Source organism: Thioalkalivibrio sp. ARh3 (assembly GCF_000377265.1).
Classification (GTDB): domain Bacteria; phylum Pseudomonadota; class Gammaproteobacteria; order Ectothiorhodospirales; family Ectothiorhodospiraceae; genus Thioalkalivibrio; species Thioalkalivibrio thiocyanoxidans.
This window is the reverse complement of the sequence record NZ_KB897952.1, coordinates 11,477-64,090: the sequence shown is the minus strand read 5'-3', so window position 1 is coordinate 64,090 and position 52,614 is coordinate 11,477. Positions and strand designations below refer to the sequence as shown.

At 65.3% G+C, this 52,614-nt stretch carries 70 protein-coding genes (1 of these 70 running past the window's edge); 18 read left to right on the top strand and 52 right to left on the bottom strand.

Going from position 1 to position 52,614, the window contains the following annotated elements:
- Positions 1–941, bottom strand: partial view of a GntP family permease gene (locus tag C995_RS0111910; RefSeq protein ID WP_018865149.1) — the 5' portion only. It extends 421 nt beyond the left edge of the window; 941 of the gene's 1,362 nt are visible here — the first part of the coding sequence; the start codon lies at positions 939–941; its stop codon lies beyond the left edge, outside the window.
- Between the two features lie 344 nt (positions 942–1,285).
- Between C995_RS0111910 and C995_RS0111905 the strand changes: the two genes are divergently transcribed.
- Positions 1,286–1,510, top strand: coding sequence for a hypothetical protein (locus tag C995_RS0111905; protein WP_018865148.1), 225 nt, complete (start codon positions 1,286–1,288; stop codon positions 1,508–1,510).
- Positions 1,507–1,809 carry a hypothetical protein gene (locus C995_RS0111900; protein WP_018865147.1) on the top strand — a complete coding sequence of 101 codons (303 nt, stop codon included), beginning with the start codon at positions 1,507–1,509 and terminating at the stop codon, positions 1,807–1,809. The genes C995_RS0111905 and C995_RS0111900 overlap by 4 nt, the downstream gene beginning before the upstream one ends.
- Here the strand turns inward: C995_RS0111900 and C995_RS0111895 are convergent.
- The 49 genes from C995_RS0111895 to C995_RS0111655 form a co-directional block, all read right to left on the bottom strand.
- Complete coding sequence (locus C995_RS0111895) at positions 1,803–13,343, bottom strand: hypothetical protein (RefSeq protein WP_018865146.1); 11,541 nt, start codon at positions 13,341–13,343, stop codon at positions 1,803–1,805. The two genes, C995_RS0111900 and C995_RS0111895, sit on opposite strands and share 7 nt — an antisense overlap.
- A gap of 8 nt (positions 13,344–13,351) precedes the next feature.
- Positions 13,352–15,160, bottom strand: coding sequence for a hypothetical protein (locus C995_RS0111890; protein WP_038081045.1), 1,809 nt, complete (start codon positions 15,158–15,160; stop codon positions 13,352–13,354).
- A 12-nt stretch (positions 15,161–15,172) separates the two neighbouring features.
- A complete protein-coding gene (locus tag C995_RS0111885; protein WP_018865145.1) occupies positions 15,173–15,430 on the bottom strand; it encodes a hypothetical protein in 258 nt (85 codons plus the stop codon).
- Between the two features lie 12 nt (positions 15,431–15,442).
- Positions 15,443–16,108, bottom strand: coding sequence for a hypothetical protein (locus C995_RS0111880; RefSeq protein WP_018865144.1), 666 nt, complete (start codon positions 16,106–16,108; stop codon positions 15,443–15,445).
- A 66-nt stretch (positions 16,109–16,174) separates the two neighbouring features.
- Entirely contained in the window at positions 16,175–16,744 is a 570-nt protein-coding gene (locus tag C995_RS0111875) for a hypothetical protein (RefSeq protein WP_018865143.1), read from the bottom strand.
- On the bottom strand, positions 16,741–17,220 hold the full coding sequence (locus tag C995_RS0111870; protein WP_018865142.1) for a hypothetical protein: 480 nt from the start codon (positions 17,218–17,220) through the stop codon (positions 16,741–16,743). Before C995_RS0111870 ends, C995_RS0111875 begins: the two co-directional genes overlap by 4 nt.
- Before the next feature lie 98 nt (positions 17,221–17,318).
- The gene (locus tag C995_RS14270) at positions 17,319–17,987 is read right to left on the bottom strand and encodes a hypothetical protein (protein WP_156015524.1); all 669 of its coding nucleotides are present in this window, start codon (positions 17,985–17,987) and stop codon (positions 17,319–17,321) included.
- Positions 17,988–18,010: 23 nt separating this feature from the next.
- Positions 18,011–18,373 (bottom strand): hypothetical protein, encoded by a 363-nt coding sequence (locus tag C995_RS0111865; protein WP_018865141.1) that lies wholly within the window; start codon positions 18,371–18,373, stop codon positions 18,011–18,013.
- On the bottom strand, positions 18,370–19,431 hold the full coding sequence (locus tag C995_RS0111860; RefSeq protein WP_018865140.1) for a hypothetical protein: 1,062 nt from the start codon (positions 19,429–19,431) through the stop codon (positions 18,370–18,372). The genes C995_RS0111865 and C995_RS0111860 overlap by 4 nt, the downstream gene beginning before the upstream one ends.
- Entirely contained in the window at positions 19,428–21,026 is a 1,599-nt protein-coding gene (locus C995_RS0111855; RefSeq protein WP_018865139.1) for a hypothetical protein, read from the bottom strand. Before C995_RS0111855 ends, C995_RS0111860 begins: the two co-directional genes overlap by 4 nt.
- Positions 21,026–21,322 (bottom strand): hypothetical protein, encoded by a 297-nt coding sequence (locus C995_RS14265; RefSeq protein WP_026279093.1) that lies wholly within the window; start codon positions 21,320–21,322, stop codon positions 21,026–21,028. Before C995_RS14265 ends, C995_RS0111855 begins: the two co-directional genes overlap by 1 nt.
- On the bottom strand, positions 21,261–21,524 hold the full coding sequence (locus C995_RS0111845; RefSeq protein WP_018865137.1) for a hypothetical protein: 264 nt from the start codon (positions 21,522–21,524) through the stop codon (positions 21,261–21,263). The genes C995_RS14265 and C995_RS0111845 overlap by 62 nt, the downstream gene beginning before the upstream one ends.
- Complete coding sequence (locus C995_RS14260) at positions 21,521–21,748, bottom strand: hypothetical protein (RefSeq protein WP_018865136.1); 228 nt, start codon at positions 21,746–21,748, stop codon at positions 21,521–21,523. Before C995_RS14260 ends, C995_RS0111845 begins: the two co-directional genes overlap by 4 nt.
- A complete protein-coding gene (locus C995_RS0111835) occupies positions 21,741–22,175 on the bottom strand; it encodes an N-acetylmuramoyl-L-alanine amidase (RefSeq protein ID WP_026279092.1) in 435 nt (144 codons plus the stop codon). Before C995_RS0111835 ends, C995_RS14260 begins: the two co-directional genes overlap by 8 nt.
- The gene (locus C995_RS0111830) at positions 22,172–22,549 is read right to left on the bottom strand and encodes a hypothetical protein (protein ID WP_018865134.1); all 378 of its coding nucleotides are present in this window, start codon (positions 22,547–22,549) and stop codon (positions 22,172–22,174) included. The genes C995_RS0111835 and C995_RS0111830 overlap by 4 nt, the downstream gene beginning before the upstream one ends.
- A 12-nt stretch (positions 22,550–22,561) precedes the next feature.
- Positions 22,562–22,987 carry a hypothetical protein gene (locus C995_RS0111825; protein WP_018865133.1) on the bottom strand — a complete coding sequence of 142 codons (426 nt, stop codon included), beginning with the start codon at positions 22,985–22,987 and terminating at the stop codon, positions 22,562–22,564.
- Entirely contained in the window at positions 22,987–23,415 is a 429-nt protein-coding gene (locus tag C995_RS0111820) for a hypothetical protein (RefSeq protein WP_018865132.1), read from the bottom strand. The genes C995_RS0111825 and C995_RS0111820 overlap by 1 nt, the downstream gene beginning before the upstream one ends.
- Positions 23,412–23,741: a DUF4376 domain-containing protein gene (locus C995_RS14440; RefSeq protein WP_369771654.1), complete on the bottom strand. Its 330-nt coding sequence runs from the start codon at positions 23,739–23,741 to the stop codon at positions 23,412–23,414. The genes C995_RS0111820 and C995_RS14440 overlap by 4 nt, the downstream gene beginning before the upstream one ends.
- A 217-nt stretch (positions 23,742–23,958) precedes the next feature.
- Positions 23,959–25,443 carry a hypothetical protein gene (locus tag C995_RS13680; protein WP_018865130.1) on the bottom strand — a complete coding sequence of 495 codons (1,485 nt, stop codon included), beginning with the start codon at positions 25,441–25,443 and terminating at the stop codon, positions 23,959–23,961.
- Positions 25,444–25,740 (bottom strand): hypothetical protein, encoded by a 297-nt coding sequence (locus C995_RS0111805; RefSeq protein ID WP_018865129.1) that lies wholly within the window; start codon positions 25,738–25,740, stop codon positions 25,444–25,446.
- Positions 25,740–26,927 (bottom strand): hypothetical protein, encoded by a 1,188-nt coding sequence (locus tag C995_RS0111800; RefSeq protein ID WP_018865128.1) that lies wholly within the window; start codon positions 26,925–26,927, stop codon positions 25,740–25,742. Before C995_RS0111800 ends, C995_RS0111805 begins: the two co-directional genes overlap by 1 nt.
- A gap of 11 nt (positions 26,928–26,938) precedes the next feature.
- Entirely contained in the window at positions 26,939–27,364 is a 426-nt protein-coding gene (locus C995_RS0111795) for a hypothetical protein (protein ID WP_018865127.1), read from the bottom strand.
- An 11-nt stretch (positions 27,365–27,375) separates the two neighbouring features.
- Positions 27,376–27,936: a hypothetical protein gene (locus C995_RS0111790; RefSeq protein WP_018865126.1), complete on the bottom strand. Its 561-nt coding sequence runs from the start codon at positions 27,934–27,936 to the stop codon at positions 27,376–27,378.
- Entirely contained in the window at positions 27,929–28,591 is a 663-nt protein-coding gene (locus tag C995_RS0111785) for a DUF6682 family protein (RefSeq protein ID WP_018865125.1), read from the bottom strand. The genes C995_RS0111790 and C995_RS0111785 overlap by 8 nt, the downstream gene beginning before the upstream one ends.
- Positions 28,591–29,040 (bottom strand): hypothetical protein, encoded by a 450-nt coding sequence (locus C995_RS0111780; protein WP_018865124.1) that lies wholly within the window; start codon positions 29,038–29,040, stop codon positions 28,591–28,593. Before C995_RS0111780 ends, C995_RS0111785 begins: the two co-directional genes overlap by 1 nt.
- A 59-nt stretch (positions 29,041–29,099) precedes the next feature.
- Entirely contained in the window at positions 29,100–30,092 is a 993-nt protein-coding gene (locus C995_RS0111775) for a N4-gp56 family major capsid protein (RefSeq protein ID WP_018865123.1), read from the bottom strand.
- 22 nt (positions 30,093–30,114) lie between these two features.
- Positions 30,115–31,074 carry a hypothetical protein gene (locus C995_RS0111770; RefSeq protein WP_018865122.1) on the bottom strand — a complete coding sequence of 320 codons (960 nt, stop codon included), beginning with the start codon at positions 31,072–31,074 and terminating at the stop codon, positions 30,115–30,117.
- Positions 31,064–31,261 carry a hypothetical protein gene (locus tag C995_RS0111765; protein ID WP_018865121.1) on the bottom strand — a complete coding sequence of 66 codons (198 nt, stop codon included), beginning with the start codon at positions 31,259–31,261 and terminating at the stop codon, positions 31,064–31,066. The genes C995_RS0111770 and C995_RS0111765 overlap by 11 nt, the downstream gene beginning before the upstream one ends.
- The gene (locus C995_RS0111760; RefSeq protein ID WP_018865120.1) at positions 31,258–33,348 is read right to left on the bottom strand and encodes a hypothetical protein; all 2,091 of its coding nucleotides are present in this window, start codon (positions 33,346–33,348) and stop codon (positions 31,258–31,260) included. Before C995_RS0111760 ends, C995_RS0111765 begins: the two co-directional genes overlap by 4 nt.
- Complete coding sequence (locus C995_RS0111755) at positions 33,348–34,868, bottom strand: hypothetical protein (RefSeq protein WP_018865119.1); 1,521 nt, start codon at positions 34,866–34,868, stop codon at positions 33,348–33,350. Before C995_RS0111755 ends, C995_RS0111760 begins: the two co-directional genes overlap by 1 nt.
- Positions 34,865–35,443, bottom strand: coding sequence for a hypothetical protein (locus tag C995_RS0111750; RefSeq protein WP_018865118.1), 579 nt, complete (start codon positions 35,441–35,443; stop codon positions 34,865–34,867). The genes C995_RS0111755 and C995_RS0111750 overlap by 4 nt, the downstream gene beginning before the upstream one ends.
- Positions 35,436–35,783, bottom strand: coding sequence for a RyR domain-containing protein (locus C995_RS0111745; RefSeq protein WP_018865117.1), 348 nt, complete (start codon positions 35,781–35,783; stop codon positions 35,436–35,438). The genes C995_RS0111750 and C995_RS0111745 overlap by 8 nt, the downstream gene beginning before the upstream one ends.
- Positions 35,783–36,187, bottom strand: coding sequence for a Gp49 family protein (locus C995_RS0111740; protein ID WP_018865116.1), 405 nt, complete (start codon positions 36,185–36,187; stop codon positions 35,783–35,785). Before C995_RS0111740 ends, C995_RS0111745 begins: the two co-directional genes overlap by 1 nt.
- 365 nt (positions 36,188–36,552) lie before the next feature.
- Positions 36,553–36,795, bottom strand: a complete 243-nt coding sequence (locus tag C995_RS0111730; protein WP_018865114.1) for a hypothetical protein — start codon at positions 36,793–36,795, stop codon at positions 36,553–36,555.
- 32 nt (positions 36,796–36,827) lie between these two features.
- A complete protein-coding gene (locus tag C995_RS0111725; protein WP_231362429.1) occupies positions 36,828–37,394 on the bottom strand; it encodes a hypothetical protein in 567 nt (188 codons plus the stop codon).
- On the bottom strand, positions 37,378–37,608 hold the full coding sequence (locus C995_RS0111720; protein WP_018865112.1) for a hypothetical protein: 231 nt from the start codon (positions 37,606–37,608) through the stop codon (positions 37,378–37,380). Before C995_RS0111720 ends, C995_RS0111725 begins: the two co-directional genes overlap by 17 nt.
- Positions 37,605–38,087 (bottom strand): hypothetical protein, encoded by a 483-nt coding sequence (locus C995_RS0111715; RefSeq protein ID WP_018865111.1) that lies wholly within the window; start codon positions 38,085–38,087, stop codon positions 37,605–37,607. Before C995_RS0111715 ends, C995_RS0111720 begins: the two co-directional genes overlap by 4 nt.
- Complete coding sequence (locus tag C995_RS0111710) at positions 38,074–38,409, bottom strand: nuclease domain-containing protein (protein WP_018865110.1); 336 nt, start codon at positions 38,407–38,409, stop codon at positions 38,074–38,076. Before C995_RS0111710 ends, C995_RS0111715 begins: the two co-directional genes overlap by 14 nt.
- Positions 38,406–38,858 (bottom strand): hypothetical protein, encoded by a 453-nt coding sequence (locus C995_RS0111705; RefSeq protein WP_038081069.1) that lies wholly within the window; start codon positions 38,856–38,858, stop codon positions 38,406–38,408. The genes C995_RS0111710 and C995_RS0111705 overlap by 4 nt, the downstream gene beginning before the upstream one ends.
- Positions 38,855–39,079 carry a hypothetical protein gene (locus tag C995_RS14255; protein ID WP_156015516.1) on the bottom strand — a complete coding sequence of 75 codons (225 nt, stop codon included), beginning with the start codon at positions 39,077–39,079 and terminating at the stop codon, positions 38,855–38,857. The genes C995_RS0111705 and C995_RS14255 overlap by 4 nt, the downstream gene beginning before the upstream one ends.
- A 313-nt stretch (positions 39,080–39,392) precedes the next feature.
- A complete protein-coding gene (locus tag C995_RS0111695; protein ID WP_231362428.1) occupies positions 39,393–39,602 on the bottom strand; it encodes a hypothetical protein in 210 nt (69 codons plus the stop codon).
- Positions 39,603–39,610: 8 nt separating this feature from the next.
- Positions 39,611–39,991 carry a hypothetical protein gene (locus tag C995_RS0111690; RefSeq protein WP_156015514.1) on the bottom strand — a complete coding sequence of 127 codons (381 nt, stop codon included), beginning with the start codon at positions 39,989–39,991 and terminating at the stop codon, positions 39,611–39,613.
- A gap of 8 nt (positions 39,992–39,999) precedes the next feature.
- Positions 40,000–40,230 carry a hypothetical protein gene (locus C995_RS0111685; protein ID WP_018865105.1) on the bottom strand — a complete coding sequence of 77 codons (231 nt, stop codon included), beginning with the start codon at positions 40,228–40,230 and terminating at the stop codon, positions 40,000–40,002.
- Positions 40,230–40,559, bottom strand: coding sequence for a hypothetical protein (locus C995_RS0111680; RefSeq protein ID WP_018865104.1), 330 nt, complete (start codon positions 40,557–40,559; stop codon positions 40,230–40,232). The genes C995_RS0111685 and C995_RS0111680 overlap by 1 nt, the downstream gene beginning before the upstream one ends.
- The gene (locus C995_RS0111675) at positions 40,559–40,861 is read right to left on the bottom strand and encodes a helix-turn-helix domain-containing protein (RefSeq protein WP_018865103.1); all 303 of its coding nucleotides are present in this window, start codon (positions 40,859–40,861) and stop codon (positions 40,559–40,561) included. Before C995_RS0111675 ends, C995_RS0111680 begins: the two co-directional genes overlap by 1 nt.
- The gene (locus tag C995_RS14100) at positions 40,858–41,151 is read right to left on the bottom strand and encodes a hypothetical protein (RefSeq protein WP_026279089.1); all 294 of its coding nucleotides are present in this window, start codon (positions 41,149–41,151) and stop codon (positions 40,858–40,860) included. Before C995_RS14100 ends, C995_RS0111675 begins: the two co-directional genes overlap by 4 nt.
- A gap of 4 nt (positions 41,152–41,155) precedes the next feature.
- The gene (locus C995_RS14095; protein WP_081618900.1) at positions 41,156–42,004 is read right to left on the bottom strand and encodes a YdaU family protein; all 849 of its coding nucleotides are present in this window, start codon (positions 42,002–42,004) and stop codon (positions 41,156–41,158) included.
- A gap of 126 nt (positions 42,005–42,130) precedes the next feature.
- Positions 42,131–42,349, bottom strand: coding sequence for a hypothetical protein (locus C995_RS0111660; RefSeq protein WP_231362427.1), 219 nt, complete (start codon positions 42,347–42,349; stop codon positions 42,131–42,133).
- 68 nt (positions 42,350–42,417) lie between these two features.
- Entirely contained in the window at positions 42,418–42,723 is a 306-nt protein-coding gene (locus C995_RS0111655) for a YdaS family helix-turn-helix protein (protein ID WP_304412330.1), read from the bottom strand.
- Here C995_RS0111655 and C995_RS0111650 point away from each other — a divergent pair.
- Both C995_RS0111650 and C995_RS0111645 read left to right on the top strand, forming a co-directional pair.
- Positions 42,722–43,633: an XRE family transcriptional regulator gene (locus C995_RS0111650; RefSeq protein WP_231362426.1), complete on the top strand. Its 912-nt coding sequence runs from the start codon at positions 42,722–42,724 to the stop codon at positions 43,631–43,633. The genes C995_RS0111655 and C995_RS0111650 overlap by 2 nt on opposite strands.
- Complete coding sequence (locus C995_RS0111645) at positions 43,630–43,863, top strand: hypothetical protein (protein WP_018865097.1); 234 nt, start codon at positions 43,630–43,632, stop codon at positions 43,861–43,863. Before C995_RS0111650 ends, C995_RS0111645 begins: the two co-directional genes overlap by 4 nt.
- On the opposite strand, the gene C995_RS0111640 is transcribed toward C995_RS0111645, so the two are convergent.
- Positions 43,864–44,082 carry a hypothetical protein gene (locus C995_RS0111640; protein ID WP_018865096.1) on the bottom strand — a complete coding sequence of 73 codons (219 nt, stop codon included), beginning with the start codon at positions 44,080–44,082 and terminating at the stop codon, positions 43,864–43,866.
- A gap of 149 nt (positions 44,083–44,231) precedes the next feature.
- Here C995_RS0111640 and C995_RS0111635 point away from each other — a divergent pair, with 149 nt between their 5' ends.
- The 14 genes from C995_RS0111635 to C995_RS0111560 all read left to right on the top strand — a co-directional run bounded on the left by C995_RS0111635 (position 44,232) and on the right by C995_RS0111560 (position 51,187).
- Positions 44,232–44,432, top strand: a complete 201-nt coding sequence (locus C995_RS0111635) for a hypothetical protein (protein WP_018865095.1) — start codon at positions 44,232–44,234, stop codon at positions 44,430–44,432.
- 109 nt (positions 44,433–44,541) lie between these two features.
- Positions 44,542–44,787: a hypothetical protein gene (locus C995_RS0111625; RefSeq protein ID WP_018865093.1), complete on the top strand. Its 246-nt coding sequence runs from the start codon at positions 44,542–44,544 to the stop codon at positions 44,785–44,787.
- Positions 44,784–44,981 carry an AlpA family transcriptional regulator gene (locus C995_RS0111620; protein WP_018865092.1) on the top strand — a complete coding sequence of 66 codons (198 nt, stop codon included), beginning with the start codon at positions 44,784–44,786 and terminating at the stop codon, positions 44,979–44,981. Before C995_RS0111625 ends, C995_RS0111620 begins: the two co-directional genes overlap by 4 nt.
- 14 nt (positions 44,982–44,995) lie before the next feature.
- Positions 44,996–45,979 (top strand): recombinase RecT, encoded by a 984-nt coding sequence (locus C995_RS13615; protein ID WP_196800154.1) that lies wholly within the window; start codon positions 44,996–44,998, stop codon positions 45,977–45,979.
- A complete protein-coding gene (locus tag C995_RS0111610) occupies positions 45,976–47,652 on the top strand; it encodes a lambda-exonuclease family protein (protein WP_018865090.1) in 1,677 nt (558 codons plus the stop codon). The genes C995_RS13615 and C995_RS0111610 overlap by 4 nt, the downstream gene beginning before the upstream one ends.
- Before the next feature lie 371 nt (positions 47,653–48,023).
- A complete protein-coding gene (csrA, locus tag C995_RS14090) occupies positions 48,024–48,200 on the top strand; it encodes a carbon storage regulator CsrA (protein WP_018865089.1) in 177 nt (58 codons plus the stop codon).
- On the top strand, positions 48,200–48,631 hold the full coding sequence (gene ssb / locus C995_RS0111600; RefSeq protein WP_018865088.1) for a single-stranded DNA-binding protein: 432 nt from the start codon (positions 48,200–48,202) through the stop codon (positions 48,629–48,631). Before csrA ends, ssb begins: the two co-directional genes overlap by 1 nt.
- On the top strand, positions 48,631–48,903 hold the full coding sequence (locus C995_RS13610; RefSeq protein ID WP_018865087.1) for a hypothetical protein: 273 nt from the start codon (positions 48,631–48,633) through the stop codon (positions 48,901–48,903). Before ssb ends, C995_RS13610 begins: the two co-directional genes overlap by 1 nt.
- A complete protein-coding gene (locus tag C995_RS0111585) occupies positions 48,903–49,352 on the top strand; it encodes a hypothetical protein (protein WP_018865086.1) in 450 nt (149 codons plus the stop codon). Before C995_RS13610 ends, C995_RS0111585 begins: the two co-directional genes overlap by 1 nt.
- The gene (locus C995_RS0111580; protein ID WP_018865085.1) at positions 49,342–49,599 is read left to right on the top strand and encodes a hypothetical protein; all 258 of its coding nucleotides are present in this window, start codon (positions 49,342–49,344) and stop codon (positions 49,597–49,599) included. Before C995_RS0111585 ends, C995_RS0111580 begins: the two co-directional genes overlap by 11 nt.
- Complete coding sequence (gene dut / locus C995_RS0111575) at positions 49,589–50,080, top strand: dUTP diphosphatase (RefSeq protein WP_018865084.1); 492 nt, start codon at positions 49,589–49,591, stop codon at positions 50,078–50,080. Before C995_RS0111580 ends, dut begins: the two co-directional genes overlap by 11 nt.
- Positions 50,080–50,493, top strand: a complete 414-nt coding sequence (locus C995_RS0111570) for a hypothetical protein (protein WP_018865083.1) — start codon at positions 50,080–50,082, stop codon at positions 50,491–50,493. Before dut ends, C995_RS0111570 begins: the two co-directional genes overlap by 1 nt.
- Positions 50,490–50,960 (top strand): hypothetical protein, encoded by a 471-nt coding sequence (locus C995_RS0111565; RefSeq protein WP_018865082.1) that lies wholly within the window; start codon positions 50,490–50,492, stop codon positions 50,958–50,960. Before C995_RS0111570 ends, C995_RS0111565 begins: the two co-directional genes overlap by 4 nt.
- Positions 50,957–51,187, top strand: a complete 231-nt coding sequence (locus C995_RS0111560) for a hypothetical protein (RefSeq protein WP_018865081.1) — start codon at positions 50,957–50,959, stop codon at positions 51,185–51,187. Before C995_RS0111565 ends, C995_RS0111560 begins: the two co-directional genes overlap by 4 nt.
- On the opposite strand, the gene C995_RS0111555 is transcribed toward C995_RS0111560, so the two are convergent.
- A complete protein-coding gene (locus tag C995_RS0111555) occupies positions 51,171–52,358 on the bottom strand; it encodes an integrase arm-type DNA-binding domain-containing protein (protein WP_018865080.1) in 1,188 nt (395 codons plus the stop codon). The two genes, C995_RS0111560 and C995_RS0111555, sit on opposite strands and share 17 nt — an antisense overlap.
- Positions 52,359–52,614 lie beyond the last annotated feature (256 nt).

Here is a 52,614-nt window from a genome sequence, read left to right as displayed (position 1 = left end):
AGGATCGGTGCCGCGAGCAGCACCGCATCGACGGTCATCTGGTGGAAACGGCCGCGCTGGTCGCCGCCCTTGACCAGCAACAGGGCAAACACCACACCAATGGCCAGCGCGACCACCGGCTGACCGAGGAAGATCAGCGCCGCCGCGAACGTCCCGGGGTCGACATCGCGGGTGGCCAGCGACGCGATCGAACCGACGGAGATCAGCACGATCGGCGCCAGGATCGGCAGGAAGGCCCCCAGCGTTGAAGGTGGATGGGCCAGATCGGGCTCCGGCTTCTTCACCTCCTGGCCGGTGGCCTCCTCGATCGGGTCCGGCTCCAGGAGTTCATCGTCGTTGGCGTGGGTGTAACGACTGGCCCAGAGCCAGCCAACCGCCGCCGCCACTGCGGCCACCAGGAGACCGAACAGGATCACCAGGCCCAGCGCATCGGCAATGCCGATGTTGCTGGCCGCGGCAATCGGACCCGGGGTCGGGGGCACGAAGTTGTGCGTGGCGAACAGGCCTGTCGCCAGTGCCACACTCATTGCGACCAGGGACACACCGGCCTTCTTCGCCAGCGCATTCTTCAGGGAGTTCAGGATTACGTAGCCCGAGTCGCAGAACACCGGAATCGACACGATGTAGCCGATGATCGTGGCCGTGAGGTTGGGAAACCGGTCCGACAACGCGCGGATGATCGCCTCCGCCATCACGATCGCCGCCCCGGTGCGATCCAGGATCACCCCGATGATCGTGCCCAGCGCGATCACGATCCCGATATAGCCCAGCGTCGCGCCAAAGCCGTCGTTGATCACACTGACCGCGTCCTTGGGCGCGATGCCCCCGATCAGTGCCATGACGAAGGCCGCCAGCAACAGCGCCAGGAACGGGTGGACCCGCAGCTTCACGGTGGCGAATACCAGCGCAGCCACGACGACAATCAGGCCAATGATCAGCATCCCGCGCCCTCGTCCGGTTGGGGTTGTCGCCTCAAGAGTCTAGACGCTGTGTCCGGCAACAGGACGAATCATTTCATGCTTTGTCGGTTCGAATCACCCGTTGCGCTCGCCCCCAACGCAAAAGGCCGCCCGAAGGCGGCCTGATGCGAAGATGGAGGCTGGGGTCTCCACCGCAATACGGATGCAAGGCATTGTCTTTTATGGATACTGCCCGGGGCGGCTCGACTTTCTACCCGCACTTTTACCCACACGCGACCCCAGGGGGACTATTGCAGGCCTCGCGCGAAAGGCCTATGGCCCTCATCATATAGGGAAGCAAAAGGGAAGGTCATACAGGAGGAGCCATGGACTGGATCACGCTACTCAAGATCGTAGCTCAGCTCGGAGGGTTCGGCGCAATCATGGTCGCCGGGTACGAGCTGGCTGGGAAGTTCGGGAACCCGCCCATGGAGCGCGAGCCTACCCCGCATGAGGACGTGATCCTCACCGTGCGCGCGATCAGCACCTGGACGCTCGCGCTGGCCCTTGGGATCGGCTACCTGATCCTGTTCAGCTGGTTGTTCTGGTGAACCACTTTACCGGGGCGCAGGCGAACCTGACGCGGTGCCTGCCCTACATCCTGGCGGCGCCGCTGGTGTATGCCGTGATGATCGTCGCCTGGATGGGCACCACGAACGCGATCCTGCCGCTGCTGCCGGACCTGCTGTTCCGGATCTTCGGGCTGGTCACGCTGGCCGGGTACTTCGCCATCCTGATCAGCCCGCTCTGGTACATCCCGCGCAGGCACGACCCGAACACGACGGTTCGCACCGTGCTTATGGGGGCGTGCCCGATGCTGGTCCTGCCGATCGGGCTTTCGTTCTACTGACCGTCCACCTCGGGCACCCACATGCCACGCTGCATCAGCAGCAGGCGCCGCATGCCTGGCGTCATTTCCTGATCGCCCCGCATGCTCTGCAGGTCGTCCCGCATATCGTCCATCGGCGAGCGCCGCGACATCAGGCCGGCTTTCATGGCGGCCTCACGGTAGGTCGAGTCGATGCGCTGGATACGCTGGAAGCTCTCCGGACCCACGCGGTCCTCGGCCCATCGCATGAAGTCCCGGCGTTCCTTCTCGGACGGGCTCTCGAATACCCGAGCCGGCTGGTAGGCGCGCACGGAGGCCTGCAGCGACATCATGGTGCGGTCGAACTCCTCGCGCGTTTCCGCTTGCTCCAGGGCCTCCAGTGCGACCTGGCGCGCCCGCTCGGGCTCACCCAGCAGCAGGGCCTTGTGGATGCGCCGGTTGTATGGGGTCATCTCGGTGTGCCCGATCCGATCCGGCGCCCGGCGCTTGTTCTCGAGGCCGATGTCGTCGGAGTACCGGCGCACCATCTTGCGCACATAGCGACGATCGCGCTGCGCGACTTCCCACTGCGCCTGCCGCCAGTCGGAGACGTGCGACATCCCCATGAGCGCGGCCCGGTTCCACGTCCGGTACAGCGACCACTGGCTTTCTGTGAAGTCGTGCAGGTCGCGCCAGTCCAGGCTGCCCTGCTCGAACAGGCGCATGCTGATGTCCACGCCATCGCGGATCGGGGCCAGGCCGGGCGGATCAACCGGCGACTTCACGCGCTGCCGGTCGGCCACGTCGTGCAGGAACTGCGCGTAGTTGCCGAAGAACCCGAGTGAGCCCACGGACATATTGGAGTGCCAGAACCGCCAGGCCGCCAGCACTGCAGCCTCGGCATACTCACCCTGGGCCAGCTGCCGCTCGATCTCCTCGAAGTCGGGGCCCGGATCCTGGTATCCGAACAAACCCTCGCGCAGCGCAGCCAGGGCCGTTCCGGAGACGCCAGCCACCGCGAAGAAACGAATCAGCGGCGTGATCGTGCGGATGCGCTTCTGGTGAACCTCGCCGCCCACCTCGACATCGACAACCTCGCCACCCTTCACCACCGAGTCGATCGCCGGCTTCAGGTGGTTGATCCAGAACATGCGTGACAGCTGAGTGCCGAACTTCTGGTACTTGAACAGGAAGCGGCCGACAGGGGTATCGGTGAACACCGGCACCTGGTTGACCCGGTAGCTGCCCTGCGTCAGGTTCACGGCCTTGCGCAGGAAGCGATCGGTTTCCGTGCCCTCGCCGTTCTCCTCCAGCAGGCGCCGGTAGTCGAACCCCTGGCGCTGGAACCACGCCACGGCACGCAGGCTGCGCTTGCTGGTCACATCGCGATTCCAGCGGGCCAGGGAGTCCTCGAGGAACGTCTTGGCCGTCAGCATCGCGTGCGATCGGATGAACACCTCGGCCGGCGTGTAGCCCCCGATCTTGAGCATGAGGCTGGTGAAGTTGCTCAGCCGCTCGGGAACACCCTGCTGCTGCGCGTCGTGCATGAAGGTGAGGTAGTCATTGATCAGGATGCCCTTCTGCGTGCCCATGTCCAGGGCGCCGCCGAAGTCTGCGAGCTCCTTGGCCAATCCGCGAATCGACGGCCACAGGCCATAGGCCTGGAAGTTCAGCGACGTGCCGCCGATCAGGTTGAGCGCGGCCGTGGCCGGATTCCCCAACATCGCACCAGTGGCGAAGATGTTGAGGGCTCCGATGAACTGCGTGATCATGCTGGCGTCGGTCGTGTTGTAGACCCGCTGCTGAACCTGGTCCAGGTAGTTTTGCGTGTTCTGGTCCGTGGTCAGGCGCTTCGCCTTGTCGAACACGTCGCCCTCCTGGTCCACATCGGCCTGGCCAAACGCCTCGATCTGGCTCACGCGCTCCGCCCAGCGGTCCTTGTACAGCATGGCCGAATCCCAGCTGTAGTCGTAGAACCACTCAGGCAGCGGATCCTTGCGCGCCTTTTCCACGCCGGCGAAGTAGTCGTTGCTCGTCTCGCGCGAGAAGTAGTTGCGCACGTAGTTCTGAGCCTCGGCCGGATCGTTGATCATGCCCGCGTTCATCAGCTCATCCTGGATGCGCTGCCAGGTCTCCGGGTTCCCGGCCGGGTGCATGAGCGCCTGCTGGACCTCCCGCTTCATCACGCGCGGGAAAAAGCCGGGCACGCGACCAATCGGGCGCCACCCGCCCTTGCGCGGCAGCGCCGGGGATGAAGGCATCTCGCTCAGGTCGCGCTGCGGCTTCATCTTGCGGTACAGCTCGCCATAGCGGGCCTCACGCTTGCGCTGGGGCGTGTTGCGCAGGATGCGCTCACCGTTGGCGCCAATCTCTTTGCGCACGCCCTCCCAATCCACCTGCCGGTCATCCCACACCTGGACACCGACCTCCTGGTTGTCCTGGCCGGTCAGGTCGGCCACCTGCTCCCAGGCCTGAATCAGGTTGCGCACGCGCTCGGGGCCCTCCTCGCGGATCAGCCGGGCCTCCTCGTCGCGACCGTTCTCCTTCGCGGCCTGATACCGCTCGAACAGGCGGAACAGCTCGCCGCGACGCCTGCGGTTGAGCGTCGGGATCTCCCGCATCACCGGCCGAAGAATGGCGTTCACACGCCCCATGCGCCAGCGGGTGCGGTCGAAAAACTGGTCCACCGCATCAGCTACGTGCGACAGCTGCGGCTGCCGGCGCAGTACATCCGATGCGGAGTCCCACATGCCGCGCAGCCGAGCCATTTCCGCATATCGATTCTCGATCGCCGGCATGTTGTCGAGGTCCGGCTGCGACGGGCTGGAGCGCTCGCCGCGGGAGAAGCGCACGTCGTCGCTATCGGCATCGAAAGTACCAACGTTGCCGACGGCCGACTTCACCTGGTCAGGGCGGAATACCAGAACTTCGCTGCCGTAGGGCCGCCCTCGCGCCTCACCGAGGTTGTTGAAGCCAGGGTTGATCCAGATCGCGCCGTCATACCCTCGTTCCTGCAGACGCGCAATCGCCTCGGCGTCGTCGCCCAGGTTGTAGATCGAAAGCTCGTCCTGGACGTAGTACGGGTTTTGCAGGGAGGCATATACGGGTGCCACGTTCGGCGTTGCGATCCGCTTGCGACCCACCAGGTTCATGTACTCCTGGTGGGCATCAAACCACTTCTCGGAAGCCTCGATCGCCTTTTCCCGGATCTTGCGATACCGGCGGATCCGGTTCTCGAAGTCCGGGTGCCGTTCGTTGATTCGAGCACGGCGCGCATCATCCATGTTGTCCAGGGTGAACCCGAACTCCTCCGCTGTCTCCATCAGCGAGACCAGCCCAGATTGCTCCTGCTCGAGCATGAATTCGCGCTCAGCCTCAGTAACCAGCCCTTGCGCCTCATCGAAAGCCGCCTCATTGCGAGCCAGCGCACCAGCCTGCTCCTGCGGTGTCATGTCTCCAACAGGGTACGGCCCATCCTGGTCGAAAGACGCGGGCGAACCTGTGGCCTCGCCAGCGGCATAGTAGTTGGCATACTGAGCGGAATCGGTCAGGTAGACCGGCCCGTCGGATTGGGCGATGTCGGTCATGGTTCCGTGGTAAAGCTGCAGGGGCCGGCCTTCCTGGTCCTGGGCCACCGATCCCTCGAACCACCGCCAGAAGCTGCGTAGTCCGTCCAGGTCCGAATGGATCGGGCGCCCCTCGCTGTTCGTCGTCGGGCGCTGCTGGCCGTCCACGTCGATGGTCTCGCCCATGCCATCCTGACGGGAAAGGGCCTCGCCGCCCTGGCTGGCCGCGGCCTCGGATCCGAAGGCGCTGGGAGACGTGGTGCTGATCTCACCGGACTCAACGACACGGTGAGCCTCGCGGATCAGGTTCGCCAGGTCGGCCCGGCTCATCTGCAGGTCGAAGCCCATGCGGCGCATCCAGTCGCGCATGGCGGCCACCACACGCTGCACGATGGTCGGCTGCGTGCCGCGCTCGGCCATGTGCGCGATCAGCTCCTCGGCCACCAGGTCGCGGTGCCGGCGGTTGTTCACGTCGAACCGGCGGTCAGTGAAGTAGCGCCGGATGATGTCCTGCACCTCGGGATGGTTGCGGCCGTGCATGCTCCACACGCGGTTGAGCGTCTGGCGCATGTCACCGCCCAGCAGTTGCTGCATGCCGTAGTGACCCACTACCTCGTGCAGCAGCTTGGCCTGCACGTCCTCGCGGGACTGCATGCGCCGGGCCACCAGGTACACGCGGTTGCGCCAGAACACGGCGTTGACCGTGCCGGTGGCGCCGGCCTGCGCGATCTTCACCTGGAGGCTCTGCGGCAGATCCCATTCAGCATCGACCACCTCGATGTTCGGGGCGCCCTGCCAGTCGGCCATGAGGCCGTCCACGGATTCCTGCACCTCAGAAACAGAAAGCCCGGCGCGGGGCCGGGCTTCGGTGGTGGCTTCAGCGGCCGACATTCGGCCGTCGCCAGGGTCTGTATCTGGATGGATCGCCTGCTCGGCGTCGAAGGCCACGAAGTGTACCGGCCCACCGATGCCGCGCTGGTCGAGCGCGATCCCGTCATAGCCCTGCGCCCGCAAATGCTCGCGGTAGGCAGTCGCCTCCTCGACGGAATCGAACTGAGGCATGGTCTCCGGACGGAATACCTTGGGGGTGCGGATGTCCAGGTAGACCGAATCGACATGCGATCCGTACTCGCTGGCTTCGCCGCGGTTCGTGGTGAACCAGACGCCCAGCCCGGCCGTAGGGTGGCCGGTCGCCCGGCCCAGGGACTCGGGCGAGAAGTGTTCAGACTGGATGGCGCTGCGCGCGCCCCGGTGGACTAGTCGAGGCCCTGCGCCTTGATCCCGGACAACGCTTGCCGATACCCAGCCAGATCGCGGTGTTCCACCGCCAACTGTTCGGGCCCCTTCGGTGCCGGCGCGTTCGGGTCCATCGGCTCCAGGGCGTCGCTGCCCGCCGCGTCCCACTCCTGGAACTTCTGCTCCTGCGTCTTGGCGGCCGAAGTGTTGGTCGAATTCCGCATCGGTCATTTCTCCTACGTCTACGCCTACAGTATCACCGCGGCGGCTGAAAAGAACATCCGGGTCCGTCTCGGCCAGTTCGTTCCGCAGCGCGGTAACGGCCTCCTGTCGGTTCTCCTCGCTTGCGCGCTGGTACGGGATGCCTCGGCGTTCCAGAACCGCCAGCACCTCGGCTGGCGCATTCTCCGGCACCACGGCGCCTGCGAACTCCTCCAGGGGCACCTCGCGCTGCGGCTTGGCCTCGAAGTACGGCACCGGGGTCTGTTCCAAGGCATCGGCCGCCTGCATGCCCTGCGCAATCAGGTCGCCCTCCTGCGCCTTGATCGCCGCCACGTCGAACTCCTCCGCGCGCAGCGCCCGCTCGAAAGCCTGGCGGTTGCGGTTGGAGCTGTTCAGGTAGCGCCCGATCGCACGCATGGAGGCATCCAACGCTTCCCAGGTATCCGGACGGCCGCGGAAGTCGCGAACGGTCGTGTGATCTGCAACAGCGTTTCGGTACTGGTGCAGCTGCTCCTCGGTGCGCTCGCGCGCGGCCTCGTATTCTGCGGGGCTGCGGACCTGCTCCTGCGCCGCCTCGCGCATGCGCTCCAAGGTGCGGAACCGCTCTGCGGTGGAGGCGCGCACCTGGCCCGCCCCGTGCGTCATCGTCTCCTCACGTCCGGCCACCTGGCGCTCGCGCGTCATGGCCTCGACGATGTTTTCCAGCGTGTAGGGCAGCTTGCGACGACCGACCTTGATACGGGGCTCGCCCATCGCTGGGATCAGCATATCCTCCAGCCAGCGCCGGAACTCGACCTCGCGGCCCTCGATCGCCTCGCGCAGCAGGCGGCCGGTCTCCACGCGATCAACCGCATCGGAGTCCAGATCCTCGATGGAGCGCATGACCATGTGCTCCCGGCCAAGATGGATCTGCTCACGATCCGGGTTCCAGTTCTGTTTGTCCCAGTCTCGGTTGATCTCGGCAACGAGATCTTCGCCCAAGCCGGCCTGCTCGAGCTCTCGGCGGTTCTTGGCATGCGTGGCTTCGCGCAGTACGCGGCTCAGCTCCGGCCACTGGTCTTGCAGTTCCCGGCGCGACTTGCCCTCTATGAACGCGCGCACCTCGGGCGTATCGACACCATCCATCTCCAGGCGCGCAGGCTTGGTGATGGGCTCGATCGTATGCCCCTGCTCCTCCAGGAACATGGCCTGCATGGCGTCGGACGATTCCGCACGGTTCAGCAGCTCCCGCGCATCCGGCCGATCCTGGCCGTGCTCGTGCAGGAATCCGCGGATCATTTTGTCGTCGTAGCGATCGGCGAACGGCTGGATCGCGTCGGCCAGACGCCGATAGTCGGCATCGCTGTAACCCCGGTACTCGGGCTGCGGGTGGCGAACGCTGTAGGCATCGGAGCTGAATACCGCCTCACGCGCCGGGTCGGCCATGCTGCGCCGACCGATCAGCGTGATCTCCCCGAACCCATCGACGCCGCCAGCATCTTCGGTGACCACGCCAATCGACGGGACGGCCAGCCCGCCCAGGCGATCGGCGAACAGAAGGCCGTCGGTGCTGATGTTATGGACCGCAGACAGACGCGGCGACGCCGCTTCCGAACGGCTGAACCGAATGTCGTCGCTGTCCGGGTCGAATGTGCCGAGATTACCGATGGCGGACTTGATCTGGGCCGAATCGAAAGCAATGACGTTCGAGTGGTCCTGCTCGGCCTGCCCTGACTGGTCCCTCCGCTCAATTATGACTGCATCGTAGGGGTTCCCTGTTCGACGGGACTGCAGTAGCTGGTCGATGATCTCGCCCCGGTTCAGGTCTGCTTCCATAGACGCCGCAGGCTGGTTTGTCTGGATCACTAAGGGGTTCTCGGCCTTGATGTACACCGGCATTACGTTGGCGCCTTCTTGAGTCCTCAAGCCGTCGGCACCAGGACCTTCTCGCTCTTGGGTATAAGCGTTCGCTTCCCATTGCGCGTCGGTGAAATGGAACCCGATGCTGTAGGGGTAGCGGCTCCGCACCATCGCACGGTCAAACTCAGCGAAATCGGCCAAGTTCGCGTGATACATGGCCTTGGGCCGCCCCTGGCCATCCACCACTTGGCTATCCCCAAACCAGCGCCAGAAGTTTTCCACCGCAGCCGGCGAGGAGTGAATCGGGCGGCCTTCGCTGTTGCGGGTCGGGCGATCCACGCCGTCCACGGTGATGGTATCAGGCAGGGATTCGGAACGGCTGAACCGCGGCTCGTCGCTTCGATCAGCGGTCATACCCTCGATGCGCTGCTGCTCGGTGGCAGACGGCTGGAAGCCGCCCACGTACTCCACCAGGCGCGTGCTGCCTTCCGACGGGTCGATACGGTTGCCACCATCCGAGACGCGCGTGATATAGCCGCTCTTGCCCTCCGCAAAGGCGCGGGCGTCCTTGAGGCGGTCGAACATGCGGGTCTCGGTGGTGCGGCCGCTCGACGGGTCGTTCGTCCAGTTGACGAAGTACATGGTGTCTTCGCGCGGGGTCGTTGCCGCTGCCGGCTCTTGGGTCGCGTGATCGCGGGCGTACTGGATCGCAAACTCGCGCTCGGCCAGATCCTCCGCTTCTCGCTGCCGGGCTCGGATCTCATCCTGGCTGGCTCGTGTGCTCTCCAACCGGCTCCGGAAGCGAGACCAAAGGCCTTTCTGAATATCGCTTTGAACGTGCTGCGGGGCCTCCAGCGGGTGAACTCGGCGCTGCTTCATGGTGCGTAGCGTCTGAGCCGTATCGTTCCATCGCTGACGGCGGGTTTGTGCCTGCTTGCGCTGGGCGCCGCGCTTGGTGGCCACCTCCACCTGCGCCGCCCGGCGGTTGGCGTCCGAGATCATGGCGTCCATCAGCTGGTCGAAGTCCGTCTCGACCGGGCTATCCGCCGACGTGCGGCGCACCATCCATTCATCGGTGTAGGCGTCCACGTCGAGACCGCGCGCCCGGATATAGTCGTGTGTGCTGATCGTGCCGGCACGCAGTTGGGCATCCATATCTCCGTATGGGGCCTCGATCTGCGCCTGCGCCTCGTCGGTATCGACCGCGGCGGCCGTGGACTCGATTGCGCCAGCATCCGCCTCGACCTGGAACCCTGCGCGCGCGAAGCCATCCACCAGCCGGTCGATCTCGCTGGCCACGTCGGCATCGATGTCGGCCTGGCTGCGCCAGTCGCGGAGCTCGGCGGCCACGTCACGTTGCAGCTGCGCCAGGTCGCCGCCCTGCTCCAGTTCGGTGTTGATCCGGCGGTACAGATCGCCCACGCGGCCGGAGATTGCGGCCGGCGCGGTGAAGTCCTCCAGCCACGTATCCAGGAACTCGCGCACGGCAATCAAGCGGGAGCGGTCTGGGCCTTCGCCGGCGGCCTCGGCGCGGGTGCGGGTCGCCAGGTCGGCCTCGTCGGAGTCGATCACCTGCGGCGCCGCTTGTGGATCACTTGTTCGCTGCGAGTCGGCTTGTGGTTCACTTTCCGCCGTTTCTGAGCGACGATCGCGCAGCGCCCAGCCGCCCTCGACCTCGACGGCCTCAAGCTGGTCTCGGCGCTCCCGCAGATCGTTGCGGCTGCGGGCTGCCAGTTCGGCGGCGCGTTGGGTCTGGAACGGGGTGCCGTCGCGCTTGAGGATCAGGGCCCCAGAAGCAGAAACCCCCGCTTCGGTGGCGGGGGTCTCGGTGGCCTGGGGTTCGGCGGGAGTTGGCGGGGATTCGCCTCGGGATCGTGCGGTGCTGGCGAACATATCGCCGCCGGGGCGGCCGGTCACGTCCTCCAGGTCCGCCTGACCATCCTGCGCGCCGGTGTCGCTCTCGAGCCGGAAGTCGTCGCGCATCCGGTCGGCTTCGGCGCGCTGCTCGGCCTCGCGCTCGCGCTGCATCTGCTCGCGGCGCCGGGCCTCCTGCAGTTCGATGTCCTGCGGGGTCTGCGCAGTGAGCGTCAGTCCTTCGCGGCCGCCTTCATCTCGCTGAGCGCGTGCCGGATCTGCTCCGGCGTCTCCAGCGGGTAGCCCGCTTCGCGCGCCGCGCTGATCAACATCAGGCGGGCCTGTCCGGCTTTGATAGCGGCTTGTCGTTTCTCCGGGGGCATCGACTCGAGCATCGCCCGCGTCCGGTGCCCCGGCTTGCCTGAATTGTTGGTCATATTCGCTCAGCCCTTGTTCGGTTGCGGCCTCTGCCTCCGCCATCGACGATAGCACACCGTGAATCAGATCCTCGCCCTGCGCGTCGGCGTAGGTGGTCTCGATCAGGTCGGCGTCGATCGCCTCGTAGAACATCTCCAGATCGGTGGCGTCCATCTGCGCTTCCTGCTGGTCGATCACGTCGAACAGGAAGCTCACGGCGCGCTTTTCGGCGGCGTTCAGGAGCTCGCCGCGCTGGGCCTTGTTGACCGCCTCATGCACAACGCGCTCAGTCACCCCGCTGGGGCGATCCATCCACCACTCCTGACGGGGCACCCAGGTCGTGCGACCGGAGACGCGACCATCGGCATCCCGGAGAAGGTGACCGCCCTCCTCGGCCCAGCCGGCTTCGGCCGCCATCTCCGGCAGGCGGTCCAGATACCCCTGCTGCTGGGCGCGCGGATCCTGCATTGGCGTGAGACCACGACCACGGCGCTGCGGGGCCTGCTCCTGCCGGGGCTCGGGTGCGCCCATCTGCGCTTGCGGGGCGTCTTGCGGGGCGGGTTCGGCCGGCTGTAGCGCGCGGCGCACCACGGTCCAGTCGGTGTCGGCATCGGGACCGGCCTGCACCACGTCGTACTCGAAATCGGTGTCCTGCTGGTTCAGCTGCTCCATGCGGCGGCGCGCGGCGCCCATGCTGTCGGCCTGCGCAATGTCGCGGCCGATGTTTTCCCAGCCTTCAGCCTGCAGCTGGTCCAGGCCCGCATCGGTGTCCGGGGCATCGGCCTGCGTGTCCGGGCGCGGCGCTCGGGTCTCGTCCATGCGCTCGCGCACGCGACGGGTCAGATCCTCGGCCATGCCTTGGCCACGCTGGCGGTGCGCGGGGAGTCGGGGAATGCGGGCGCGCAGCCGCAGTAGTTCTTCCGGCGTCTGCGCTTCTTCGATCGCCTCGGTGATCTCGCGGTAGCGGCGCCCGATCTCGGCGTCCAGGATCTGCGCTTCCTGCGGGCTGGCCGGCTCCAGCGTATCCAGTTGCTGCGCGTCCATATCGGCCAGCACGGCGGCTTCCGGCACGCCCGTGGCGGCGGATTCGGTGTCGGCCGGTCGTCCGGATACGCCGTCGCGGCCCTGGATCGCCTGCGAGACTTCCTCCATACCCAGGGTGGACCGCTCGGCCGCGCGCTGTTCCATCTGCGCCTGCGTTCCGGTGGTGCCGTCCGGGGCGATCTGCATCTGCGGGGCGGGAAGTCCAGCGGGCTGCTGTACAGACGCCTCGGGCGGCATGGTGATTGGTGCGCGCCCATGAATGGCGCCGTCCACTTCGCTCAGGCCCAGCTCGGAACGCTCGCGGGCCATCTGCTCGCGCTGTGCGGTGGTGCCCGCCTCGCCTGCTGCGTCCACCTCCATGGTCGGCGCCGGGAGCGCCAGAAGCTCGGCCACAAGGTCAGCCGCCGCGTCCGGGTCCATGTTGGAGACGGCATCGGCTGCCTGGCGAAGCTCTGGATCCTGCTGCACGCGCTCGTCCAGCCACGACTCGAACTCGGATCGGTCGCCCTCGAAGGCGCCGGCACCGCGGGCCATCCCGCCCCGGGCCGCCTGCGTGATGCCGGCCGAACCTGCGCTGATCGCCGCCTGGTACAGCACGTCGTCGAACAGGCTCTGGCGCTCGTCGTAGGACATCTGGCCCCAGTTCTGGCCGATCGCCCCAGCCCCGGCCACGCCGAACTCGGATGCCATGGCCGCAACGATCTGCCCGTCCATCTGGCCGAACAGACGCTCACGCGCCGCCGGCGGGAGACGCCGCAGAAGCAGGTTGATGTTCCCGACCTCGACCGCACCGGATGCGATACCGAAGTTTCGCGCGACGCTCTGCGCCTCATCCGCCTCCAGCCCATACTGGATTGCGCGTTCGTAGGCCTCGTCTGCGCCGGCGCCACCCGCCATGCTCAATGCGCCACCCATCTGACCGGTGCGCTGGGATACGTCCCGGCCGCGCTGTCCCAGGCGCCCCAACGCGCCAAGCCCTCGGCCCGCGACACCTGCCAGGCCACCACCCACCAGGAATGTTCCCATAGAGCCGACGCCGGCCCCCAGGTCTGCGGGGACCGTGCCCTCGTACATCGGGTCCACCGGGATCGCATCGGCCGCATCATGCAGGGCCTGCCCCGCGCGGGCGACTCGGCCCTCGCCAATCTGGTCGGGATGGGTCACTGCACGATCCCAGCCGCGCAGTGCGCCACCTACTGCGCCCAGGGCACCCCGAGGCACCGACATGGCGGCCGCTTTGCCGTAACCGGGGAGCGTGCGCTGCGGGCCCTCCTCGCCGGCAGCGAACGACAGGATGTCCTCCTCCGTGAACGCATCGACCGGCTCGACCGGATCGGCCTCGGACGGGGACTCACCCTCGTGGGCAAACGACAGGATCTCGCGGTCAAGTTCGTCCATCTATGGCCTCAACGCTGCTGGGATTCTTTCTGCTCGGCATACCGACGCGCCATGGCGCGCACGTCGGCCTCGGCTTCTGGCGACAGCAGGCCCTGGCGGGCGGCCCGCACGGCCATGCCCAAGGCGCCCGGGGAAGGATCGCGACCTTCGGCGCGCGCCTCGAAGTACGGGGCTGCGCGCTCCACATCGCGATTCAGGCGGGCGCCACCGGACAGGCCGCGACCAGAACCGGACATCTCGACGGCATTCTCGGGGTTGGCCCAGGGCGGAACATCGACGCCACCCGGTGATTCGCTCGACTCGCGCTCACCAAAGCTCAGCGGCTCGACGGCCGGCGGCTCGGATTGCGGTTCTTGCGGTCCGCGCTGCGCTGCGGCGGCAGTACCCAGCGGTCCCAGATCGTCCATCATGCGATCGAACGCGCCGCCCGGGAGTCCGCCAGGCTGGCCCGGCATGCCCTGCTGACCCTGCGGGGACTGCTGGCCTTGAGGCACACCCTGCGGGTCTCCCTGACTCCCTTGCGGCATGCCCTGCTGGCCACCAGCCTGCCCCTGGAACTGCGGGCGCATGTCACGGACAAACGTGCCCGTCGCCGGGTCGATGCCGTATTCCTCGCGCGCGAAGTCCATGAGGTTCGGGACATTGGGGCCAGCCCGCTCCTCCATGTACTGGTTCACGGCGTCCTCGCCGTGCGTCTGCAGCATCACCATCATCTGCTCGGCGTCCAGGCCGTAGCGGTTGCTGTAGTCCGAGCGCATCTGTGCCCAAACGCTGCTGGGGGCCTCCGTTCCAGGGGCCCCAACCGTGCCAGAACCACCAGCGCCGGTCTGGCGAACCTCGCCGGTGCGCTGGTTGAACAGCGAGCCGTCATTGAGGCGGCGCCAGTCGGCGGAATCACCGCCACCCGGGCGCATGGACTGCGGCAGATCGTGCATGCGGCCATCAGGCCCTCGCTGGGCAATCGGGTTGCCCTGGTCGTCCTGCAGCATCTCGAAACGCCCTTGCGCCTCGGGAAGCTCGCCGCCGAGCTTCAGGATCTCGGACTCGATCAGGCGAATAGCCTCCTGTGGATCTTGCACCTGGCGCGTGCCCTCGAGCATGGCCTTGTGGCCCTGCACACGCTGCATCACCTTGTCGATCGGCACGTCCAGCACGAGATCGTCACGGGCGCTGTGGCCCTCGGTCATCGGGGCCTCGTACTCGACCATCTCCCCATCCGGTCCCTCGGCCTCGACCGTGAGCCCTACATGCACGCCCTGGCCAGACTGGTCGGGCACCACGCTGGAGATTCGCTTGTTGCGGATGGTGTAGGTCTTTCCGTCGCGCTCGATGGTCTCGCCCAGGTTCTCGTTGACCAATTCATCCAGCAGCACCTGCGAGGCCGCCAGGGTGTTCGGGTCATTCATCACCTCGACCGGGCGCCGGTTGTCCTGGCCGCTGGCCATCTGCTCAAACCATTGCACAGCCTGCTCGGTATGCTGACGCTTCTCCGGGTCGAAGAACTTGGCCGGGTCGGTCTTGGTGCGCTCCTTGAACTGCTGCATGACCGGGTTGCGCAGAATCTCGTGCTGCCCCGGGTCCACCGTGTCGGGCGAATGCTGCATCTGGTGGCGCAGCGCGTTCAGGCCGCGCAGTTGATCCTGGCGCTCGTACTCGCCCACCTGCAGATCATGCAGCTGCGCCTGGCGCGCGTCCTGCTGTTCCGCGCGCTCGCGCTGCCATTGCCGCTGCTCCTGGTTCGCCTGGTTCTGATAGTGCCGGTCCATCATGCCGAAACCGGCCTGAAATCCCGCTGCGAGTCCGCCTAGTCCTGCCATGTCTGTGGCTCCTTAAAATACCGAGCTGGCGAGCCAGCCGACGCCGGCACCGATCACTGCGCCAACCGGGCCGGCTGCGCCGCCCATCTGCATGCCGATCATCGCGCCGGATGCCGCGCCGGTGCCGACCATGCTCATGCGCTGCTGGCGTTCCTGCTGTTCCATCTGGTCGTTCATGTGCTCGCGCCGCTGCTCCATCTCCGATGCCTGCTGCAGCCCTTGCATCGCCTGGTTGCGGTAGTTCTGGCCGAGGCCGATCAATCCCGCCATGTTCGTGTCCTCCTACGGTTGCCCGGGGTTCTGGCGCTGCTGGGCCAGGGTGCCCAGGCCGCCGGCCATGGCCGCAAGGTCGCGGTCCCGCATACCCATGCGGGCGGTGTTCAGGGCCCCGGCCTTGGCCGATGCATGGTTGACGGCCTGCGTGCGGTCAAACGAGGCCTGTTGATCCGCGTCCATGCCGATCCCGAACCCGGAAAGCCCGCGCATATGCTCGGCCCGCTGGTTGGCAAACTGCTGGTCCACGGCCGATCCAACGCGATCCAGACCCTCGCCGTGGTTGCCCACCGAAGCCATCAGGGCGTTCTCGGCCGGAATGAACCGGCGCTGATAGTCCTCCCACATGCTGCGGTGGACCTGCGCCATGTTGTCGCGGGCGTCCCCGCGCTGACTCAGCAGGTTCGGCGTATGGCTTGGCTGGTTGGCGTACATCACGCCGCTGCGCTCGACGACGCTCCCAGGCGCCTGCTGACTCATCAGCTGTTGCTGCTGTTCCCGGAAAATGGCGTCGCGGGCAGAGTCCGAGATAGAGAACGCCGTGTCACCCGATCCGGCTTGCCCAGCCTGTTGATTCCATGGATCCTGAAAGCTGGACCCATAGCCCTGCTGGTTATCCTGCGAGGGCGCGTAGAACTGCCCGGTCTCGCTGTTGTAATTGAGTTGGGTTGGCATCGTTGCCTCCTCAGAGCCCGAAGAACGGGGCGATGCCCAGGTGGCCCCGGGTCATTCGGTGGGTCGTCATTCGCCCAGACGCTCCATGCCGTAGCGCGTACCCGCACCCATGAGCGTTCCGGCCAGCTGCTGGCGACCGGCGCGGTTCTGAGCCGCAATGCCTGCGCGGTGCTGGGCGTCCGCCGCGGAACTGGCCGCGACCTGACCCAGCCCGGCCTGAGCATCCGCCGCCTGGCCCTGGCCGATGTTGACGATGTTTTGCAGGCCCGCCATGTGCGCCGCCTGCGCGCCCAGGTGGCCCTCACCAACGCCGACGCCCTGGATATGCCCTTGGTCTTGCCGCAGCTGCCCCATGCCCAGCGTGTGGGCCGCGCTGCCGGGGCGAACGCCTGCGTCGAACATCTGCTGCTCGGCCTGCTCGCGCGCCGGCGCAAAGGCCTGCTCGGTCGCCACCGCAGCCTGGCCGCGGGCCTGCTGGTGATCGCCGGGCGTCATCTGCACTTGGCGCATGTACTGGTCCTCGAACGGGGCCAGTCGCGACTGATAGTCGTTCCATCGATCTACCGCGATGCGCGACAGTTCGCGCTCCTCGTCCGTCGCCTTCATCTCGTTGCTGCCGCCACCGCCGCCGCTCATTGGTCTTGCTCCTCCAGCCCTTCGAGGTACTGGTTCAGGGTCTCGTGGTGCGTGAAGAACTCGCGGATCTCCATGGACAGGGCCCGCATCACGTCGCGCCCGCGCGTCAGGTAGATCACGAACGACACGAACTCCATGTAGTAATCGCGCATCACGTAGGCGAACACGCGCTCGCTCTCCGAGCCGCGCTCCAGTGTGTTGGCATCCAGCCAGGCATTGATCCCGGTCACCAGCAGGGGGATCAGCTGGTACTTGAACCGGTCGAAGAAGGGATTGACGGGAAGTTCGGTGAACACGTTGAACAGCACGCGCACGGCATGCTCCTCGGGGATCGCCTTGTCGCGGTCCACGATGTCGTCGAACAGCTCGCAGGCATCCGCCCAGTCCAGGATGAAGCGCACGGCGTCCTCGTTCTGAACCCACTCATGCAGACGGCGGTTGCGCTCCTGGCGCCACTCCTCCGAATCGAACTCCATACAGACCTCCAGAAACGCGAAAAGCCCGCACAGGGCGGGCTTCGGGCAGACTTCTCGACTTTGGTATCAGGGTAGCAGAATGATCAGCGATTGTCGCCCTAGTCGTAGTCGGCTCCGTCGATGATGGGCGCATCGAAACCTGCCGGCACGTACTGTTGAGGGGTGACCTCCTCATCATAAAGAGCTGCCGGCGACCACTCGGAAAAAATAGAGGTACGGTTTATGGATATTGACGGCGCCCTAAACAGGGTGTCCCCAGAGAAAAAAGAATACTCTGTCCAGAAATCCGCAGCAGACGCATGCATGGCCGGCTTAGATAAACCTGATACACCATGGCTCGTCTCTCGAAACGAATTCCATATCAACGGGGGTATTTCTACTCGACCGACACCGCGTAGTTGCATCGGCCTCCTCCGAGAATCAAATGTCGCAATACCGTTTCCATCCCAAACAATCATGCCCCAGCCGCTCGCAGCACTTGAGTGCGTATTAAAGCAGTAAACTGTGGGGCTGGCGTCTTGGGAAGTCATCACATAGATTTCCCACTGTCCCGGTTGGCGCTCATAGATCGCGTGAATGTTCCAGCCATGATTGGGCTCATAAACGAAGGGCACCGGGGGGGTTGGTGAGCTGATCCCATACCGGATGAGGACATCACGACGAACAGATCCATGCGGTAGATTTTCTGTTCTCAGTACCGACGCCCTACCAATGAAATAAAGCGTCCGGGTCCAGTCATTGATGAAGAACGATCCCTCATCGTTCACAAAGCGAGCTCCGAAAGCCATCGCTACCTCACAAAGACATAAATATGCACAGGGACGCGCACGGTATATCGCTCGATCTGCCAGCTACCCGTATCTGCGCCGGCGCCCTGGCTCCACTCAGACTCGAGATGCACAGTCGGATACCCACCTGAATAGCTCACGGTGACCTTGTGCCGCAGCAGGTTCCATATCGTCCGGGCATCAAACGGGTCATACTCCGGAATGCTAAGGACTTTCGCTTCAAAACCATATCCAGCCAGATGCGGGTAGCTCCTCACTGCATTGCGATCGCTCCTGACGATCCAGTTCGCGTCGGCGACCATCCAGCTCAGGTTGCTGGTGTCATAGACCCAGCCATCGCCCCACACTCGGATGCCGTAGCTCATGCGGACAAATTCCCAATCTGCACTCTGAGCCTCCCGGAAGAATCAAATACCTTTATCACGTCGTTTTCGACCGTTAGCCTGGCGCCGGAAGATGAACTGCGTATCTCCATGTTCCCGGATCGCGAAAGCCGGAACCCACCTGACGGCCAGTTCGACGACTGAATCGTGTTCCCGACCGCCAGGTTGAAGATGTCCCCCTCCTGGATTCTGGCCATCGAAAGGGTGCCTTTAGCGGCCGTCAGGTTGTCGAGGAACGCATCCTGGATCTTGGCGGTGGTGATGGCCGCGTCCTGGATGAATGCGGTCTCGATCGCTACGGCAGGCTCGCCATCGACCTCCCCTACCGTGAACGGCACGGAGTCGTTGGGCGATACGGTCTCCCAGACCACGGATCCGTCGGTCACCGTCTCGCCGGCCTCGCTGGGCCAGCTGGGCTCCGATGACCCCGAGGTTCCTGGCTGGAGGACGCGCGCCCGTAGGTCTCCCGCTTTCACGTACTGATAGGACTGGTAGGCGGTGTTCTGCTGCCAGTCCGATGAGGTCAGGCGGTCGCGCACGTATTCGATGTCAGGGGGCGTCTGCGCATAGGTGCCAGCCGTCGCGTTGAAGGGCCCCGGGTGCCCGGTGGTAGACACCGCGCGCACCCAGTAATAGAACCCCTCACCGGGACCCACAGGGTCGGTGAACATGAACGCCCGGCTGGCGCCGATCAGTACGGCGTCGGCCAGGTTGTCCTCCTCGCTGCGCCAGACTTCGGCGTAGGCATAGGCGGCCTGCGTGGCACCGGCCCACTCGAGGATGATGTTCTGCACGGCGGAGTTGGCCTGCAGGCTCGACAGCGGGCCGACGCGCGCGGCGGGCTCCTCGCTGACGGCGGCGGTCAATGATCCGGATCCAGTCACGCGGCCAATGCCGCTTTCGACCAGGTCGCGCAGCGTGGCCACGCGGTCCAGCCGGTCGCCGCGGTCGCCGCTCCAGATCTCGGCCAGCTCCTTGAGCTTGGCGATGGTGCCCCGTCCAAGGTCGCCTGGGATTGCGGGGTAGCGCCGGCGCGTCATGCTGCCTCCCGCACGTTTTGCGCGACGGACAGCATGCGCACGCTCTGCTGGCCCTCAATCTCCAGCCACCAGCGTTTGCCGCGCCGGGGTGCGATGCGCGTTGGGCGGTCGTCCAGCACGTCCACTGTGTCGGCCTCCTCGCCATCGGCGTAGACCTTGAGCGTCACCGGGTAGGCTTCGGCATCGACGCGCACCGTGGTCATGGCGCGCTGCTGCGGCTGCAGGAACACTTTGGATACCCAGCGGTAGACCATGCGCTCGTCGCCGGCATCCCAGCGCACGATGTCGCCATCCACCGCCAGGTACAGGTCGCCGGTCTCGGGGTCGGCATAGCCGGCCGTGGCGTACAGGTCGATGAACGTGAGCTGGTCGCCCTGCGGCGAAATCAGGAACCCGCCGGGGCCATCCTCGCCGTCGTAGAACGCGACGTAGCGGTTGTGCCAGCGGTAGGCGTGGATCGTCTCGGGGTTCAGACGCCGCCACTGCTCCAGGGTAATCACCGGGTTGCTGAGCATCACCGGGGCCTGGCCGGGCGCGACCATCATCAGGCCGTCCGCCGTCGGGAAGATCGCGGCCGATCCCATGTCCACCATGCCGCGCTTTGAGGCGCACCCCACCGGGCGCTCGATCTTCTCCATGCTGGCCGCGCTCGGGTGCGTGGCACTGACGACGTAGGGCGTACCCGTGGTCGCCACCACTAGGCCTCCCTGGAAGGCGGAGATCGCGACGATGGGGAAATCCGTTTGCAGCCGATAGCTCACCGGCCAGGCATGCGGCCGGTACGGCTCGGAGAAACACAGATCCTTGCCACGGAACCCGGCCATCACGCCGTTGGGCATGGCGACCAAACCCTCCATGTCCTCCGGCGGCGGATCCCACTCGAGCGTCTGCATGGTGTCGCCCAGTGACTCGTCCGGGCTGTCATCGGTGTACGACTCGGTGCCGCTCGCCAACTCGGTCACGAACTGATAGTCGGCGTCCCCTGCGGCGGTGGCGGTTCTGTAGATCCGGATCGCGGTGACGTTTCGGTTGCCGCCAGGCGTAGACGGCAGGTCGGTCAGTTCGACCACCTGACCGGGCTTGACCGCCACCAGGCCGGTCGGCAGCGAAGGCGGCCCCTCCTCGCCCAGCTCGGAGACGAACGTGACCACGTAGGCGCGCGACTCCTCCATGTCGTCCTCGTCGTCCGGGTCGCCCGCCACGGTTGCGCCTGGCGACGTATCCGGCGCGGGAACGCCCAGGTCATAGGTCACGGACGGATAGGGGCCTGAACCGCTCGTGGCGATCGCGGCATAGGTCATCTTGGGCACGCCGTCGCCGGTAAAGTAGGTGCGCGCCTCGGTATCGCTGGGAATCTGCCCACCGGCCACGTCCACGTCATCGCCCCACAGGAACCAGAAGGCATCGGCGAACCGGTACAGGGACTGGATCTCGAACCCCGGGTCCGGGGTGTCCTCATGCTTCGGCTCGTGGAACGACTTGAGTGCGCCGTTCTCAAAGAAGCAGTTGGTAGCCGCCTGGCCCTGCGCTTCCTCCAGCAGGTGCGGCTCCGCCTTGTAGTTGGCGCCCGCGAACATCGGGACATAGATCGCCATCAGGGCCTCCAGATTTGAAAGCGACCCTCGCTCTCGCCGGGCTGGTGGGTAGATTCAATAATCGCCTTGAGGCGTTCGATATGCGTGTCCTGGAGAGCATCGCGCTCGACCAGGCGCTCATAGGCCTCGTCGGTCAGGCACTCGAGATCGCTGGCCGCAATTCGGGGCAATGCTGGACGATCCGGCAGCGGCAACGGCTCGGCAACGTAGACGTACTCCGTCGTCGCGCATCCGCTACTCGAAATGATCGCGGCTGCCAGCGCGAGCCCGCTTGCGAGCTTCTTCCACCTTTTCATCCCCATCCTCCTTCGCCTGTTGGCTCGCCTCGTCTGCACGGCGCCGCTGCTCGGTTCCTGCCTCCAGGGCATTGGCCTTGCGCTCTTTGCGCTGCGCCTTGGCCTCGGCGCGGTCACGCTGTCGCTGCGCCCGGTACAGCAAGGCCAGCAGGACCGTGATCACGACACCGGTTCCCTTGGATACCCATCGCCACAGATTCATCGCTTGCCCCTCCCGGCAAATGCCTCGGCCACGGCCGTGCCGTAATAGGCCACGACATGCAGGCCCAGCACGTACAGCGCGGACTGGATGATTGGCTCAGCCGGCTGGACATGCTCAGGCCATACCAGAACGGCAGAGATCAGCACCAGGATGGCGACCCAGGAGCCGTACACCAGCCGTCGCCGATGCCGCCACAGTCGTTCCGGATCTGGATGCTCAGGCATCACTCAACCCTCGCGCCCAGGCCTTGGCATCGAAGCAGGGGCAGGCCTTGCTGTTGTCATGGTCCCGATGCCCGCTCACCTTGGCACCCGGGAAATCCCGCTGAAGCTGCTTGACCAGGGACTCCAACGCACGCCACTGGGCGGCGGTGAAGTTGCTGTCGGGCTGGCTGGTCTGCTCGCGCTGTCCGCCCACCAGGCAGATACCGATACTGTCGTCGTTCTGCCCGCGGACATGAGCGCCCGCCTGCTCCAGCGGTCGGCCCGAATCCACAGTGCCATCACGACGGATGACGTAGTGATAGCCGATGTCGCGCCACCCATTTCCATCGACGTGCCACTTCTGGATCGTGTCCGCGCCAATGTCGAGCGAAGGCGGCGTGTCGGCGCAGTGAATGATGATCTGATTGATCTCGCGCATATCACTCATCCGCTATGCTCCCCGTCGATGATTGCTTGCAGCCGGTTACACCGGCTTTCGCAGAGTTCCAGGGACTTCCTCAGAATTTGCACCTCGGTTCGCGCCTCCGCGATCTCGATGGTGTGCTGGCCGACCAATGACTCCAGCTCGGCCACCCGCTGCTTGCAGACATCCCGTTCCTGAATAACGGCCCGGATCTGTCCGTCGAGCCGTTCGTTGTACTCGTGGTCCCGCTGGTGCTGAAGCTCGTCGCGGCGCAACGCCCGGCGTCCGCGCCAGTCGAGCACCTTCATTGCGATCATTGCGCCGGCAGCCATCACGATGCCGAGGAGCCCTACATCCTGCGTCGAGACGATCTTCCAGAGTGCAGCCGCCCATTCCACGCCGCCCCCTTTCTATCCGCTCGTGTGCTTTGGTATCTGAACCCATGCCCAAGCGTTGGCCACGCCCAGCGTCAGGTACACCCATGCGACCGGGTGCCAGATAACCGCCTGAAGAATCAGAACGCCGAGCCAGAACAGCGAAAAGCAGGCCAGCACTGCGCCCGTCTGCCGAAGCCATCGATCATCCGCCAGCACGCCGAGGGCTTGCAGCCCGGCAGTCACAGCAAACAGCGTGACCCAGGCCCACTCGGGCATGGCTTTCGCGACAAGCTCGTAACTGGCCCAGTCGCCCATCCCGAGGCCAAGCCAGATCGATCCAAACAGGGCGCCAATGACCCAGCCCGCCATCGCCATTGCCGTGATGATCTCCGTGGCGCTGGGGTCCAGACTCATAAGCCGGATCGCCCGGCGCCGCATGAACAGGATCGAAAACGGCATCAGCAGTGCCCCTTGTCGTGGATGTTCAGCACCGCGCACACGTCACGCGCCCACTCCTGCCGTGCGGGGTGGTACTCGTCGTCTACCCAGCGTTGTAGGCGGTCGGTTAGCAGGATTTCGCCGGAGCGCCAGCGGGGAATCTCGCGCCAGTACAGACCCGCCACGAGGTTCAGGGCGGCGTCGAACGGCAGCCCGATCCCGAGCACCACGAAAGCCCACGGGTAGTGCCACAGCGACAGCTCGCCTCGGTCACGGCGGCGCTTGAGGCGCATCGCCTCGGCGTACAGGTAGAACGTCGCAATCGCCAGCAGGAACGTCGCGGCGGTCGTGATCGCGGCTGCGGCGGGTGACGCCGGAGCGAACACCATCGCGACCGGCAGCACCATCACTGCCGTCAGCTCGACGATCTTGAGCGTCTGGCGAATCATTCCGGCCACCCCTCGTCCAGCATGGACTCGGTGAAGGTGTCGTCCGCCACCGCATCGGCCAGCTCCTTCTCGCGGTCGAAGCAGGCCTGCACATGCGAGCGCACCGCGCGGCCCATCTCGATTACCTGATCGGCGTCGAGCTGCACCCATTCAGCCCGGCCTTTCCACTGCAACGTGAACGGCTCGCCGTTTTCCTGAGCATCCTTCGCGCTGGAGAACGCGCCCGTAATCAGCGCTTGAGACTGCCGATCCGTACTGATCTCGATACCGTTCAGCGCTGTGCCGCCCGTCTCGCGTTGCCATCGCATCTCTGCGATCTGTGCCAGTAGTTCGGAGTGGCCGCGCTCATCGGATATTTGCGATAGCGTGGCCTCGACTTCACTCCATGACGGGGCGCTCGTGAAACCCTCGCCGTAGTCGTGCCACACAAGAGAATCAAAAGCGTCTTTTGAGCTGGAACCTAGCTGCCCACCCGCCCGAAATCGTGGGCGAAGTGAGCTCAGTGCTTCTTGAAGATTTGAACGAGTCATCGTTGGATACCCTCTACAGAGAATCGCAGGCAAAGCGGATCGATGCCCCTCCCACCCCCCAAGGGGAGAAGGATGTGATAATGCACCCTGCTCCTGCCTTGTCTGTCTCCGGACTCCCGCCGCCGACCAAGGAAAAAGACAAATCACCGCCTCGCCATTCACCTACATCGTGGCTGCTATCCCTGCCGACATTAAGGTCATCACTCCAAGCCGAGTCGCTGTCCCTGTCGAAATACTCGGCGGTCGTCTGCCATGCGTTTCCAGACGGCTGATCCACGTTAAGACAAGAAACACAATCGAATCCGTAGTCGGCGTGCTGCCCTGTGTTTGCGAAAGACCCGGCAGAAAGTCCCGTAGCACCTTGGGGGACTCCATAAGACCCCGATCGGAACTCACCATACCCCCTAATGACGCGCCCTCCGGAGTTTGCCGAGAGCCGGATAAAATCAAAGTAGGTGTACCCATCCTGCCCCGTGATCGGTGCCACATCATATGCCGAGCGGATTGTCGTCTCGGGCCACGATTCCGGCCCTTCGGACGCAAGATAAATGCCCCACCAGACACTTCCTGAGATCACCTCAACCATGCCTGTTGGATTGCAACGCGGGCGCACAATCTGATCCCACACAGCGTTCGGGATGATCTCGATGGGGCAGGTGAAGCTGGCGTTGTATGCCTCGCTGAAGGGGCGAACGCGCCCGTAGTGGAATCCGCCCAGCATCAGCCAGTCCGTCGCACCGTCAGGGCCGTCATCGTTTCGGCTGGCGACCAGTTGTCCATCCGCCCAGTAGATATAGATGTCGTCTCCCAGCGCGAGCGACCCAACCGTGCCGTCATCTTCTGATTCAGGATTCCAGCCCGTAGCGTCGCCCGAAGCCCCGGTGATCTTCCGATCAATCTCCAGCGTTCCCGCACCATCCTTGCGGATCAGCCGCTGCCGGGTCAGGCCCATTCGCTGCGCCTCCACAGCCTCGCGGATCAGGCTGCTGCTATGCACCAGCCGCGCATAGGCCGGAGCGCCGTGGGTGGAGGTTTCGGAGGCGTGGGAGTCGGTGTAGGTGTTGGCGGCGGACTCGGCCGCGGCAGCCGAGCCTTCGGGGTCGGCCCCGGCTTGTTCGGCCGTGACGCCGTGGGGGTTGTCGGTGCGGGTGCTGTGCCCAGAAAGCTCGCTCGCTGCGTCCTCGCGGATCTTCTCGAAGGTCTTGGCGGTCGGTCGGAGCTCGGCGTTGGTGCCGGCGTCGAATTCCTGTGCACCGCCTTCCAGGGCGCGTTCGACCGTCAGAGTGTCGCCGGATACGCCCGTCACCCGCACGACCTCGTGATCGAACTCGCGGATGCCCTCGGCGAAGAACTCCCAGCGGTACAGGGTCAGGCGGAACCACTCCTCGGCGCCCAGTGACGGCAGGTTATGCCCCGGCTCCAGCTCGAGCGTGGTATCCGCATCGGTGATCGCGGTGGCGAGCTTGCCCGCCGCGTTGTTGGCGTAGATCTCGCCCATTTAGAAGTCCCTCACGACAATGTAGAACTCGTCCTGCCGGGTGCGGCCCTCGCTGGTGCGCGTGGTGACCTCGACCTTGTACCGCTCGCCGTCCACGCCGCCGGAGATCCAGATCTTGACCCGGCGGTTTTCGTAGTCGCGGATGACGGCCTCGATCTCCAGGCCCTCCTGTTCCACGGTGACCTCGGGGGCCACCTGGTCGGACAGGCCATCGCTGGGCGTCAGCCATTCGGAGTAGTCGATGTCGTAGTCCCACTCGTCGGCGGGCTGCATCGTGAACGTGCCGAGGATTGCCATCAGCGCACCACCATGATTCGGTTCTCGAAGGGCACGACCATGGCCCGGTCCTCCCAGGGCACGGTCATGGAGCGCCAGACCGGCGCATCGTTGGTGAAGTTGACGAAGGCGCGGGCCTCGCTGAGCCCGCGGGCATCGAAGTCGGATTCGCTGAACGTGATCCGCCAGCCGTTCGGGTCGAACGTGCCGTAGACGCGGTGATCTGCAACCGAGTGCCGGATACGCCATGGCCTCGACTCGGCCAGTGCCGCCGCCTCGGCAAACAGCACCGAGGGCTCAACCCGGCGCGACCAGACCGCGACCCCAGTGGCCTGAGCGGCAAAGTCCGAGGCGCCTGCGTGGATGACGTGCGGCTGCGCGTCGATGGTGCTCCCGGCCGTGGTCACATCCGCGAAGGTCGGGATGAAGGTCCACCACGTTGCGAACATCTGCGCGGTGACATAGCCCTCGACTTGCGACCCGAGCCAGGGGACTGGCTCGACCTCGAGCGTGGCATGCACGCCGGCCTCGACGGGGGACCGCGCCTCGCGGGTGCCGGACGCCGACATGGACGACCGGGCGACCAGCTCGGGATACGACTCGTGAACCCCGTTGATCAGCGCGTAGCAGTACGCCTCGGCGTGTCCCGACAGATCCCCAACCCCGGCACGGTAGACATAGGCCTCGGCCTGCAGGGCGGCGAGTATCGGGGCATCCGAGCGCGCATTGCGGATACGCCACGGCGTGACATCCGCCGTTGCCTCGATCGCGAATGCAACCCCGCCATCAGCGATCTTGTGGCCGCCGGCCTCGACCGACGTGCTGGCATCCAGCGTCGCCGTCGTGTTGTAGACAACATCGGTCGGCTCGACGAACGCGCGCCCGTCCAGCTCGGCCACGCCGGCGCCAATCCGGAACCCGTCGGCCTCAGCCTGCGTGACGCCGAACAGGTGCGATTCGGCAAGATCCCACGGTCGCCCCGGCTCAAAGGTGGCCAGGACGTGCGCATGGGCCACCCCAGCCCGAAAGGCCATGACCGTGGGCTCGACCCCAGCCTGACCGTCCAGGCTGGCCGCGCCGGCACGGTCGGCCACGCCCGCCACCGATACGGTGGCCAGCGCCGCAAATGTGGCTGCGGCAAAGCGGACGCGAACGCCTGCGGACGATCCCGCAAACGTCGCCCCGTTAAACCGCCATGCGTTGAACATGCTCTACCCGATCAGTCGAGGCGGACGATCAGCGACCCGACGGCGAACGAGATCACGTCGCCGACTTCCAGGGTCTTGGGCGTGTTCAGGGCCTCGTGGTACAGCAGGTTCCCGGCCGAGGACGAATCGTAGATCCCGACGTGGGTGATGGTGATGGTGTGCTCGGGATCGGAGTCATCCACGGCGTCGAACGTGATGGCACCGGCGTTATCGGTGCGGGTTCGGCCCTCACCGTCCACGCTGGGGCTGGTGAACGAGCCGGTCGGCTTGCGCGAGTACCAGCTTTCACTGACCTCGTTGGCGGTCTCGTTCTCGTCGGTCGGGTCATCGGTGAACAGGGCCAAGTGAAGATCGCCCACGCTCGGCGCCGTGAAGTTGTCGCCGCGCAGCGTGGCATTGATCATGCGCTGTTCCAGGTAGTTACTCATTGCACCCATGGCAGGTCTCCTCAGAAAAAGGCTTGGGGTTGGATTCGGCCCGGCTGTGTGGAATGGCCGCGCGCCATGCGCACCCGCTCCTCCACCACGGCCTGCTCGTATTGCTGGCGATATACCCCCGCCAGCTCAGGGTTCGCCCACTCCGCCCGGGACTGCAGCAGCAGGCGGAACAGCGCCTGCGCGGCAATCGCCTCGCGGTAGTCGTCGTACAGGAGTCGGGGCACACGGCTCGCGCTGCGCTCGGGCTGCAGAGCGGCCCGGATCGGCAGGCGGTCACCGGCGCTGGCGTGCGGAACCCGCAGCTTCAGGCCGTCGAACGTGAATACCTGGTCGCCCACCTGGGTGAGCGCGATCAGATCGGACCCGTTGACCGTGTTAATGAAGTCCAGGCCGAACTCGAACCGATCACGGCCACCCTCCGGAATGCGGAGCTGGTCGATCTCCGCCTGCCAGGCATAGGTGTCGCGGCAGAATCGGATCGTGGCGTCGAGGATCTGGCGCTCGGCCATGGGCTCCGGGCAGCCGGGCACCTCCGGCAGCACGTCCGGAAGGAACTGCTCGATCTCAACCATGGGTGGCTCCCTGCTGGCGCTTCATGGCGCCGGTCGGATCCCAGCGCATCCTGGCCTCGGCGGAGCCGGTGACCAGCTGCAGGAACCGTTCGTGGTGCATCTGGCTGGCCTGCCAGCTCTGGCCGTCGGTCTCCTGGCCGAGGGCTGCGCTGATCACGTAGTGCGTCAGCGCCGGCTCCCAGTCGTCGCTCAGGGCCAGTTCGTCGGTCTCGCTGGAAAGCTCGGCCGGGGCCGCCGCGTAGTTCACCTCGACGTGGCCGTTGCCGGTGTTCGGCGGGTCCACGTAGAAGACGTGCGGCTCCTGGTCGTTGCGCATCCAGTGCTGCACGCTGTCGCGGGCATTGCGGTCAGCCGCCCAGTTCGGGTTGAACCGGGTCAGCATCGCCTCGTCCACGCGCCGCACGGCCCGGCCGGGGGTTTTCCCGTCGGTGCCCATGTTGCGCGTGACGCGGTGGAGAATAAGGCCCGGGGCTTCTTGCTTGGCCCCGGGCTGCAACTGCATCACAGTGGTCTCGGTGAGCGCCTGCGGCTTGATCTTGACCACGGCACGTTGCGCCGCGCTCAGGTGACCCAGCAGCTGTTCCGGGGGCCAGACGCGGCCGGACTCGTCCAGCAGCATCTGCGCCGCGCGGTTGACGATCACCGAGGCCTGCATTACCCGATCACCTCAACCGAATGCCGCGGGATGTTGCGCTCGGCATAACGGATGGTGCCGTCGGGGTTGGTGCCGTTCTGCGTCATCACCGTCTGCTTGGCGAGGCGCAGGACGTTCAGCACGCTGCGGGGCACCGAGACCTCGGCATCGCGCTTGATCACATACATTCGGCCATTGACACCGACCTTCACGGGGGCATCGCCATCGGCACCGGGGCCCTGGCTGATTTTGATCTTGACGCGCTTGGCGTCCTTGGACGCTGCCGCCTGCTCGGCATCGGAAAGGGGTTCGTCCGGTTTCGCTTCCGCACCGTCGTCTTCGCCCAGGATGGCGGCAATAACGTCGGCCTTGCTCGAGCGAACCGGGACATTCAGGCCCTGGGAGTCATTGGCGTAGGCCAACAGCTCGTCCTTGCCCATGTTCTCCAGTTCTTCGCGACTCATTTCCATTTCAGTTCTCCAAAAAAAAGGGCGCCCGAAGGCGCCCTCTCAGGGGTTACCGCTGCCGATTACTCGGTGGCGGCGACTTCCGCGCGGACCATCCACGCATCGTTGAGGATCACGGCGGTCTGGTAGGACTTCCAGCCCACGAAACCACGCTGACCCAGCGGGTCGGCCTTGTCGCGGCTGGACGGGTTGACCACCGATGGAGTGACGGCACCCTGGCCCTTAAGCGGCACCAGACCGAACGCATCCTTGGCGATGTACAGGATCGGGTACACGTCCACGTTGTCGCCGTCCGCAGACAGCATATCGTTCAGCGTGGCCGACCCCTCACCCTCGAACGGCTGGAAGATCGTGCTGGACACGTAGCGCACGTCCTCGACCTTGCCGATCTCGGACTCGTAGGGCGTCATCGAACCGTACTTCTCGATCGGCACGAAGCCATCCATGTTGCGGATGTCGCCTTCCAGGTCCGGATGCACCAGGCCGATGTACGACGGGGCCACCGCTTCGGTGCCGTAGCTCGGGGTCGAGCGCACCACCGAAGTGATCTTCCGCGCGTTCTGGCGCTTCAGGCTCCGGGTGATCTTGCGCTGCAGGGCCCGGCTCACCGGAGTGTTCACCTCGGAACGATCCTCGCCATTGGCGAAGAACACGTTGGTGCCCGCCTTGAGGATGTTGTACCGCACGGTCTCGATCATCTGGGCCTGCTGCTCGCCCAGGATCTCCACCGATTCGTTCAGCACCGGATCCTCGTGGGTGTCCTGCACCACATCGGTGATCTCCACCAGATCGCCGTACTGGGTCAGCTGCGCCGGGTAGTCGGTCTTGGTCAGCTTCTTGGCGGTCGGGGTCACACCTTCATCCAGCGCGTTCGGGCTGGGGTCCAGGGCCTCGTAACGGCGGAACTTCACCGTGTCGGTCTTGTTGCGCGGGATCGGCTTGGACTGGCCAAAGCGCTCCAGCACCAGATAGGGAATGCCGCGACGCAGCATTTCCTTGGCGGCATAGGCCGCAGTACGCGGGGAGATGTCCCCGTAGGTCGTCGGATTACTCATTGTCGGTTACCTCGTTTCAGAATCAGAACTCATCCCAAGCCGACTCGAAATCGTCTGCCTTCCGCCGGGGCGGGGCGGACGACCGAGACGGCACCGCACGAGCGTTTTGCGCCTTCTGACGCTGGCGTTCATTGCTCGGGGCAGGCTTGGCCGGGTTCGCAGTCTTGTACTGGCTCAGCAGCTGGTTCACCTGTGCGGCGGAACCGTTCTGCACGACCTGTCGCATGGCGGGCTGCAGGTAGTCCGGCTGCGAATCAATCCAGTCCAGGAACTCATTGCTGGCCGCAATCTCGGACGCATCCGGATGCTCGGCCAGGATCGCCTGCTGGTGCTGAAGATCCGCAGCCTCCTTCTGTGCCTGCTCAAGCGGGGTCAGGCGCTGCTCCAGGCTAGACTGCGCCTGCTGTGCCTGCTCCGCGGCAATCTGCCGCGCTCGCTTTTCGACGAAGGTAGCCAGGTCGTCTCCGAACTCCTCTCGGAAACGCTTCAGCTCCTCGTCGCTCTCGGTGTCAGTATCCTGCTCGGGGCTGACTCCGCCGGGAGACTGCGCCGCATCGCCGCTCGCCGCCTGACCGCTATCCGTCCCCGGGGCGGTGGCGCCTTGCTGCAATCGCTGGCGCAGTTCCTGGTTTTCTCGCTCGAGACGGGCGCGCTCTCGGGCTTCCTTGCTCAGCCGTCCGTCCCAGCTTTTCATCTTCTGCTCGGCTGCTTCGAGCCGGCGCTTCAGTTCGTCGGGGTCGGGCTCCTCGCCCTCGCCTTCGCCCTGCTCGCCCTCTTGCTCGTCGGCTGCCTCGCCGGATTCATCCTCGCCCGCTTCTTCTCCGGGCTCGTCCGCGTTCGCTTTGTCCTCGGCCTCGCCGCGGTCGTCTTGACCTTCCAGCTCGGCTTCATCGGTCTCCTGCGTATCCTCGGCATCCGCCTCGGGCGCGGTGGTTTGGGTGTCGTCGTCTTCGTCCCAAGCGGACTCGAACTCATCCTTCATTGGATTCCTCCAGTTTTCGTAGTTGGTCCCGCACCTCTATGGCGCGGCCTTGCCATCGCTGAAAATCGTCGGGGCCTGCGGTTACCAGGCGGTCACTGACCCACTGGAACTGAGCCTCCAGTGCCTCGCGGTACGCCTTGCGGGTGCGCGGATCGGCCTGCAGACAGGCGGCGAACTCGGGCGTCACCGCATGCCTCCCATAGCGCGCTCCTGCATGCTCATCTGCGCATCGGCCACGCCGACCTCGGTTTCGGCCTGCGTCTTGGCGGCGCGCGCCTGGGACCACTGCGCATCGGCCTGGGCCTTGATCGCCTGCGCCTCGCGCCACACGGCTTCGGACTGGACCTTCATCTGGTCGAGCTCCAGGCGCATCTGCTCCAGCTGTTTCTCCAGCTGCTGTTCCTGCTGCTGGGCTTCCATCTGCTGCGCGTGTTCTTCGGGCGTCAGCATCAGGTCGTCGTCGGCCAGGTCATGTGCGGCCAGGCGCTGGCGCAGCAGCTCGTCCCACTTGATCCACTGGGCATCCGGCAGGCCGGCGGCAGTCATGGCGAACTGGTCGAGCTTGTTGGCGCGCATGGCCTTCGCCACCAGGGCGGAGCTGCCGCGCGCGTCCACGTCGTAATCGCCCTTCACCGCGTCGTCGTCGCCGATCTCCATGTTCCAGGCGTACAGCGCCCGGATGAACGGCTTGGTGATGCCGTCGTCGAAGTTGCGCGCGAGGGTCTTGAGCTCGATATTGGCCGCGTCCATCAGCATGGACAGGCCGGCCGCAGTGCCCTGGGCGCCGGATGTTCCGGTGCCCTGTCCCTCCAGGTACGACGGCACCGTGTGCTCGTGGACCCATCCCTCGGCCAGCTGGATCAGGTTCAGGTACTCGCCCATGTGCGAGCTGATCGGGATCTCACGCACCGCCGGGTACGCGGCCTCCTGTCCCGTGCTGTTGCGGTAGAAGATCCGGCGCGGATACACCGAGTCGGCCTTTTCGCCCGGCGCCATAGCGGCCATGTTGACCTCCAGCACCGGGCCGCTGGCGATCGCCGCGTTGTCGAGCATCGCCCGGGTGCTGGCGCCCAGCATCCGCTGGTCGTCGCGCATCAGACTGGGAACGCCGTGCGCGAACAGGCTGGTGTCGTCGCCGACATCGAACTGGAACGCATGGAACGGGTGATGCTTGCGGCCCGGGGCCGGGCTCAGCACTGCCTTGATCACATACGGCCCCAGCAGCCATACGTTGGCCCAGACCTCATCGACGGACTCCAGCGATTCCTCGTCGGGCAGGACCTCCATCAGATCCTCGACGGGCACCACGCCCCAGAACTCCAGCACCTCGTAGCGCCCGGAGCCGTTGGCATCCACCTGGGAGCGGTAGCCGAGGGCGCGCAACTCCACGTCTTTGCCGCGGTCGAGCATGTCGCCGTTGCGCACGGACTTGACGTATTCCAGGATCGCCTCGCCATCGAAATCGGGGCGCTCGGCCAAGTCGATCAGGTCATGCCGGGGCATCGGGTGGCGCTGGTAGACGTAGCGCACGTCGTGCCAGTCGGTCGCGCTCATGTCTGGGTACACGTCCCAGACGGCCACGCGCTCGAAGTAGGGTTTGACGATCTCCTGTTTCTGCTCGGCCCAGCCGCCCATGCCGTCGGGGACGTAGTGCGGCTCATAGCGCACATCGACCAGCGGGCCTTTCAGCAGGCCGGTGCCGTAGATGCAGGCGCTCAGGATTACGCCGCCACCGGCGATCTCCGCATAGCGGCCATCCTGCAGCTGCGCCTCCATCTTCTCTTTCATCAGGTCGCAGCGTTCCTCGACGATCTCGCGCTGCAGGGCTTCCACGTCCAGCGGCTCGGGCTGCGGGGGCTCCTGCCCCTGCTGCATCGCCTGCATATGCGCCATCTGTTGCTGCTCCTGGTGCTGCTGGAGCATCTGCTGCAGGCGCTGCGCGTCGTCCGGGCGCAGGTTCGGGTGCTTCGGCGGCCGGATCGTCCAGTTCGCGTCCTCATTGGCCGGGAACAGCAGGTCACGCAGGCGCGAGGCGATCGTGGTCACCTTCTTGCGCGTGGCCGGCGGGAACACCTTGGAGCCCTCCATCCGGGCCTTTTCCTCCTCGGTGTACTCGCTGCGGTACTGGTACAGGTCGTCCAGCCAGCGCCGCTCGGTCTCCTCCCGCTCGGGCACCGCCTCGGTCTCCCACTGCGCGCGCAGCCTTTGACCAATACGGGTCATCCGGCGCCGGAGTGCTTCCGGCGTCGTGTTGTCCTCGTCGTGTGCTTCCATCAGTACCCCGCGGCGGATGCCGGTCGGTATTCGCGCTGTGCGATTACGTGCGGTTGCTGCTGCGCCATCACCGGCTCAGCGAAGGTCAGCGCCAGCGCATCGCCCTTGTCGGGGCTGGATACGCCGCGCTTCGCCATGTCCTCTTTGCGCTCCAGCCACATGCGGCCAGAGCTGTCGTGCCCGTGCTGCGGAGCCAGCAGGTCGGTCTGCAGGTCGGCCTGGTTCGGCACGCTGACCGCGCCTCGCGCAAACCACTCCTTCATCTCGCCCCACATCTCCGAGCGTTTGTCCTTGTACTTGTCGCGCTCCCGGGCGCGGCCGCCAAACTGGACCTCGACCACGTTGGGCACGCCCATCTCGCGCAGCCGGTCCACCACCGAGGCGCCGTAGCCCCCGGAAGCGTCCACATGGATCGCGTCAGGCTTGTGCAGCTTCACCACACTGGCGACCCAGCCGGCCACCGCCATCAGGTCTGGCTCATGCCGGGCCGAGACGAAGTGCGCGACGCGACCCTGGCGCAGCGCGAGCGCCGAGCGGTCCTTGCCTTGGCGGGCCACGTCCACGCCCAGCACCTTCGGCCCAGACGGCTGGCTGGCCTGGCTCATGGCGCGAACCACGTCCTCCGGGTGAATCAGCGGCCGGGCATTCGGCACCTGGAACGCCTCAGCCGGGATCGCCGGGTATTCCTGCTTGAACAGCCAGGCCTCGCCGCCGAACTCGGTCTCGATCTTGTTGCGGCGCCACACCATCTGCTCGATCTCGAGCCCGTGCAGCGCCTGATACTCCTGCTCGTCCTGGCTCAGCTCGAAACCGGCCGGCACCGGTGACCGGTACTCCTTCTGCCAGAACCACGGGATGAAAACGGGGATGAACTCCGATGCCCCGCGCTCGGCCTGCTGCCAGAGCTCGTGGAACATCTCCCCGACACCGTTTGCCGTGGTCTCCAGAATGATCTCGGTGCCTTCGCCCGCCTCACCGGACGGCACCGCCTGCAGCACGCCCGCCATGTGATCGCGCTGGTTCGGCCACCAGGCGACCTCCGATCCGTGGAAATACTGGAGCGTCCCCGACCGGCCCGTGCCTTTCGTCTTGGCCGTGCCGACCTTGTAACCGGAGTCCAGCCGGTCGAAATACAGTTCGGTTGCCGAGGCGCGCTGCGCTCTCGGCCTGAGCGGCACCGGGCAGTTCTCGTGATACCTCTTGGTCATCTCGAACAAGTTGCCAGTCGCCGCATCCTCGTGCGTGAGGATGAACGCCCGCTTGCCCCAGCCACCGGTCGTCTTCCAGTAGTACCGGCCCTGAACGTAGGTGGACACTCCCTGCTGCCGACCTTTGAGCGCCAGCGCACGGACTTGCCCCGTCGCCGCCAGCTGCTCCTCCAGCTGCTCGTGCAAATACATCTGCGCGTCATTCAGCTTGAACGGCCCGACACCCTGCTTCCCGCGAATCGTCAGCGCCTTGCGCGAGTACAGCGGGAAGTCGCCCCGCAGCCTTCGCAGGGCCTCGAGCTTGTCGCTCATTCGTTCAGCAGTTGCAGCAGATCCTCGTAGGCATCACCGCTGCCCTGCTCGTCCAGGTTGAACGCCTGGCGCTCCAAGGCGACCAGCCGCTGCATGGACTGGCTCAGGTCACGGATCGTCCCGGCCCGGCCCGGAAGGCTCACCGCACGGCGCACCGCGTTGGCGGCCCGCGCATCCATGTCGTCAGCGTCGATCCGCTGCTCGGCCAGCTCGCTCAGCAGCTCATGGTGCTGACACTCTGCCTTGAGCTCGCCCAGCATCATCTCGACGATCTCGCGCCCGTCACGAATATCGCGCCGGTGCGTCTGGATCACCTGGCTGCCGACCTTGGCGGCCTCCTCGACGATCTCCTCATCGCTTGCGTTGGGCCTGCGCAACTCCTCGCGCAAAGCCTGGCTTCGAGCCTGGCGCCGTACCTCGTCGCTCAGGTCTCGGGTCCAGCCGTGCTTCTTGGCCCGTGCCCGGATCGCGCCATCGGTCGGCCCGTGCTTCTTGCCGATCTCGCGCAGGCTCAGCTGCCCGGCCTTGTAGTCCCGGGCGATCGCCTCCCAGTCGTATTTCTGGCGCTCAGCCATGGTGAGGCTCCAGCGCCGAAACGACGGCCGAGAACAGCGCGTCCTTGGCCTGCTGCTCCTCCGGCAGTTGCTCATACGGCACCATGCACGGGTGCGTCTTGGCTTCGGGGTCTTTCTCCTCGCCGTACACCCAACCATCCTCGGCCTTGTGCCGCATCCAGCTTTCGTGCGACTCCTCCGGTGTCAGGTCACGCTCCAGGTGCGCGATCACTCCGGCTACTGCCGAATCACGCTGCCATTCGGGCGCGTCCTCCCACGTTGGTTGCGAATCGTCACCGATACTCAGGCAGTAGGCGCGGTTCGCCTCATGCGCAACGCGCGCGATGTCCTCGTAGCTCATTACGACGCCCGCAGACCGTTGCGTGCCCAGGCCAGCACAAAGCCGAGGTAGGCCCACACCTGGTCGCGCGCCTTCTCCATCGCGATTTCGGTGCCCACGCTCTCGTCATAGTTGTCCGGGTCCACGCACGCCGACTCCTCGATGATTGAGAAGCCCGAGCGCAGCTGCAGGCGGACGACGGTATGGTTGCCCATGCGGCTGATCTCAACGCCGCCGTCCATGTTCTCCAGCGCATCCCCGGTGATCCGCGTCGGGTCGTCGCCCAGCCCCAGGTAGTGCGCCTCGAACACGCGGGCCGGGCTCCACGACTCGTAGCCGTCCGGGTACACCACGCGGTAACCGGGTTCGCCATCGCGCTCCTGCGGCTCCGCCTGGACCTGCTTCACACCGATATACGTCTGCATTGCTGCCTCCGAGTATCCCCGTCACCGAGGGCTCAAACGAAAAAGCCCCGGGCGCAATGCCTCGGGGCTTGTGGACCCAGAACGAAGAAAGCCCCGGGGCGCTATGCCGACGGGGCTCTCTGACAGTTCGGGTAGTTTGGATTCAGGTTACGCAATCCATCAGCGTTGGTCAACTGGTGGTCGGTGATTACGCTCGAACATCGCCATCTGATCTCTCGCAATCTGCTCAGCCCTCTTGGCTACCGCAAGATCAAGCGCATCATGGAGGTCCGATATGGAAAACCCCTCCTGCCCGAGACACCCTTCCAGCATCGTCACCAGCTGGTGAAACTTCGGGTCGTGCATATACCTGTAACGCGCATCACTCACGACTCACCGCCTTGGGCTGGCGACACCCTTACAAACGTAGCACTGGTCTCCGGGCCCTGGCCTTCAACCTCCAGTTTCCCACCACCCTCAAGCGTGACGATCAAGCGGTACATGCGCTCGATGTCCTCGCCATCGACAACCTCGACAGACTCAATGCGCTGCCCCACCAGAACATTCCGCAGGCCATCCAGATCTTCGCTGCTCGGAAACTCGGTATCTACCCAGCCGTCGATCTTCATCCCACCTCCTCCTGTCCCATCTTGACCCAACTCTACACCGGCACGCCCTTAGCCCGCAGCACGTCCAGAAACTCCCGCTCGCCGCGCTCCACCCATGTCGCCACCACCTGCTCGGCTGCGTCGATCAGCGCCTTGGGCCCGGGGCCGTCGATCGCCTGCCGGGTGACTCCCAGTTCCCGGGCATAGGCGCCCCGCGGTGCCACCTTCCATCCATGCCCGCGCTGCCGGGCCCGCATCACTGCGACCGCCCCGATCGTCTCGAGGTAGTCGCCCTCCCGGCGCCGGCCGGCCAGGTGCTTGCCCAGGTAGTCGCCTACGAACGCCACCAACGTCTGCAGGCCGCCAGAAGGCTCCGCCCCGTACACCGCGCGGTAGGCCTCCCGAGCCCGGTGGTCGCCCACCTCGCCCAGCGCCACCAGGATGGTCTGAGCGCAGTCCTGGATCTCGTCCCATGAAACTTGCCCGGCCCCGCCGACCATCTGTGCGTAGATCCCGCGGCACTTCACCCGTGCCAGCTGCTCCTCCGCCCACTGCAGGCAGTGCTCGCCGGATTTGAACCGCAGCCCGCCGAAGCCGCATTCGTCACTCATCATCGCCATCGCACCCATCCTGCTGCTCCCGAAGTAGGTAGTCGTTGATCTCGCACACGCTCAGGCCGTTTCCGGCTCTCTGCTCGGCCCATGCGTTGTTGAGCCGGTGCCGCATGTCTTCCGCGTACTGCCGGTCGGCCTGCACCATGAGCCAAGTCTTGATCGCCAGCGGCTCCATCGTCGCGACCATGCCGGCTGCCTGGCGGTCGCGGTCGTCATTCACTCAGGCGCTCCTACGCCATAGCGCCCAATCAGCAGCGCATCGGCCAGGGCCTGCCCCTTTCCCTTGGCGTCCAGCGCCCGCAACCCGGGGTACAGCTGAACCGCGCGCGATCGTGCCGCGTCCTTGTCACTCCCGATCAACCCGGCATGCTTCTTCCATCGCTGGGGCGTCACAAGGGTGAGCGGGATTCCCGCACCGGCGACCACGCCCTCGACCAGGCCCGCGGAATGCCCGAACGAGAACGTGCTGGCCACGCCCTGCTTGGGCATCGACTGAACCCGCTCCAGGAATGCGTGCGCGATCTCACCGGACTGCTGCAGCCAGTGGGCCACCGCAGCCCCGTTCACCCGGTTGCGGCTGCCAATCTTGATCGTAGGCATCAGCAGGTGGTCGATATAGCCGCCGTCTGCATCCAGCAGCGCCAGGCACCCGGTCGCGCCAGGGTCAATCCCGAGGTACAGCCGATCAGAACTCGTCATCGCCCACCTCCCTTCGCGTGCTTTCTCCGGAGTGACGAATCAATCCCATGCGCACCAGTCGTCCCCGGGTCTCCTGGCTGGCTCGGATCCAGGACCACAGAATGTCCTCGGTGCTCAGGTGCTCGGCCGCAGCCCGTCCGTCGACCACGTCGTGACAGTTGGCACAAGCGAATGAGCCGTCGATGTCCGCCCCCTTGAGCGCCATACCGCCATTGCAGATCGGCGGGTGCGCCAAGACCGTCGTGCCGGGGTCGCCGCTGCACACACCCGGCAGGCGCAGCGTGCAGGTCTGGCCTCTCGCGGCCTCGCGGATCGTGCTCATGCCACCGCCCTCGACCGAGCGCCCAGGTTCGGGTCCGTCAGGAATACGCCCTGCTCGCTCAGGTGCTGGTACACGCGCTCCAGGTACTCGGTCTTCTCGCGCACCGTCATCAGGCGCGTCACCGGAAAGTCGATCGGCTCACGCATGATCTCGATCTTCTTCTCGTAGGGGAGCGGCTTCACCGTCGCGTCGTACTGCGCCCGGAAGTCCTCGTGCGCATCGCGCAGCAGGGGCACACCGACGCGCAGCTTGAGGTAGGCTCGGATCGCCTCGGGCTCGTCGCCCAGCTGCTCGGCCGCCTCGTTGATCCACTGGCGCTGCAGGCGGTTCTGCTCGACGCTGCGCTGAGCTCCAGCCCGCACGGATACCGTCATCGGCAGATCGCGGCCCTGCAGCAGCCGGATCAACCGCTCGCGGTCGGCCTCGGTGCGGATCACATGCGCACTCACGATGAACACCCCGGCGTCAGGTCCATCACGCGCATGCTCGGCTGCTTCGTCTCGGGCTGCGAACGCCGGGCCCGAAGCCCTTTGCGCGCCAGCACCCGGTGCGGCTCCCTGGACTGCCGAAGCCGGTCCCGGGCCCGCGCCGGCGTTACACCGGTCAGGTCCGCAATCTCGCGCGCCGTCCATTCGCTCCCGTCAGTGAGTCGGTATCGTGTGAGGCTCATTCCGCATCACCGTTGTGCATCCAAAAGCACCCTGCGCACTTCGCGTCCTGGTGAGGCTGGTCGTGCCCGCACTGGACCACGGCCCACTCCGTCCGGTGGTCGCGCATGATCCTGCGGCCGTCTCGCGACCAACCCACCTGAACCTCGTGCTCCGACACGACGGCTTCGCGCCGCGGATGGTTGTGGCAGTCGTACACCGCAGAACCAGCCGGCCCATAGTCTGCCGGGCCATAGTCTCCGCAGCAGTTCGGGCACCCGTGCTTTCCGAGATCCGAGGGGAACCGGTGCCCGCATCCGCACAGCATCCACTCGCTCATGCCACGCCCCCTCTGCGCGCCCGCGTCAAGTCATGCTTGAGCTGGTCGATTTCCTCGTGCGCCTCCTTGAGCATCAGGCGCTGGATCTCCGCCAGGTCGTTGGCTTCATCCAGCCGCTCGCCCAGGTTCAACGCCAGCTCCTGCCACTCCTGAAGCGTGCCGCGCTGACGATCCACGCGACTGCGCAGGTTGAGCCTTTCCGCCATCCGCCCCATTACGCCCGCACCTCGTCATCGAAGCTCGGCGTGCCGTCCAGTTGCAGCCGATGATCCGGCAGGTGCCAGCCGAAGTCGCGCAGCTTGTGCCGGTTGCCCCGCAGCACCTCCTCGGCGTTGCGGCTTTCGCGCAGCCGGACGGTCATCTGCCCCTGGCTGATACCGGCCATCTTCGCCAGCTGCGCACTGGTGCCGCGTGTGCCGTCACTCAGCTCGTACACAGGGACCGAGGGCCGGGGCTTGGCGAACACCACCGAAGGGTCTCGCGAGCTGCGCAGACGGCTCCTGGCGCATTCGCGAGTGATCCCCGCCTCGCGCGCCACGTCGCCCACCGTCACGCGCCGGCCGCCCGTCAGGCGATACTCGCGGGTATCTTTCACGCCGGGCTTCATGCCAGCCCCCGCTTTCTCAGGCTGTCGTGGATCTCCTGGCAGTCGATACAGCGACCGCGCCCGATCTTGGCCCGGGCGGTGTTCTCGTTTCCGCACTGCGGGCAGTACGCGGTGTCGCCATCCCACTCCGGGGCTGGGCTCTGGTCGGCTGCGCGGGCTGCCTCAACAGCCTGATCGCGAGCCCGGCGCTCCTCGCGCTCGGCCATTTCGTATTGCCATTCGTCCATCAGGCGTCCCCTTCCGGCGGATTCTCGAGAGCGATAACCAGGCGCTCGAACTGCTCCAGCCTGCCCCTCAGGGCGATCTGCTCCACACGAAGGGCGCGCTCAATTTGATCGCACTCTCTCAGCGCTTCATCCACTGCTCCCCGGTAGTACGCCACACCCCAGCCGCCGTAATATCGGCGGCACTGGCCTTTCGGTCGGGATTGCTCGATGTAGCGCCGAACCTGATCCGCAAGCCGATCCATGCGCATTGGGTCAACCCCCCGAGCGTCCGAGTAATCTTCCATCGAGTCCAAAGCCTCAAGCGCCTCTTCTTTTGTCACGTCATCCATCACGCCACCCCCTTCGGCCACCAGGTCACGCCGGGGCGGCCGGTCACTGGGTCCGTGCGAGGATCGCCGCGCTCGACGAGGCCGGCGGTTTCGGCTTCGCTCAGGCGACGGCCCAGCATGTGACGGTCCAGCTCGGTCAGGCGGGCGAGCTCCGAGCTGTTGACACCGGGGTGCTCGCGAACGGCTTTGGCCGCGATCAGGATCTGCGCCTGACGTGCGCCGCTCTCGGTCATGGACCGCTCGGCGATTGCGCTGGTATGGGGGTCGGTAGGCCGGCTGGCCGGTGTTTCGATTCGCATCATGCTGCACCTCCGATGATTCTCTTCATCGCGCTCAGTTCGTCCAATGCTCGGGCGCGGTTTTCCTCTGTCTTCGGCCCTGGCAGCATCTTGGCCTTGTCCACCGTTCCGCCCCGGTAGTACTGCGGCGTGTAGTCCAGGCCGAACTCGTTCTTGCCAGACTTCCTGCCAATGCAGGCATCGCGGAACTCGGGTAGCGTCGGGGGCCACTCGCTATCCCAGGTCTCGAGCCCTTGCTGGGTCTGCTCCGGCGTCATGCCCTGCAGGCCTTCGGCCCACTCCTGCACCGCCACGCGCTCAATGCCCTCGATAGCCGACGTCCAGCGGTGGCCGTACCGCGCCTGAAACTTGCGGAACAGTGCCGCCACCCACTGACTCGGCAGCGGGCTCCAGTCCGTTTCGGATGATGTCGTCGAGGGCGTCGGCGACGCGCTTTGTTCGGCCACTTGGCTGGCCAGATCGCTGATGGCTTTCATTGGCGTTTCCTCGGTTCTTTTCCCAGGTGCGCACGGCGGCTTTCCAGTCGCGCATCTTGTTCTTGCCGACCATCCAGCCCTTGGCCTCGTAGAAATCCACGAACTGCTGGGGATCGACATGGTTGCCACGCTCGCGGCAGTACTCGGCGACCTGATCGACTGAAGGCGGAGTGAACTTCGCGCGCCTTTTTTCACCAGGGCGATCCGAAGGATTCGCCCCATGGTTTTTATTGGGTACTGGGTACTGGGTTACTGGGTTACTGGGTAGCATTGCGTTCGCATTGCTTTCGCTATGCGTTCGCATTGCGCCTGTATCTTTCTGCGACTTTCGGGGCTTAACTTCTTGTTTTTCCTTGCCCCACCGCTTCTGCGCGGACTCCCTGGCCTTCTCGGATTTCTCGTAAATGGCCTCTAGTTCCCGCTTGCATCGGGCGTGTTCGTAGCCCTCATCCGTCAGCGTGAAGAAGTCCTCAAGCACTGCGCACAGGGCTCGCTCCTCGTCCGCAGTGCGAACGCATAGCAAACGCATAAGGCGCGACATATCCGAAGGCAGGGGGGATTCGCTCAGGTAGTACAGGTCGATCGCCTGGCGATAGATGCCATGCTCCAGCAGGGACAGGTGCGACGTGTCCTTGCGGTAGTCGCCAATGTGGTGGCGGTAGTGATTCATGCCAGCGCCCTCGGCGCCGGTATTGAAGTCATCCTGATCTGTGCCATAATCCCCTCGTGAGTTGATAAAGCCCCGGCACTTGGCCTTCCCCGCCAGCCGGGGCTTTTTTGTGCCCGTGTCGCGGGACTATTCCCGCCCTTCCGAATCACGGGCGCCCACGGCAAGCTGCAAGACATGGAAATGACCGCGGGTGTGGGTCGTCAGAGCGACCCGGCAATACTCGCTAAGGGAGTAGCCATGTACCGCAGCCAGGGCAGCCAGTTCCGACTTCACGTCTTCCGAGACGCGCACCTTGATTTCCTCGGTGGCTTTGCCGGCCGAGGTCCGGCTAATCGACCGGCTCATGTTCGGGTCCATCATCGTTGTGCTCCTGCAGTGCGAGCCGGGGTGCCCGGCCCGGTTGAGATTTCGGGTCAGGCTGCGTCGGAATCGGTGCCGAAGATGTCGGGCCGAAGCTCGTTTGCGGGGATGCCTGTTGCCCGCTCCATGGCTCGGCACCGCTCGGCCGGGATCACCCCGGTTTTGAGCCAGTGCCAGACGTGCGCCTGACGGACCTTTCCGCCCATGCGACGCGCGAGCTCAGACTGGTTGCCGCCACAAGCGGCCAGGGCTTTATCGATTGGTCTGTCCATGACCAAAACAATACAGACCAGTTTGTATTCCGTCAACAGCGGCATGTGTGCGACACAACACCAAACCGTTTGTAGAATCGAGCGCATGGAATCTTTCGCAGAACGCATGCGCCGAGCTCTGAATGCATCAGGGCTGACGCAAACCGAGCTCGCCAATAAGGCGGGGGTGAAGCAGCAGACAGTCCAATACCTGTGCAGCCGCGGGAAGGGCTCGCGCCATACGCATGCGCTTGCAAAGGCAATGGGTGTCTCGACTGATTGGCTGGAGACCGGGGCCGGATCGATGGGGCGCCCAGAAGATCACAGCAGCACCCTTGGCTCAGCGGCCAACGACGCCATCCAACGTTTCTTGCGGGACTTCGACCCCGATGAATCGGAGCACGATCAGCTGCTGCAATTCGTCGAGGGACTTCCGGGCGGCACGTATGGCGCACCCTTCGCCACGCCATACGACATGGAGGACGTGCTTGACGAACACTTCCCTGGTTGGCGAGAAGGTAAACATAGCGGCAGCCCCTACGCTGTAGCGGATGCTGGCGCAGAGGTCTACGCTGTTCCGACGGTGCCGAAGGCCAGGAGAATTCCGGTGATCGATTACGTGGAGGCCGGCGCCCCACGCGAGATCGTGGACGCATACGAACGCGGCGACGGGCACCGGCACGAATGGCTGGATCCCGTTTCGGCCGAGGTCATGGGGCCCCACACCTTTGCGCTCGAGATCCGGGGCCGATCCATGGAGCCGGAGTTCCGAGAGGGAGAGATTATTTTCGTGGACCCGGACGCCTGCGTGCGGCCTGGCGACGTGGTGGTGGCCAAGGTCAATGGCGACACCGAGGCAACGGTCAAGAAGTACCGGGATCGCGGGCGCGACGAGCTGGGGCACCCTGTCTACGAGCTGGTCCCGATGAACCCCGACTATGCGAGCATCACCATTGACTCATCGAACCCGGGCACATTGATCGGCCCGGTCGTCCAGCACAAACGGAATCTACGATGACCGACGAGCCCCTGTTCTCCCGTAGCGGACGCACCCTGCCCCGCGACCTTGGCCCGAATGACCACACCGCCAAGGTGAACCTTCCCGAACAGCTCTATTGCGACCTGTCGGCCCTGGCCGCGATCGAGGGCAAGGGTTTGTCCGAGTACCTGGGGGACCGCTTGATGGAGTTCACCTACGGCGAGATGGAGGCCGTGCGGATTCGCACGAACCGCTCCAGCCGGCCCTGATCACCGGGCGCGCACAACCTTCCCACAAAGCCGTTCCAGCGCCATTATCTCCATGGCCCCGCCGCCCGGGTAGTTCTCCAGCACGCACTCATCCACCGTTCGGTAGGACCCCTCGCGACTCTCCCAGGCCGCGCCAAGTATTATCCCCGCCACAAAGGTCACGCACGCTGCAATCAGCGTCGCCAGGGTGACCTTTGATGCTCGCTTTTCTCCGCTCATTCCTACCCCTCCCTGATTTTCCCTGAATCGTAGCCACATCGCGCCCTGCTGGCCAGTCCGGCTATAGGGACAAAAAATACAAACGCCCCTGTTGACTTCCGTTACAGATTAGTCTGTAATTGATCCAACGACACGGACGGAGCCACGTCATGCAAGACGCCAACTTCACCCGCGACATGCTCGCGACGCTGCAACAAGTCCATGGGGTTGGCGACATGCCTACCGGAGCGGTCGCGCTCCTGGTCTCCCGTCTGGAATCACTCAAGAAACCCACAGACGACATCACCTTGGGCGAGGTGCGCCGTGAGCTCTGCGCTGCGCAATCACAGTGGCAGGAGCGCGAGAAATGACCCCTATCGAGACGGCCATGGCCCTTCTGCTCTACGTCGCCCCGTTCATCGCGGTATTCGCCGTGCTGGCCGGAGTCGCCGACGCCATCGAAGCCTGGAGGAACCGCAAATGAGCTACCCGTGCATCACCCCCTATATCTGGAACCTCGGGCCGGAAGACGACACCGAGCGCGACGAGCTCGAGGCCGCGAAATCGGAAATCTCCAGCGACAGCGTGGCGCTGCTGGAAGTGATCCGCGATGGCGACTGGGACAAGACGGTGGACGAGCTCATCACCGAGGCCGCCGAAAGCCGCATCGCCAACCGCAAGCAGCTCGCTGCAGAGGATGAGGCCGAGCGGAGGGCCCTGGCATGAAGCAGGTCCAGCCCGAGCTACTGCGGCAGAGCGACGTGCTCCGAATGACCGGCCTCGGCCGCACCACGCTGTACCGCCTGCGCCGCCAGGGAGAGTTCCCGGAACCGCGCGCAGTAGGTGGCACCACCACTATCGCCTGGCGCCGCAAGGACGTGGAGGCATGGATCGACAACCTGCCGTCGGCAGGCGAATGACCACGGAGGACAACATGAACCGAGACAACCACCACCCGAGCCCGATGCAGCAGTTCCGCAATTCGATGCAGTCGATGCGGAGCGAGATCGCCAAGCAGCTCCCGAAAGAGATCGACCCGGACCGCTTCATCCGAACGGCTATCACCGTGGTCGGCATGCGCCCCGATCTACTCGAAGCCGACCGACAGAGCCTGTTCGGCGCGTTCATGCTCTCCGCGAAGGATGGCCTGCTGCCGGATGATCGGGAAGCGACGATCCAGATTTACAACACCAACGTCGGCAACAGGCAGAACCCGCAGTGGGTGAAAAAAGCGCAGTACATGCCGATGGTGGGCGGCCTGCTGGCGAAGATGTACGAGTCCGGCGCGAAGTACATCGACGCTGCTGCGGTGTACGAGAAAGACCATTTCCGTTTCGCCCGCGGAGACGAGCCACGCATTGAGCATGAGCCCTACCTGGGCGCAGAGGACCCGGGCAACGTGATTGCCGCCTACGCCATCGCCAAGCTCTCGAACGGCGAGATCAAGCGCGAGGTGATGCCGCGCCGCGACATCGAGAAGATCCGGGAGGCATCGAAGTCCAGCAACGGCCCGGGCTGGACCAACTGGTACGACCAGTTCGCTATCAAGGGCGTGCTCAAGCGCCTGTACAAGCAGATGCCACACCAGAACGACACGCTGCAAAGCGTGATCGAGCACGACAACAACGCCATGCAGTTCCAGTTCGACCAGAAGGGCGCGCTGGGATACGAGCAGCAGGAACCCGAGCCCCCCGCCCTGCAGCACCTGACCGACGACGAGTTTCAGCAACAGCTGAACGCCTGGGCCGGCGCGATTGATTCCGGGCGCATGGATGCCGAGCAGGTAATCAGCATGGCCGAGACCCGCTGGCAGCTCACCGACGAACAGCGCCATGCGATCCGCCAGGCCGGCAACACCGACGAACCCGAGGCCATTGACGGTGAATGGCTGCGCGAGAACGAGGGAGAACCCGCATGAAGATCCTCAACGTAAAGCAGGGCAGCCAGGAATGGCTGGACATTCGAGCGAAGCACCGCACGGCATCGGACGCCCCGGCCATGATGGGCGTCTCCAGCCACACCAGCCGGAAAGAGCTGCTGAGGCAGAAGGCGACCGGCGATACCCCGGAGGTTTCGCCCCAGCTGCAGCGCGTGTTCGACAAGGGCCATGAGGTCGAGGCCAAAGCCCGCCCAATCATCGAGGGCCGCATCGGCGAGACCCTGTTCCCGGTCACCGTGGTGGACGACGACGGCTACCTGCTGGCGTCCCTGGACGGCCTGAACATGGAAGGCACCACCATCTGGGAGTGCAAGCAGTGGAATGCTGAGAAGGCCGGGGACGTGCGCAACGGAATCGTTCCCGATTGCGACTACTGGCAGGTCGTCCAGCAGCTGCTCATCACCGGCGCGCAGCGGTGCATCTATACCGTCACCGACGGCACCGACGAGGGCACGATCAGCACCAGCGTCCAGCTGGACCCGGAGGACGCCGCCAAGTTGCTCGGCGGCTGGCAGCAGTTCGACGCCGACCTGGCCGAGTACCAGCCGCGCGAACGCAAGGCCGAAGCCACGGGCAGCGCACCGGGCACCCTTCCCGCCCTGCATATCGAGGTCAGCGGTCAGGTCTCCGCCTCCAACGTCGAGGAGTTCCGCGAGGCGGCCATGGCCGTGATTCGCGGGATCAAGACCGACCTGCAGACGGACCAGGACTTCGCCGATGCCGAGGCCACCGTGAAATGGGCCAAGGACGTGGAGACCCGGCTGCAGGCCGCCAAGGACCACGCGCTGTCGCAGACCGAGGACCTGGACCGCCTGTTCCGCACGATCGACGACATCCGCGAGGAGACGCGCAACACCCGCCTGAACCTCGAGAAGTCCGTGAAGAACCGCAAGGAGGAGGTTCGCTACGAGATCAAGAAGGAAGCAGTGGACGCAATCATCGCGCACTACGCCAAGCTGAACGCCGGGCTGCCCGACGGAATTGATCTGGCGACACCCCCGGAAACAGGCCAGACCATTGCTGACGCGATGAAGGGCAAAAAAACCGTGGCGACTCTACAGGACGCCGCCGACGCGGCCCTATTCGACGCCAAGATGAAGGCCAGCGCCACCGCTGAGCGCGTGCGCGCCAACGCCAAGCGCCTCGACGAGATCGCCGCCGACTACCCGACCCTGTTCCCGGATCGCCTGCAGCTGGTCCACAAGGCGCCCGACGACATGGAAGCCGCGGCCAAGGCACGCATCGCGGATCACGTCAAAGCCGAGCATGAGCGCCGAGAGAACGACGAGCGCGCCCAGCAGGCCAAGGAGCGCCACGAATCCGAGGAGGCTCAACGACGCGAAGCAGGCAAGTGCGACGGCAATCACGGGGGGCCGCCATGCGCCGACCCGGAGTGCTGGAACGACGAGCCGCATACAACGCATTCCAATCCGGACCCGGACGCGCCCGCCACGCTCAAGATCGGCGACATCACCGCGCGCCTGGGACTGACGCTCAACGGCGACTTTATCGAGTCAACCTTGGGCATCCCGGCTGCCGAGAAGAAGGGCCGCGCCGTGCTGTACCGCGAGCGGGACTTTGACGCGATCTGCGACGCCCTGATCCGGCATATCGCCTACGTCCGCGACTCGGAGCGCTGCGAGGCGGCATAACCCCCCCCCGCGGAGACCGGCCGCAGCCCACCCCGCGCCTGCCGGGGTCCGGTCAAGCAGGCACTTTTACCGCGGCATGCGGGGTGTGTTCTGCGCAGTTGGGGAGCGTAGATGGCGAGGTCAGGGGGTCCGGGATAACCGGCGGGCTGGTGAGAGGCCAGCCACTGACAGAGCACACCACCGGATGGCGCGGCGGCGTGGAAAGCAGACACGCGTCCAGTGCGAAGGGTGCAGCACTTAAAACAAGGCATCTGTGCCGTTGGCAGCGCGGGGACACGACAGGCGAAAGCCGGTGACGAGCCCTGAATCAGCCACAGCCGGAGTAGCGACCGGCCCGCGCCATCCACCTATTCAACCAGGGAGACGGAAACATGCTCATTTTGAGTCGCAGACCCGGCGAGCGCCTACTGATCGGAGACGAGATCGAAGTCGAGGTGCTTGGGGTCAAGGGCAACCAGGTACGAGTCGGCATCACAGCGCCGGACGACATGCGCGTCGACCGCGAGGAAGTGCGCCGTCGAATCGAACAGGAAAAGGAGACGAACTGATGGCCCGTGGAGTCAACAAGGTAATTCTGCTCGGCAACCTGGGCCAAGACCCGGAGCGCCGCGAGACCCCGAACGGCGTGACCGTAACCAACCTTCGCCTGGCCACCAGCGAGCGGTGGAAGGACAAGAACAGCGGCGAAGACCGCGAGGAAACCGAGTGGCACCGGATAGTGATCTTCGGGAAGCTAGCGGACATCGCGGCCCAGTATCTCGCGAAGGGCTCGCAGGTCTATCTCGAGGGCAAGATCCAAACCCGCAAGTGGCAGGACCAGAGCGGTAACGACCGCTACAGCACCGAGGTCGTGGCCCACGAAATGCAGCTGATCGGCGGCAAGGGCGGCGGACAGCAGCCGCAGCAGGCCCCGGCGCAGACCGGCGGCGGTCCGCTGGACGACGACGTGCCGTTCAGTCCGGTGCGGGGGATCGCGTGATGGGTGACACGAGCGAAGCGCAATACCTGGCCGAGATCGGGGAGCACGAGCGCGAAATGGAGCGCACGCAGCGCGCCGGGATCAAGCACGCATACGCGAAGGCCAAGGCCGCCAAGACCGGCGAGCAAATCGCCTGCCCGGCGTGCGGCAAGGCGCAGCGCAAGCGGTCGTACCAGCATGCGTTCTGCGGACAGCGCTGCAAGGACTGGTACTGGAACCGCGCTGACGAGACTCGCATGCAGCGCGCGATCGCATATTCAGGAGGTGCGTGATGGGCGCCCCGGAGAAGATCGGCCCGACCGCTGGCCTCGACACTGCCGGCGCCATGGACCCGAACCACATCCAAGACGAGGACTGGCCCGGCCACATGAGCCCGTCCGTGGTCGAGTGCCCCGCAGACGACAAGAGCGCCCCGTGCTACCTGCGCCGGGCCGCTGCCGAAATGCGGGACCGCGCCGCCAGTCGGGATACGCCGGAAGGTGAGCGCAGCATGGGGCGGTGCGTCGCGGGCTTCAACGCGATCTATGGCGACATGATCCGCCGACGCATCGCGGAAGGGCTGGACCCGATCAGCGAGACGATGGGTTGGCAGTTCCAGGCCACGCTCAAGATGTCGCGCGCTGCGGGCGGCGCCTACCGCGAGGACGATTACACCGATCAGGTCGCCTATTCCGCGCTGGCTGCGGAGTGTGCGGCGAAGGAAGAGCCCTATGAAAGCTGATGCGAAGGTGAACTGGCGACCGCACACAGAGCGACCGGATGCCGAGCGCCCCTTCTCTGCGGTTCTGGCCTATGCCGACGACATATTCGGGCACTGCCTGTCCGGCAAGCTGTGGACATGGCAGCCGAGTAAAGGCCGGTGGGTATCCGAGGCCGGAGACCTGATGCTTGTATCCGAATCATTCTGGTGGCTTCCCGAGGAGGAGCTACTGAGCACAGTACCGAAGGAGACGGCCCATGCAGATTGACCTCAAGATCCTGGACCCGCGCATCGGCACGGAGTACCCGCTGCCCGCGCCGGCCACCGAGGGATCGGCTGGCGTGGATTTGCGGGCGATGGTGGATCACGAACTGGAGCTATACCCCGGTGACTGCGAGCTGATCTCAACCGGGGTCGCAATCAACATCGCCGACCCGGGCTACGCCGCAATGATCCTGCCCCGCTCCGGGCTGGGCCACAAGCATGGGATTGTGCTGGGCAATCTGGTCGGCCTGATCGACAGCGACTATCAGGGGCCGCTCATGGTCTCTGCGTGGAACCGTATTCAGGAGGTCCGATGGAGTACAGCGGGCCCAATGCCGGACGCGGACCCGTTCCTGATCAACCCCGGCGACCGCATCGCCCAACTGGTGATCGTCCCGGTGATCCAGCCGCAGTTCCGCGTGGTCGAGGAGTTCGAGGCCAGCGAGCGGGGCGGCGGTGGGTTCGGGTCTACGGGAGGTGCGTAATGGACGAGAAACACAAAGGCCCGCACTGCGCGGGGTACTGCGAGGGCGCGGCATACCAGATCGAGATCGAACGCCTGCGCACGGAGAACGAGCGGCTGCGGCAATCCCAGCCGGTGCCGGAGGGGTGGCGCGTTGACTTGGAAGGCACTGGCCACGTCGTCATGCGCGCGCCCAATGGCAGCTTTGCGGTGATCGGGCCTCCCGAGCATGAGGAGGCGCGATTGAGCGTTGTGTCCGAGTTTCTTTCGGCCATGCTCGCCGCCGCGCCGAAGCCGGAAGCCCACACTGTAAAAGATTCCCATGTGGCAACCGTCTCGTACAACCTAGTAGCAGCAGAGCACGAAGGTGCCATCCGGGAAAAGTTGAAGGAAATGGGATGGACTCCGCCCAATACGGAAGGGGGTGCGTCGTGAGCCGCTACGCAGCCCAAACGGACGTAACCAGCGACCGCAGCCGCGCGGAGATCGAGCGGATCTTGCAGCGTTACAACGCGAGTTCGTTCATGTATGGCTGGGAAGGCGATCGCGCAGTCGTGGCGTTCCAAATGAATGACCGCCGTATCCGGTTCGACCTTCCAATGCCGGATCGCCATTCGCACCTGTTCACCGAGACAGATACCGGCCGCGCCCGAAGCGAGAGTGCAGCCCACAAAGCATGGGAACAGGCCTGCCGGCAACGCTGGCGCGCGCTGGCCCTGGTTATCAAGGCGAAGCTGGAGGCGGTCGAGAGCGGCATCACGGAGTTCGAGGGAGAATTCCTGGCACACATCCAACTACCGGATGGCCAGACTGCCGGGGCCTGGATGCGGCCGCAGATCGAGCGCGCGTACCAGACCGGCGAAATGCCGGCGCTGCTGCCGGCACCAGGGGGTCAGTCGTGACCCGCCTCAACATCGGCCACTACAAGCACGTCATGCAATGCGCCGAGGCCGGCCAGACCGAGCGCGGGGCGGCGAAGTCCCTGGGCGTCTCGGTCCACGAGCTGCGGCGCTGGCTGGACACGTACACCACCGGCGAGATCCGGTTCCAGAATGCACCGAAGCCCAGGGGCGAGCCGAAAATCCGGCGCGTTGGCGGGTTCGCGGTGCCTGTCAGCCGGGGCGCTTGAGGTCGTCCAGCCAGTCAGCCCACTCCTGCAGCATGTCTCGGCGCCGGTCGTACCACTGCGCCCGGTTGTAGGCCCGCCCGTGCATGTCGCGCACGCGGTGGGCCAGCTGCATTTCCACGATCTCCACCGGCCAGCCAAGACGCTCCACCAGGATCGTGCGCGCCACTGCCCGGAACCCGTGGCCGCTCTGCTCAGCGAAGTCGATCCGGCGCAGGGCCGCATTGATCGTGTTCTCGCTCATGGGGCGGCCCCGGCCACGCATCGACGGGAACACGTACTCGCTGCGGCCGTTGAGCGCGCGCATCTCCTCGAGGATCTGCAGCGCCTGGCGCGGTAGCTGCGTCAGAAGCGGGTCACCGTCCTTGGACGGCTGGAAGTGCCAGACCTCGCCCTCCAGATCCGACCAACGCATCTGGCGAAGCTCGCCCGGCCGGCAGAACAGGATCGGCGCCAGGCGCAGCGCGCCGCGCACCGTGGCCGTGCCGCTGTAGTCGTCCATTGCGCGAAGCATGGCGGCCAGCTGGTCCAGATCCAGTACCGCCTTGTGGTGCTTCACCCTGGGCGAGCGGAGCATGCCTTTCAGATCCTGGGTCACGTCGCGCTCGGTTCTCCCGGTCGGGATGCCGTAGCGCATAACCTGCCCGATCAGCGCGCGGACCCGGTGAGCGGTATCCAGACGCCCCTGCCGCTCAGGGACGCGCAGCGCCTCCAGCACCTCGCCGGCGGTCAGCTCGCGCACTGGTCGGCGCCCCAGCAGCGGAAACGCATAGAGCTCCAGGCGGCGCAGGTTTCGTTCTGCATGCTTCTGTACGGTGTCGTGCCGGTGCAGGGTATCCCACCACTCACGCGCCAAGCCCTCGAACGTATCCTCGGCCGTCTGCACGTTCGCCCAGCGCCGCGCGCGCCGGTGCGCCACAGGGTCCACGCCATCCTTGATCAGCTGCCGAGCGTCGTCCTTTGCCTCCCTGGCCTCGGCCAGCGAGACCTCGGGGTACGTCCCGATGCTGTACGTGCGCTCCTTGCCGCCAATGCGGTAGCGCAGCTGCCAGTACCGGCCGTGCTGGTTCACCACCAAGGTCAGGCCCTGCCCGTCCGCCAGCTTGAATGCCCGGCCTTCGTACTTCGAGCGCTTCACCTGGGCCGCGGTGAGCTTATGGGTAGCGTGGCTCATGTGGGTAAAGGATCCGTCCTTGTGGGTAGTTACCCACAACACTACCCACATCTACCCGCAACTGTCACGCACCATCTGAAACAAGGGGAAACAAAGGAATGGCTCTGTGAGGCCAAAAAAAGGGGCGTATGGAACGCCCCGGAACACGGAAAAACAGGGAAATGGAGGCTGGGGTCTCCACCGCAATACGGATGCAAGGCATTGTCTTTTATGGATACTGCCCGGGGCGGCTCGACTTTCTACCCGCACTTTTACC

What these genes read in the sequence shown, in the direction of transcription:
- C995_RS0111905 (WP_018865148.1), top strand. Translation starts at nt 1,286, where the DNA reads ATGGACTGGATCACGCTACTCAAGATCGTAGCTCAGCTCGGAGGGTTC.
- C995_RS0111625 (WP_018865093.1), top strand. Translation starts at nt 44,542, where the DNA reads ATGAGCTACCCGTGCATCACCCCCTATATCTGGAACCTCGGGCCGGAA.
- C995_RS0111825 (WP_018865133.1), bottom strand. Translation starts at nt 22,987, where the DNA reads ATGCCGTTTTCGATCCTGTTCATGCGGCGCCGGGCGATCCGGCTTATG.
- C995_RS0111785 (WP_018865125.1), bottom strand. Translation starts at nt 28,591, where the DNA reads ATGCAGGCCTCGGTGATCGTCAACCGCGCGGCGCAGATGCTGCTGGAC.
- C995_RS14095 (WP_081618900.1), bottom strand. Translation starts at nt 42,004, where the DNA reads ATGAATCACTACCGCCACCACATTGGCGACTACCGCAAGGACACGTCG.
- C995_RS0111755 (WP_018865119.1), bottom strand. Translation starts at nt 34,868, where the DNA reads ATGAGCGACAAGCTCGAGGCCCTGCGAAGGCTGCGGGGCGACTTCCCG.
- C995_RS0111880 (WP_018865144.1), bottom strand. Translation starts at nt 16,108, where the DNA reads ATGCCAACCCAACTCAATTACAACAGCGAGACCGGGCAGTTCTACGCG.
- C995_RS0111855 (WP_018865139.1), bottom strand. Translation starts at nt 21,026, where the DNA reads ATGGCGATCTATGTCCCGATGTTCGCGGGCGCCAACTACAAGGCGGAG.
- C995_RS14260 (WP_018865136.1), bottom strand. Translation starts at nt 21,748, where the DNA reads ATGCCTGAGCATCCAGATCCGGAACGACTGTGGCGGCATCGGCGACGG.
- C995_RS0111635 (WP_018865095.1), top strand. Translation starts at nt 44,232, where the DNA reads ATGCAAGACGCCAACTTCACCCGCGACATGCTCGCGACGCTGCAACAA.
- ssb (WP_018865088.1), top strand. Translation starts at nt 48,200, where the DNA reads ATGGCCCGTGGAGTCAACAAGGTAATTCTGCTCGGCAACCTGGGCCAA.
- C995_RS0111745 (WP_018865117.1), bottom strand. Translation starts at nt 35,783, where the DNA reads ATGAGCTACGAGGACATCGCGCGCGTTGCGCATGAGGCGAACCGCGCC.
- C995_RS0111795 (WP_018865127.1), bottom strand. Translation starts at nt 27,364, where the DNA reads ATGGGTGCAATGAGTAACTACCTGGAACAGCGCATGATCAATGCCACG.
- C995_RS0111875 (WP_018865143.1), bottom strand. Translation starts at nt 16,744, where the DNA reads ATGAGCGGCGGCGGTGGCGGCAGCAACGAGATGAAGGCGACGGACGAG.
- C995_RS0111645 (WP_018865097.1), top strand. Translation starts at nt 43,630, where the DNA reads ATGACCGACGAGCCCCTGTTCTCCCGTAGCGGACGCACCCTGCCCCGC.
- C995_RS0111730 (WP_018865114.1), bottom strand. Translation starts at nt 36,795, where the DNA reads ATGAAGATCGACGGCTGGGTAGATACCGAGTTTCCGAGCAGCGAAGAT.
- C995_RS0111660 (WP_231362427.1), bottom strand. Translation starts at nt 42,349, where the DNA reads ATGAGCCGGTCGATTAGCCGGACCTCGGCCGGCAAAGCCACCGAGGAA.
- C995_RS13615 (WP_196800154.1), top strand. Translation starts at nt 44,996, where the DNA reads ATGAACCGAGACAACCACCACCCGAGCCCGATGCAGCAGTTCCGCAAT.
- C995_RS0111555 (WP_018865080.1), bottom strand. Translation starts at nt 52,358, where the DNA reads ATGAGCCACGCTACCCATAAGCTCACCGCGGCCCAGGTGAAGCGCTCG.
- C995_RS14265 (WP_026279093.1), bottom strand. Translation starts at nt 21,322, where the DNA reads ATGAAAAGGTGGAAGAAGCTCGCAAGCGGGCTCGCGCTGGCAGCCGCG.
- C995_RS0111790 (WP_018865126.1), bottom strand. Translation starts at nt 27,936, where the DNA reads ATGGTTGAGATCGAGCAGTTCCTTCCGGACGTGCTGCCGGAGGTGCCC.
- C995_RS0111845 (WP_018865137.1), bottom strand. Translation starts at nt 21,524, where the DNA reads ATGAATCTGTGGCGATGGGTATCCAAGGGAACCGGTGTCGTGATCACG.
- C995_RS0111870 (WP_018865142.1), bottom strand. Translation starts at nt 17,220, where the DNA reads ATGGAGTTCGATTCGGAGGAGTGGCGCCAGGAGCGCAACCGCCGTCTG.
- C995_RS0111725 (WP_231362429.1), bottom strand. Translation starts at nt 37,394, where the DNA reads ATGGCGATGATGAGTGACGAATGCGGCTTCGGCGGGCTGCGGTTCAAA.
- C995_RS0111775 (WP_018865123.1), bottom strand. Translation starts at nt 30,092, where the DNA reads ATGAGTAATCCGACGACCTACGGGGACATCTCCCCGCGTACTGCGGCC.
- C995_RS0111680 (WP_018865104.1), bottom strand. Translation starts at nt 40,559, where the DNA reads ATGGATGACGTGACAAAAGAAGAGGCGCTTGAGGCTTTGGACTCGATG.
- C995_RS0111715 (WP_018865111.1), bottom strand. Translation starts at nt 38,087, where the DNA reads ATGACGAGTTCTGATCGGCTGTACCTCGGGATTGACCCTGGCGCGACC.
- dut (WP_018865084.1), top strand. Translation starts at nt 49,589, where the DNA reads ATGCAGATTGACCTCAAGATCCTGGACCCGCGCATCGGCACGGAGTAC.
- C995_RS0111650 (WP_231362426.1), top strand. Translation starts at nt 42,722, where the DNA reads ATGGAATCTTTCGCAGAACGCATGCGCCGAGCTCTGAATGCATCAGGG.
- C995_RS0111885 (WP_018865145.1), bottom strand. Translation starts at nt 15,430, where the DNA reads ATGGCGGGATTGATCGGCCTCGGCCAGAACTACCGCAACCAGGCGATG.
- C995_RS13680 (WP_018865130.1), bottom strand. Translation starts at nt 25,443, where the DNA reads ATGGGCGAGATCTACGCCAACAACGCGGCGGGCAAGCTCGCCACCGCG.
- C995_RS0111695 (WP_231362428.1), bottom strand. Translation starts at nt 39,602, where the DNA reads ATGGCGGAAAGGCTCAACCTGCGCAGTCGCGTGGATCGTCAGCGCGGC.
- C995_RS0111865 (WP_018865141.1), bottom strand. Translation starts at nt 18,373, where the DNA reads ATGAGCTACGGCATCCGAGTGTGGGGCGATGGCTGGGTCTATGACACC.
- C995_RS0111800 (WP_018865128.1), bottom strand. Translation starts at nt 26,927, where the DNA reads ATGTTCAACGCATGGCGGTTTAACGGGGCGACGTTTGCGGGATCGTCC.
- C995_RS0111640 (WP_018865096.1), bottom strand. Translation starts at nt 44,082, where the DNA reads ATGAGCGGAGAAAAGCGAGCATCAAAGGTCACCCTGGCGACGCTGATT.
- C995_RS0111890 (WP_038081045.1), bottom strand. Translation starts at nt 15,160, where the DNA reads ATGGCAGGACTAGGCGGACTCGCAGCGGGATTTCAGGCCGGTTTCGGC.
- C995_RS0111675 (WP_018865103.1), bottom strand. Translation starts at nt 40,861, where the DNA reads ATGATGCGAATCGAAACACCGGCCAGCCGGCCTACCGACCCCCATACC.
- C995_RS0111685 (WP_018865105.1), bottom strand. Translation starts at nt 40,230, where the DNA reads ATGGACGAATGGCAATACGAAATGGCCGAGCGCGAGGAGCGCCGGGCT.
- C995_RS0111805 (WP_018865129.1), bottom strand. Translation starts at nt 25,740, where the DNA reads ATGGCAATCCTCGGCACGTTCACGATGCAGCCCGCCGACGAGTGGGAC.
- C995_RS0111740 (WP_018865116.1), bottom strand. Translation starts at nt 36,187, where the DNA reads ATGCAGACGTATATCGGTGTGAAGCAGGTCCAGGCGGAGCCGCAGGAG.
- C995_RS0111585 (WP_018865086.1), top strand. Translation starts at nt 48,903, where the DNA reads ATGGGCGCCCCGGAGAAGATCGGCCCGACCGCTGGCCTCGACACTGCC.
- C995_RS0111760 (WP_018865120.1), bottom strand. Translation starts at nt 33,348, where the DNA reads ATGGAAGCACACGACGAGGACAACACGACGCCGGAAGCACTCCGGCGC.
- C995_RS0111655 (WP_304412330.1), bottom strand. Translation starts at nt 42,723, where the DNA reads ATGCGCTCGATTCTACAAACGGTTTGGTGTTGTGTCGCACACATGCCG.
- C995_RS14255 (WP_156015516.1), bottom strand. Translation starts at nt 39,079, where the DNA reads ATGAGCCTCACACGATACCGACTCACTGACGGGAGCGAATGGACGGCG.
- C995_RS0111620 (WP_018865092.1), top strand. Translation starts at nt 44,784, where the DNA reads ATGAAGCAGGTCCAGCCCGAGCTACTGCGGCAGAGCGACGTGCTCCGA.
- C995_RS13610 (WP_018865087.1), top strand. Translation starts at nt 48,631, where the DNA reads ATGGGTGACACGAGCGAAGCGCAATACCTGGCCGAGATCGGGGAGCAC.
- csrA (WP_018865089.1), top strand. Translation starts at nt 48,024, where the DNA reads ATGCTCATTTTGAGTCGCAGACCCGGCGAGCGCCTACTGATCGGAGAC.
- C995_RS0111580 (WP_018865085.1), top strand. Translation starts at nt 49,342, where the DNA reads ATGAAAGCTGATGCGAAGGTGAACTGGCGACCGCACACAGAGCGACCG.
- C995_RS0111750 (WP_018865118.1), bottom strand. Translation starts at nt 35,443, where the DNA reads ATGGCTGAGCGCCAGAAATACGACTGGGAGGCGATCGCCCGGGACTAC.
- C995_RS0111610 (WP_018865090.1), top strand. Translation starts at nt 45,976, where the DNA reads ATGAAGATCCTCAACGTAAAGCAGGGCAGCCAGGAATGGCTGGACATT.
- C995_RS0111820 (WP_018865132.1), bottom strand. Translation starts at nt 23,415, where the DNA reads ATGATTCGCCAGACGCTCAAGATCGTCGAGCTGACGGCAGTGATGGTG.
- C995_RS0111895 (WP_018865146.1), bottom strand. Translation starts at nt 13,343, where the DNA reads ATGGACGAACTTGACCGCGAGATCCTGTCGTTTGCCCACGAGGGTGAG.
- C995_RS0111710 (WP_018865110.1), bottom strand. Translation starts at nt 38,409, where the DNA reads ATGAGCACGATCCGCGAGGCCGCGAGAGGCCAGACCTGCACGCTGCGC.
- C995_RS0111835 (WP_026279092.1), bottom strand. Translation starts at nt 22,175, where the DNA reads ATGAGTGATATGCGCGAGATCAATCAGATCATCATTCACTGCGCCGAC.
- C995_RS0111570 (WP_018865083.1), top strand. Translation starts at nt 50,080, where the DNA reads ATGGACGAGAAACACAAAGGCCCGCACTGCGCGGGGTACTGCGAGGGC.
- C995_RS0111860 (WP_018865140.1), bottom strand. Translation starts at nt 19,431, where the DNA reads ATGACGCGCCGGCGCTACCCCGCAATCCCAGGCGACCTTGGACGGGGC.
- C995_RS0111780 (WP_018865124.1), bottom strand. Translation starts at nt 29,040, where the DNA reads ATGGAAATGAGTCGCGAAGAACTGGAGAACATGGGCAAGGACGAGCTG.
- C995_RS0111770 (WP_018865122.1), bottom strand. Translation starts at nt 31,074, where the DNA reads ATGAAGGATGAGTTCGAGTCCGCTTGGGACGAAGACGACGACACCCAA.